The sequence below is a fragment of the Verrucomicrobiia bacterium genome, assembly GCA_019634635.1.
In the GTDB taxonomy this organism is placed as follows: domain Bacteria; phylum Verrucomicrobiota; class Verrucomicrobiia; order Limisphaerales; family UBA9464; genus UBA9464.
In genome coordinates, this window is sequence record JAHCBB010000008.1 from 1 (window position 1) to 57671 (window position 57671).

Genomic DNA, 57671 nt, shown 5'->3' on the forward strand with positions numbered 1-57671 from the left:
TGGCATGGTGGTCGCCAGCGCCCTGCGTCAGGGCATCCAGCCTTCGCGAACGCTCTACTTTCAAAGCGCAACGCCGGCCGGCATGTTTGACCTCAATCCAAACCTCGACCAGCAGGAACTGCTCCGTGCAGAAGCGCTGGCACCGACACAACTCAAGACCCCCGATCCCTATTTTCCTCACGGGGGCTATCGCGGCTTCTTGATTGGGGCTTCAGGCGAGGCGATTAACTATTATAATTCATTTGATTTTGCGCTCCAAACAGGCTCGTTTGCGTTCAACACCATTGATGCAAACTGGATCAAGAACCAGACACTGAAACCCCATCTTCCGGATGGCAACTTCGGGAGGGGCTATCTGTGGATAAAGGTGATGCCGACCTCAAGTCTGTTTCAGGGGTATCTCGGCATCCGCGCTTCGGCAATAAAGCTGCTTCGGCCAGTGACGGATCCTCATGAGACCCTGGCCTTCATCGCTCGGTCCAGGACCAGAGCGCTGGGGGCGGAGCCGGCGACCCGTGGTCCGTTTTCACAAAGCACTCAGATTAATTTGGAACAGTTCTCCTTCGATAGGACAAGAAGTGATCATAGCGGTCAGTTCACGAAGACGTTTCAGGAGACGATGGTCTTCTTCCGAGGTGTCGCCGTCAAACTTGAAGAATAATAACATGATATACGGAAAAGCTGCTACGGTACTTTTTAAATTCGCGTTGGTGGTTATTGCATGCTTTCTGATATGGAGATATTCCTCAGCTCATCCTCGAATCCTCCCTGGTGCATCACGCGGCCCTGCGGCGATGACGCGGGGACTCGCTTCAAATACGCCTTCACCCCGGATTCCCGAAATCCTCGATGAAGAGTTTCAGCGCGAGTGGAACGACAGGAACGCGCGACGCGAATCGCTTGAGGATCCAGAGTTCTTGAGATATTTTGAGAATTCTGTGAAGGACCGGTTCTATGACTGGCGTCAGCCGATCAGCTTCTGGGGAATCGTATTGGATGACCATGATGATCCAGTCCCGGGCGCACAGGTTCGTCTTGTCTGGTCCGATCTGTCGGTCGAGGGGACCAGCGAAACCTGGGTGGAAACGGATTCTCAGGGGCGCTTTCAGCTGCTGGGCAAGACGGGAAAGGGCATCAGCATTTCCGTGGAGAAGGACGGCTATCGCCGATGCCGCTGGGGGGTCATTGGTTTTGAGTATGCCAATCCGTCCGACCGGGCGTATCACCGCCCCGACCCGGAGCGTCCGGTGTTGTTTCGGCTGATCAAGCGTGGGCCGCCCGTTCCGCTGGTTCATCGGGAGCGCATGGAGTTTCGCCTCGCTGAGGACTCGGACCGGGTGCATTTGGACCTGATGGGGCAGCGGGCCGTGGGTCCGGAGGAGTCCGGGGTGGACTTGGTGGTCGCGGCGGAGACCGGCCCCGTTCGCTGGGAGCGCAACCGGGCGTGGTTCGACTGGAGGGTGGTGCTGTCCGTTCCCGATGGCGGCCTGCAGCCGGGCTCGGAGTGCCCGCCGTCCGCTCCGGAAGACGGCTACGTTCCCCAGTTGGAGTTCTCGGGCCGGGTGGAAGGCGGCTTTCCGCGAGACGAGGTGGACGGTTGGTTCTTCATGAAATCCCGCGGCGGAAACAACGTGACCCGGATCTGCCTTGGCGTGGATTGCGCTCCGCAGGGTGGCGGCCGTCCGAGGGTGAAGGTGCGGGAATACAGCCTCAACCCCGCGGGCTCGCTGAATCTGGAGTTCTATCCGGAGATGAACATCGAGGAGCGATACTACGTTCCGGTGGGTCGCTGAGCCGCGGGGCCGGCCGCCATGGTTCACGCCGGAATCGAGGCAAATCGTCGGAGATACTTCAGGGCGACCTGCAGTTCTCGCGGCCATGGGGCTTCAATGCAAAGCGCGCCGCCGGTGACCGGGTGCGGCAACTCCAGCCGCCACGCATGCAGGGCCATCGAGGCAATCAACGGGCGCTCCGGCACCGCGGGACGCTGGCGGTAGCCCGGCTTGAGCGAGGACAGATAAAGGAGCCCGCCTCCATAAGTGCGGTCGCCGAGGATGGGCAGGCCTGCGTGTTTTAGATGCACACGGATCTGATGGGTGCGCCCCGTATGCGGCTGCGCCTCCAGCAGGGTGTGGCCGGGGAACGATTCCAGGATCCGGAATTCGGTTGCCGACTTCTTGCCGTGGCGCGCGATCCGCATGAGGCCCGGATGATACCGGTCGGCGGCAAGCGGTTTCTCAACCGAGAACGTTTCCGCAGCCGGGCGGCCCTGAGCCAGCGCCACGTAGTACTTCTTGGGAATCTCGGATCCGAAATGGTTGGCCAGCACCACGAGGGCATCGCGGCATTTTGCGAGGAGGAACACCCCGGTCGTCTCAAAGTCGAGGCGATGGGCATTGGCGAGATAGGTGAGGCCCCGGGACGCGGCCCACGGCCGGCCCGCGGCCACACCCTCGTGCAGCAGGCGCATCAGGTTCGGTCTCGCCGGGTCATAGCGATCGGGCGAACTAAGGAGCCGGGCCGGCTTGTCCAGTGCCAGCAGGTGTTCGTCCTCGTACAACACCGGCACCGCCCACGACAGACCGTGCGCCGGCGCCGAGAGTCGGATGACCGGCGGCGCCGGCTTCATGTCACAGCGGGAGGTTTTCCACCAGGGTTGCGATCCCCGACTGCTTCATCTGGTCGGCAAACCACACCCGGAAGGCGTCCTCCTCCCGCGCCTGACGTTGCTCGGCAAGAAATCCATTGAGCGCGGCCCGGGTCAGTTCGTCCTCCACGGCCCGACGCTCGCGGACCCGCAACAGGAAGCCCCCCCGTTCGGTGGGGATGAACGACGAAAGCGAGCCCACCGCGTTGGTCGAGGCGACCTGTTTCACGAGCGCCGGATTGAGGCTCGATTCGAGGCCGGGTATGGCCGGCGAGCTCAGCGTGAAGGAGACCTCCGCAAGGCGTATCGGCTGCCCGGAGGCGGCATCCTCCAGGGATTTCCCGTCGGCGAGGGCGCCCGAAGCCGCGACAAAGAATTCCTGACCGGCAGTTCGGGCGGCCACCGCGGACTGCACTTCCCGGAAATCGCTTTCCACGCGCAACCGGATGGACTCCAACGGCGGAATCGTGCTGGGAATGCGCTCGGTGAGCGCAGCGACCACGACCCCGCGCGCGCCCTCCATGGGCGGCGTGAACGGCTGGTCCGGGCCTATCCGGCCCATGGCGGACGCCAGATCCCGGATGTCCTCCAATCCGAAGGGACGCCCGCCCTCGGGAAACGGCGGGGTGGTCTCGACGGAGAGCTCCTTCGCGGCGGCAAGGACGGCGAGGTTGGACGCCGCGACCGGCTCCATCTGGCCGAGCTCATTGGCAAAAACGACCGCGTTGCTGAGCGCAATCTGGCCGGCCACCTGTCGCACGAAATTTTCCCGGATCTTCTCGAGGGCGGCCTCCTTGCCAAGGACGTTGTTGGCATCGTCCCGAAACGCATCGGCGCCCCGTTGCTGGTAGAGTTGCTCCACCTGCCCCGCGACCTCCGGCCTTCCCGCGATGAATTCCTCCGCCTCGACCAGGTGGTTCGTCGTCGCGAAGCGCACATAGGTCAGGGTCGCGCGTTCCGGAATCCGGTATTCGGCGAGCCGGTTGGTGAAGAACATCCCCAGGGCGGCATCGTCCACCACGACCGATGCCAGGAAGTTGGACGAAGGGAAGGACGCGACGGTGACGTCAAACCGCTCGTTGACCCGGCGAAACTCGTCCTCGGCTTCCTGCGGGGTCACCAGGCGTCCCGGCACGCTCATGAGCCGTTCCAGCTGCTGCAGGGCGACCTCCTGCCGGACGAAACTCACGAAATCCGCCTCCGTGAAGCCGGCGGGCCGGAGGGAATTCTGGATGAAGGCGTTGTAATTGAACTGGCCGGTCTGAGGGTCGCGGAGGTATGCACGGATCCATTGGGCGACAGCCTCGTCGCTTACCTCGATGCCGAGCTCCCGGCGCCGGGTTTCGATCAGGAGCCGTTTTGCGAGTTCCTGCTTGCGATTGAAGCCCATCCGGGCCGCCTGTCCCGACCGGTAGGCCTCCCCAAAGCGGAGGTAGCCGCTCAGGTCGGCAAGATGCAGTTGTGTCCGCAATTCGGAGTCGCTGACCGGCCTGCCGTCCACGACGCCGCGGGTCGCGGAGCCGCCCCCCCTTCCCAGGCTCTGGTTGGGACTGAAAAAGAAGACGAAGGAGACGATCACAAACGCAATGATCACCACCCACAGCCAACGCTGGTGCTTTCGTATTGTGCCAAACATGGCGGGAAAACCGAAGTGCTCGGAGCCGGCAAACCTAGCGAGGCGCCGAAAACCCGGTCAAACGGTATTTCCGGTCACCTCGCAGGGCCCGGGGAGTCCAAACCGCGCGTCTCGCCACTCGACAGGCGATGCGGGGTCCGTCCAACTGGAGGTCTGATGCGTGCCGCCAACCCGTCGCTGCTGTCCGCCAACGAACTGACCCTGGCCTACGGGCACCAGGTGCTGCTCGCGGGCGTCACCCTGGCCGTCGCCCCGGGCGAAAAAGTGGGGCTTGTCGGCCGGAATGGCTGCGGCAAGACCAGCCTGTTGAAGATCCTTTCCGGCGAACAGGAGGCCGACTCGGGGGAGATTTCACGCCGCCGGGGACTGCGGGTCGGTTACCTGCCGCAGGAATTTGAACTGGATGGCACCCGGACCGTCCGGGAGAACATTGAGGCTGGCGCCTCCGACCTCATCGGATGGCTGCGGCGCTACGAGGAGGGCGACGGTTCCGATGCAGCGCTCTCGGAGTTGCTCGAGAAGATCCAGCATGCCGACGGATGGAACCTGGAGTCACGCATCCGTGCCGAGGCCAGCGCACTGGGCGTGGCCCCGCTGGATTCGTTGGTGGGCCGCTTGTCGGGCGGCGAAAAGCGCCGGGTCGCCCTGTGTCGTGCGCTGGCCGCGCAACCCGACCTGCTGCTGCTGGATGAACCCACCAACCATCTCGATGCGGAGTCCATCCGGTGGCTGGAGGACTGTCTCCGGAACTTCCCCGGGGCGGTCATCTTCGTGACCCATGACCGCTATTTTCTCGACGTGATTGCCACGCGGATCATGGAGCTTTCGGACGGACGGGTCTTCTCCCACCCCGGGAACTACACCGCATTCCTTGAGGCGAAATCCCTGCGCCAGCAAATCACCGGACAGTCCGAACGCCGGCGTCAGCGTTTTCTCCGCGCGGAACTCGAATGGGTGAAGGCCGGGGTGCGGGCCCAGCGGTCCAAGGCCCGGCACCGGTTGGACACCTACTACGCCACCGCCGGCATGGAGGCGCCGCCGGAGGAGCGCGAAATGGACCTCCTGATCCCGCCGGCGCCCGACATGGGGAATGTGGGCGTCGAACTCACCGGCGCCGGCGCGAGGGTTCCCGGGGACGGCCCGGACCGCTGGCTGTTTCGCGATCTCACCGTTTCGCTCAGGGCCGGACAATGCACAGGCGTCATCGGTCGCAACGGCGTGGGCAAGACCACCCTGCTCCGGCTGTGTCTCGGGGAACGCCCGGCGGACGAGGGCGACGTGCGCATCGGGAAGAAGGTGATCTTCAATTACATTGACCAGGTGCGGATGCAGCTGGATCCCGCCAAAACCGTCCTGGAGGAGATCGCGGACGCCGATGAAACCGTGATGTTCGGCGGCAAAGGCCTGAGCGTCCGGGGCTATCTGCGCCGCTTCCTGTTTGCCGACGACCGGGTTCACGAGGTCGTCGGCAAGCTGTCCGGCGGGGAACGGGCCCGCCTGATGCTGGCCAAGGTGCTCAAGCGCGGCGGCAATCTGTTGGTCCTTGATGAACCCACGAACGACCTCGATCTCCCAAGCCTTCGGATGCTGGAGGAGGCCCTCGTGCGCTTCGACGGCGCCGTACTGGTGGTGAGCCACGACCGGTATTTCCTCGACCGGATTTGCGACCAGGTTGTGGCCTTCGAGGACGACGGTCTCGTCATCCAGCAGGGCAACTACTCCTATTACCTCGAGAAGAAGAAGGACCGCGACCAGCAGGCGAGGGCAGTCGCTCCGGTGGCCACCCCACGGACCGCCACGTCGCCACCGCTTCGGACGCCCCCCGGTCCGGTGCCGCCAAAGCCCCGCAAGCTGACCTTCAAGGAGCAGCGGGAACTCGAGGGCATTGAAGCGGCAATCCACGAGGCCGAAACCAGGGTGCGAACACTGGAGGCAACCTTCGATGACCCGGCGACGTACACCACGCGCGCCGCAGAGGTGCCGGCAATGCTGTCCGAACTGGAAGACGCAAAAGCCGGGGTGGCACGGCTCTACGAACGCTGGGCAGCCCTGGAGCGTGTGGGATCGTAGCCGCCTATGCGCCTGCGCGGGGAGCCACCGTGGAGTCCGGGTGGTCCATCCAGAGGTGTTCGTATGCGCCCAACGTCACTCGTTGCGGGACGCCGGGAGCCTCCAATGTCACCGGGGTGACGCCCACGTTGTGCAGGGCAAGCACGGTTGAACCCGTGCGCGGACACCGGCGCTCCACGGCAAAGACCTGGGGATGCAGATCGCGAACCGCCTGGCTCGACGCGGGTGCAAATGCCGGTCGCCGGCCGCGCTCGGTGATCAGGCCACACATCGCCCGGAAGACGCGGTGCCGAAGATTTTCCGGATCCGCCAGTGCCGCCTCCAGCGGACCGCGCACAAGACGCTCCCGGTTGATCCGGCGGGCGATGCCGGTGGCGTCCGCCGCCGCACGGTCGCCCCGGGAACCCAACAGGGAATGGACGTAGATTCCAGGGACACCCGCGAGGGAAAGCTGGATGGCATGGGCGCAAAGGTGGCGGCGGATCTGGAGCTCCAGCGGCTCGCGGCCCCCGGGATCCGACAGGGCATCAAAGTAATTGATGTTCATCTCGTACGGCGCGGTGGAGCCGTCCGGGAGATGCTTCAGCGAGATCAGGCCTCCATGCCTCATGGTGCGGTCCACCAGCGACCCGATCGCGCCGTCGGACAGGAGGCCACGTACGGGGTTGAGTCCGATGCCGTCGTGAGAGGCCAGAAAATTGAAGAAGGTGACATCGCCGTCCGGCAACCGGAGCGCGGCGGCCCAGCGGCTGAGATCCGACGCGTCTCCCGTGGCCAGGCTGTGCAACACGAGCGGGGGGAGGGCAAAGTTGTACACCAGATCCGCCTCATCGGTGCCGTCACCGAAGTACGCGATGTTGTCGGCATGCGGCACATTGGTCTCGGTGATCAGCCGGACGCCGGGGGCCACATCGGCAAGCACCGAGCGGAAACACCGGATGATCGCATGGGTCTCCGGCCGGTGAATGCAAGAGGTGCCGATCTCCTTCCAGAGGAAGGCAATGGCGTCCAGCCGGACGTATCGGGCACCCTGGCTGACGTAAAACAGCAGCACGTCCAGCACCGCGAGCAGGACCTTCGGGTTCCGAAAATTCAAATCCACCTGGTCCGCACTGAACGTCGTCCAAACCCGGTGCCGCGCCGACGCGCCCTCAAACTCCGTGATCAACGGCAGCGCCCGAGGACGCACCACCTGGGACAGGTCCGGCTCGCCCTCGACCGTCACGAAGAAATCCTCAAACTCCGGATCGCCTGCCAGGAACTGCTCGAACCACCGGCTGCCCGCGGAAAGGTGGTTGAAAACCGCGTCCAGCATCAGGTCAAACTCGCGGCCGATCCGGGCGACATCCTCCCACTCCCCACACGCGGGATCCACGGCGCGGTAGTCCTTCACCGAGAAGCCGTCATCGGAGGACCACGGATAAAACGGCAGCAGGTGGATGCCCTGAACAACGCCGCGCAGGTGGCACGCCGCGAATTCTGCGAGGGTCCGGAGCGGCGCCACGCCGGATTCCCGGATCTGGTCCGCATAGGTGATGAGCACCACATCCCGCTCCCCAAGGGGCGCTCGCGCCCGGGCGGCCGGCAGGGTGGCGAGGCGCGGGCGCCAATGCTCGATGAGCCGCCCGATCTGCGGCAGCAGCCGCCGGGAGGCCGTCTCGCCGTACACGGAGATCAGCAGCGGCTCCAGGAAAGCGGGCATGGGGGGACCGAAGGGCTACGCGTTGTCCAACCGGACCGCTTCGCGAAACTCCTCCATGAGGTTGGGAAGCGCGGACTGCACACGGTTCCAGTTGGGAATCAGCGGCGTGCCCAGGGGATCGTTCGTGAAGCCCCGGGCCGCCATCCGGACGCTCTTGGCGAAGGTCGCCACCGCCTGCTCTTCCTCATGGCGATCGTAGACCAGCCCGTTGATCGCGGCGTCGGCATTGTAGTGACGGAGGGTGTCCTCGGCCTTCCGCACAAAGGCGCTGAGCAGGGTGTCGAACAGTCCGGCGTCCAGCTTGATCCCCTCCGCAGCCATCACGCGAAAGATCGTCTTGGTCACGTCCACCGCCATCTTGTTGAGCCCCTTTTCGGGATCGCGGATGGACAGTTCCTGATGCTTGTGGTCGAAGCGCTCGGTGAGTTCGCTCTGGCAGATGGCCCGTGCGGCGGAGTTGCGGAACACCTCGGCGAGCATGCCCACCTCGAGGCCCCAGTCCGATGGCACCCGCACCCGGCGCACGAGGTCGAGGTCCAGGCACATCTCCCCCGACAGCGGATAGCGGAAGGTGTCGAGATAGACGAGCAGGGGCTGGAGCCCGAGAATGGACTCCAGGGAGCGCATCAGCGGGGTGAACAGAAGCCGCATGACCCGCCCGTGGAGCCGGTGGGTGTACCGCGCCGAATACCCCTTGCAAAAATCGAACCCGAGGTGGGGATGGGCCACCGGATAGCACAAACGGGCCAGCAGCTCCCGGTTGTAGGTCGTGATGTCGCAGTCATGACACGCGACCATGGCGGACCGCTCATTGGCCAGCACGTAGCCGAAACAGGTCCAGACGTTCCGCCCCTTCCCCGTCGGCCCGATATCGAGGTCGGCCTCCTGGAGTTGCTCGAAGATCCGCTGCATGCGCGGGCCGTTGTTCCAAAGAAGCGCCGGCGGTTCGGGCAGAATGCTGAAGATTTTGCGGGCCCGCCGCCATTCCCGGGGGGTTGCACCGTCAATGCCCACGACAATCTCCCGCAGATACTTCGCACCGCGAAGTTCCTTGAGGATGTTGCGTAGTGCGGGTGTTCCGAGTTCGCGGACATGGCAGGGCAGGACCAGGGCGATCGGCGTGTCCTTTGCAAATTCACAAAGCTCGGACTCGAGCCGCGCCAGGTTGGTGGGACCCAGCCGGTGGAGCGTCGCAATGGCTCCAGTCTGGAAGAAATCGGACATGGCGTCGGTCTCGGGATGGGGCCACTGAACGGGGACAATGCCAGGCACTGGGGGATGGCGGCCCGACCATCACCAATCACCTCCGCCAGCACCCGCTGACGGACCCGGTCCAGGCTCCAAAAATGAGCGCCCGGAAACCCGACCGTCCCCCGCCCGGCATGCCACCGTCAAGTCACTCCCCGGAAAAATCCCGGGCTGCGAACGGCGGGAACCCACGGTCCATCCTGCACGGGCGCGGCGTCACCGTGAACGGTCCCGGAAGTCCCCCGGGATTGGCGCGATGCGCCGGGCAACACCCAGGATCTTGTTCACCGTGCGGGGGTTTTGTTACGATTGGGAATCCGACGGCGGCTTGCCCGAGCCTCCGTCCCAATCGTCCTGTACATGACCACTGTTTCCGCATCCACACCGGCAGCGCCGGAAGCGTCCGTGACGCCCGCTCCGTCGAACGACCTGCGTCACCGTCGCCACACGCTGCGCACGGATCGCAACGGGCTTCAGCGCCTGGGCCTGACCCTGCAGCACTGGCTCGAAAACCGCCTTGCCGCGGCCTCGCCCCTCGGGGATCCGCACATTTATGACAGCCGTGACTTTCCGTGGGCGGCGGCGATTGAGCGGGAGTGGGGCGCGGTGAGGAAGGAGCTGGATGCGGTCATGGTGTTCCGGGACCAAATGCCCAGCTTCCAGGACATCCTGAAGGAGGTCGGGGCCATCCAGTCCGACCATCACTGGAAGACCTTCTTTCTTGCCGGCATCGGCATGGACTGCTCGGAGAACGCGAAGCGCTGCCCGGAGACGATGCGTCTGCTCGGCCGGATCCCGGGCATGACCACCGCATTTTTTAGCATCCTGTACCCGGGCAAACACATCCCGGCGCACCGCGGGGCGTGGAACGGGATCCTGCGGCTGCACCTGGGATTGATGGTCCCCGAGCCCCGTGAGCGGGTGAGGATCCGCGTCGGGAATGATTTCTACACGTGGCGCGAGGGGGAGGCGTTCATCTTTGACGACACCTTTAATCACGAGGTGTGGAATGACACCGACGGCTACCGGGTGGTGCTGTTCGTGGACTTCGCCCGTCCCCTCCGCCAGCCGTGGCGCTGGATCAACGAGCGCCTGCTTCGCTGGGGCGCCCTGGCGCCCTTCCTGCGGGAGGCGGGCGAGAAGCAGAAACAATGGCAGGACCTCTTCTGGAGCCGTCGCCGTTGAACACGCTCCGGTGCTTCCTTGCAGCGGGAATGGGTCTCACTACGTTGGCCGCATGAGGAACCGGTACTCGGTGACGGCCCATTTCGCCGGGGAATGGGATGAGACGCGTGTCCGCCGCTGGGCGGAGGCGACGCGCGCCCGTCTCGATGCCCCCTCGGTCTCCCTCGGACTGGTGTTCATGACACCCCAGTTCTTTGAAATGGCCTCCGAGGTGCTGGAGCTTCTCCGCGTCCACGCCCGGATCCCCCTGCTCGCCGGCTGCTCCAGCCAGAGCCTCATCGCCAACGGCGAGGAACTTGAGGACCAGGCCGGCATTGTCCTGCAACTGTTCCACCTGCCCGATGCCCGGCTCCAGATCACCCGCTTCGAGCAGGAGGATCTTGAGACCCTGCCGTCCGGGATTTCCTGGCCCGGACGCACCGGGATCGCGGCGGCCACCGTCCGGGGCTGGATTGCCTTCGCCGACCCGTTTCACCTGGATCCCGAGGCGTGGCTCCAATCGTGGAACGACGGGTATCCCGGCAAACCCGTGGTGGGCGGTCTTGCCAGCGGATTGTTCGAACCCCGGCGGACCCAGGTGTACCTGGACGGCAAGGTCTTCGAGGAGGGCGGTGTCGCCGTGGCCGTGGGCGGGGACGTGCGCCTGGAGACGATGGTCTCCCAGGGGTGCACGCCGATTGGAGCGCCGTGGACGATCACCAAGGCCGACCGGAACCTGATCCTCACCATCGCCAACCGCCCGGCGTACAGCGTGCTGCGCGACACCTTCAACGGCCTGTCTGAGTCCGACCAGGCCCGCGCCCAACACAACTTGTTTGTGGGTTTCGCCAGCAACGAATATCGGGAGGAGTTTGGTCCCGGCGATTTTCTGGTCCGAAACCTCCTTGGGGCCGACCAGGACCGGGGCATCCTGGCCGTCGGGGCGGTGCCCCGCACCGGGCAGACGATCCAGTTCCATCGCCGCGACGCTGCCACCGCCGCTGCAGACCTCGCGGCCTGCCTTGAGGAGACACGGGGCCGCATCCACGGGCTCACCGTGTACGGCGGCCTCCTGAGCGTGTGCAACGGTCGTGGCCGCCGGCTCTTCGGGCGCCCCAACCACGACGCCGGGCTGATCCAGGAGCAGTTGGGACCGCTGCCGGTTGCCGGATTTTTTTGCAACGGCGAAATCGGCCCGGTCGGCGGACACAACTGCCTCCATGGTTACACGGCGTCCCTCGGCCTGCTGGTCCGGGACTGACTGCCGCCGGATTCCCCCGCGCGATCTTATGCTGCTGCCCGGAACCCGTCTGCCCGACGCGGACACCGACTGGATCCTGCGTCCCGACATCATGCAGCGGCTGGACCTCCGGGCGGTCTTCGGCAATGCGAACCCGGTCGAGATGGAGCTCGGGGCCGGTGACGGCTCCTTCCTCGCCCAACGCGCCGCGGCACACCCCGGGCGCAACTTCCTCGGGGTTGAGCGGTTGCTGGGTCGTCTGAGGAAACTGGACCGCAAGGCCCGTCGCGCGGGACTGCAGAATGTGCGTTGTCTTCGTCTGGAGGCGGCCTACGCACTGGAATGGATGATGCCGCCGGGTGGTCTGGACGTGCTGCATGTGTACTTTCCCGATCCGTGGCCCAAGCGGCGTCACTGGAAGCGACGATTGGTCAACCGTTCGTTTGCGCTGCTGGCAGCCGCCGCTCTGGGCCCCGGAGGTCAGGTGTATCTGCGGACCGATCACGCGGGCTACTTCGAGGCGATCCTGGAGGCGTTTGCAGGCTTGCCGGAATTCGGCCCGACCACCGTCCCACCCGACTTGGAGGTCTTGGAAACCGATTTCGAGCGGGAGTTCCGCGCCCGGGGCATTCCCACGCATCACGCGGCCTTCGAGCGGATGCCTGGACATGGCGATGCTGTGGGGAGGAAGGCGGGTGTGCCCCGGATTTCCGCGCAGGACGAGGAGGGGGAGTGAACGATGGGCGAATCGGAACCGCGATCCGTAACGAAAGACCCACGGAGCCCCGGACCGGACCGATACAGCACGCGCGACCGACGCTCCTGCGTTGTCAAAGCTCAGTCCCCGAGCAGGCTGCGCAGTGTCGCCCGGGCTTCATCCGCCCGCGGATTGACCCCCGGAGTATTCCAGGAGCGCAGCGCAAAATCGAAGTACTCGCAGAAATTGGCCTGCTCCTTCGCTTCCACCGGGTCGGCTCTGCCGTCGCGACACTGGTGGGCTGATCTTGAGTCATAGTAGGCACAATTCAGACAGACCCTCAGGTCGGCACGACACTGGGGACAGGTTTCGCTGCGTCCTGGCAGGTCGCGAAACGCCCATTCCCAGCCACAGCGATGACAATGACGTGTCATGTCGCGACCCTACCCAAATCACTCCGTCGTTCAATGTCCGACGGAAACCGCGCCGGTTCGCCCGCCTGGCGGCGGCGTCCGCCGCCAGCGACATCCTTCCCCTTTCGGATTCTGTGGCTCAGGCTGACGGCGTCGCAGGGAAATGATCACCTTTTTGCATGGCACTCTGGTCGAGGCGCATCCCACCCAGGTTACGGTGGCGGTCCACGGCGTGGGCTACGAGGTGCTGATCCCATTGTCGTCCTTCGAACGTCTGCCGGCGCCTGGCAAGGACGTTCACCTGTTGACCCACCTGGCGATCCGCGAGGACGCCCACCAGTTGTACGGTTTTCTCACGGCCCCGGAGCGGGATCTGTTCCGTCTGCTGATCCACACGGTGTCCGGCATCGGCCCAAAACTGGCGCTCAATGTCCTCAGCGGCATGAGCGTGAGCGGGTTCTCCGGAGCGGTGGCGTCCGGCGATTTCAAGGCCCTCGCGGGCATCCCGGGTGTCGGACGCCGGACGGCGGAACGGATCGTGGTTGAACTGAAGGACAAGCTGGGGGGATTTGGCGGAGGAGCGGTTCCATCGGCTGCCGCCGGGGCATCGGGGGTGATGCCGGGCGGCGATCCGCGGTTGAACGACGCGGTGGCGGCGCTGGTGTCGCTTGGATTCAAGCCCGCCGAGGCGCTGACCGCGGCACGCGCTGCCATCGCCATGTTGGGCGACGGGGCCACGGTGGAGCAGCTTCTGAGGGCCTGCCTGAAACGGCCGGGATGACCATGGAAGCGTCCAGTGCTGCCCGGCGGCGCCCGGCAACCCCCACCACGCCGCATCCCCCGACGACCGGAGGACGTCTCGTCGCGCGTTTTGCCTGGCTGGTGGCGTTATCCGTCAGCCGGACCCTGCGCTGGCGGTTCGAAGACCGCTCGGGGCTGTTCGGGCCGGGCACCCGGCAGCACGCCGTGTTCGCCATCTGGCACAACCGCCAGTTGCTCGCGCCCGAGGTCTACCGGCGTTACTTCGGCATGATGGGTCCCGGACGACGCCTGGCCGCGCTGGCCAGCGCCAGTCGCGATGGCGCGATTGCGGCGCGCATTCTTGAGCTGTTCGAAGTGCGGGCGGTCCGCGGATCCTCCAGTCGCCGCGGCGCGGCGGCGTTGTCGGAAATGATCACCCTGGCCCGCGAAGGGCACGACATTGCCGTCACGCCCGACGGCCCGCGCGGGCCGCGGTATCGCGTGCTGCCCGGAGCCATTGCCGTGGCCCAGCACACCGGACTCCCCCTCGTCCCCATTGCGCTGAACTTCAGCCGGAAACGCGTGCTGCCCAGCTGGGACGGCTTCCAGATTCCGATGCCGTTCGCTCACTGCGCGGTCATCGCCGGCGCCCCCGAATGGGTGCCCCGGGACCTAAGTGCCCCGGCGCTGAAGGAACACACCGCACGGCTCGAGCGGCGCCTCCTTGAGATCACGGAGGATTGATCCCGGCGCCGGTGGCCAGGGTCTTGCGGCGGAACACGCCATCGCTGCTGCAGACATACAGGTAGGCCCGGCCGGGCCCCGCAAAGGCGCAGCTGACCGTCGCCTTGTCCTGGGGACGCGACACCACACCGCCCAACCGGCCCTGTGTGTCAAACACCTGAATGCCCGCATGACTGGTGATCCACGGGCGCCCGGCGGCGTCCACGGTCATGCCGTCCCCGCCGCTGTCGGAACGTCCCACCGGACTCCGGAGTTCCAGGCTGCGCTCGCCACCCGTCAGGTTGCCCGAGGCATCCACGAGAAAGGTCCAGGCATTGGTGCCGCCATATTCACTGACGTAGAGGGTGCGTTGGTCGGGGCTCAAGGCGATGCCGTTGGGCTTGTTGATGCCACCGGCCACCGGGGCCGGACGCGACAGGGATCGCGCGGTGATGGGGACCCGTACCACCTGGCCGGCACCGGTGTCGGTGAAATAGATGAACCCGGCCCGTGACACCACGAGGTCGTTGGGCTGCACGTCGGTGGCGATGACCTCCACCCCCCCGGTCCCGGGATCCATGGCCACGATCCGCTTTTCCCGGGCGTCGCCCTGCGTGGCCGCGTAGAGGCGGCCGTCGGGGCCAAACTGGTGTCCGCTCACCTTGGGCCCGCCCTCCAGCCAGGCCACCGGCCGGGATTCCCCGACGCCAAGGCGGTACAGGATGTTGTTGCCCAAATCGCTGAAGTAGAAGTTGCCCTCGGCGTCACTGCACGCGGCATCGGTGAACCCGAAGCCGTCGGCCACCAGCTCCCAGTCCCCGGGATTTCCGCCGTCCGGCAGCAGCTTGGAGAGGGCCTCGTCCCCCGCGAGATTGTCACGGGTCTCCGGTTTTGGCGGGTTTGCGGACTCCGCACGCCACAACCATCGCAGGGCCTCGGGGAGAATGGCGCCGCCGTGCCGGCCGTTGTGGCCGCCGTCCCCAAACTCAAACCGGAAATCATAACCGGCAAAGGCAAGCGCACTGGCCATCTGCTGATTGGCCAGCGGCCAGTTGCCATGAAGGTTGTTGAGGTCATTGCTGCCGTCCTGGAGGAAGACCCGCACCGGCTTCCGCTCGGTCTTGCGAATGAGGGCCGGGTACACGTGGCCCCCGCGAATGTTGGTGAAGCTGCCGATCTGGGACAGCACCTTCCGGAACTGGTCCGGACGCTCCCAGGCCACGGTCCACGCGCAGATGCCGCCGCTGCTCATGCCGGCGATGCCGCGCCGTTCGGGGTCGGTGCTGAGATTGAGCCCGTACCGGTTGGTGACATAGGGTAGCAATTCCTCCACCAGGAAGCGTGCGTAGTCCCCTCCGAGGGAATCATATTCGAAGCTGCGATTGTTGCGGTTGCCCCAGCCGTCGGCTGCGGGACCGTCTTCCCCGCGGTGCCCCGGATTGACGAAAACGGCCACCATCACCGGCAGCTCGCCCCGTGCGATGAGATTGTCGAGCACGACCGGAACGCGCTGCTGGCCATTGGTGGACACGTAGGCGTGCCCGTCCTGAAACACCATCAGCGCGGCGGGGCTGGCGGGATCGTATTGGGCAGGGATGTACACCCATCCGGCGCGACGCGTCTCCGGGAAGATTCTGGAGTCGGCAAAGGTGAAGGACTCCACGCGCCCGACGGGAATGCCGGACCCACGCGTCGTCGAGTCGGGACCCAGCGGATAATCATCCACGCCCAACGCGACGATGGGAATCAGTGCGGCGGCGAACCGGAGGCGACGGAGGAAGTGCATGGGGCAAGGCTGCCGCGACGCCGGAGTGCGGGCAAGGGGTTCGGCGGGGGGTGTCGCGTCTCGTTGAAGCGGTCCCCCACGGGCCAGGTCGCGCGATCCGACGCCCCGCCGCCACCCGCCTCCCAACTGAGCCCGGGACAGAGCCACCCAGGTTGGGGACCCGATCGCTGCCGGCTTCCGCCAGGCCCAGGGTCCCGGTACGATCCAACCGACAATGGAATTTGCCGGCGAATCGTTCCTGCGCATCGGAGGCCTGCTGGAGGGCCGTCCGCCCTGTTCATGAAGACATCGAAACGGGTGGTTATCGTCGGGGGCGGAGTCATTGGATTATGCACGGCGTACTTCTGCGCACGGGCGGGACACGCGGTGACCGTGGTCGAGCGGTCGGCCCCGCCGCGGGGGGGATGTTCGTTCGGCAATGCGGGCCTGATCGTGCCCAGCCACTTTGTGCCGCTGGCGGCGCCCGGAATGGTGGCGCTCGGGCTCCGCTGGCTGTGGAATCCTGAGTCACCGTTTTTTGTGCAACCCCGCCTCAACCTCGGCCTCCTGTCGTGGGGCTACCGGTTTTGGAGGGCCTCCACACCCGAACGGGTCCGGTGCGCCACGCCCGTGCTTCGCGATCTGCATCTGGAAAGCCGGGCCCTGTACGAGGAATTGCAGTCCCTGCCGGTGGGAGAATTCGGACTGACCCGACGGGGCCTGTTGATGCTCTGTCAGACCCCCCATGGTCTTGAGGAAGAGGGGGCGGCCGCCGCCCAGGCGGAGGCGCTCGGGATTCCGGTGCAGGTGCTGGACGCGCGGGGAGCGGCGAACCTCGACCCCGAGGTCACCATGCAGGTGACGGGGGCGGTATACTACCCGGGGGACTGCCATCTCGAACCCGGGCGATTCATGGCGGCACTGGAAGCCGAAGCCGGGCGTCTGGGAGTGCAATTTCTCTGGGGCACCGGCGGCATTTCCGGTCCCCGGACCGCCAACGGGCGGGTGGTGGCGTTGCGGCTGGCCGATGGATCCGAAGTCGAGGCCGATGAATGCGTCATCGCGGGCGGCAGTTGGTCGGAGGCCCTGGCCCGCGGATTCGATCTGCGCATTCCCATGCAAGCCGGCAAGGGATACAGCCTCACGCTGCCCCATCCGCGCCAGATGCCGTCCCGGAGTTCGATTCTCACCGAGGCGCGGGTTGCAGTCACGCCGATGGGCGGCGCCGTCCGTTTCGGGGGCACCATGGAAATCGGGGGACTCGACGAGCGGATCAACCGGGCACGCATCCGCGGGATTGTCCGCGCCGCCACCACCTATTTCCCGGAGTTCCTTCCCGGCGACTTCGAGGACCTCACGCCATGGTGCGGACTCCGACCGTGTTCGCCCGACGGTCTGCCCTATCTGGGACGCACCGCCCGCTGGCCGAACGTGGTGATCGCCACCGGCCACGCGATGATCGGCATGAGCCTGGCCCCGGTCACTGGACGGATCGTCTCCAGCCTGATTACCGGAGCACCGCCCGGTCACGATCTCTCACTCCTGAATCCCGACCGGTATGCCTGAAGCGGGTCAGCCGGCGGTGTCGCGCGGCTGGAACCGCGACACGGCAGCCAGGCGGGACCAGAGGTTCCGCTCCTCCTCGGAGAGCTCGCGTGGAAAGACGACATTCAGGGCGACATGCAGGTCGCCGCGCTCCCCGGAGGCGCCGCGGGGCAGGCCGCGTCCGCGCACCCGCAGCCGCTGCCCGGGACTTGAGCCTGGTGGGATGCGGATGGTGACCGGATCCTCGAGCGTTGGCACAGGCAGCGTGGCGCCCAGGGCCGCCTCCCATGGGGCAAGATCAAGGTCCGTCTCCAGGTCGGCGCCAGTCACCCGAAAGTCGGGATGCGATACGATGCGGACGCGCAGGTAGAGGTCGCCCGAAGCGGCACCGCCGTGGCCGCCACCACCCTTGCCGGTGACCCGGATCGCCTGACCGTCCTGCACACCGGCCGGGACCCGGACCTTGAAGGTCTGGGAGGTGTCCCCTCCGGTGCGCGGGTCGCTCGCCCGAAGCGTAATGGTCCTCACCGAGCCCTTCAGGACCTCATCGAGCGTGACGGCGATCTCCCCCTCCACGTCCGCGCCGCGGCGGGCGCGTCCGGGCTCCCCTCCTGCCGCAAACCCGCCCCGGCCTCCGAACAATTGCTCAAAAAACTCGCTGAAGCCGGTGCCCCCGAACTCGAATTCGGGTCCCGTGCCGTGCCGGCCAGCCCCCCGGCCACCGCCATTCCATCCGGGCGGCGGCTGGAAGTCCGCACCCTGCTTCCACTGGGCTCCGAGAGTGTCGTATTTGCCGCGGGTCTCCGGATTGCCGAGGACCTCGTAAGCCTCGTTGATCTCCTTGAACTTCTCCTCGGCCACCTTTTTGTCCTTGGCGACATCGGGATGATAGCGCCGGGCCAGGTTGCGGAACGCCTTCTTGAGGTCCTCGGCGCTGGCGGTGCGCGGCACCCCGAGGATTTCGTAGTAGTCCTTGAATTCGACGCCCATGTTGGCGGCGGGGAGTCTGTCGGGTGCCGGCGGCCGACGCAAACTCCGGGCTCGCCGATCGCGTCCCGCGTCCCTGAAGCTCAGACCCGGTCACCCAACGGAGGCAGGCCGCACACCCGGCGGCGGAGGACGTCGAGAGCCTGCTGGGCGCTGGCGAACTTGAACGTTTCGCGGTCGAAGCGGTTGTTCCGCCGGATCACCGTGGTGCCCCGGGCATCGGCGAGACCGATGAAAACGGTGCCGACCGGCTTGTCGTCGGAACCCCCGTCCGGGCCCGCGATGCCTGTAAGGCTCAGTCCGAAGTCGGCCCCCGCACGGAGGCGGGCTCCCTCCGCCATGGCGCGTGCCACCGGTTCGCTGACGGCACCCTGTGCCGCCAGGCAAGCGTGCGGGACCCCGAGGGCGGACTCCTTCGCCTCGTTCGCGTAGGTCACGTAGCCCGCGCGGAATACCGCCGAGGCCCCGGGGATGTTGGTCAGGCGGTTGGCCACATGGCCTCCGGTGCAGGATTCCGCGACCGCCACGGTCAGCGACCGGTGGGCCAATTCGCGAACGACGACGGACTCCAGGGTGTCGTCGTCGGTGCCATAGATCAGCTCTCCAGCGTGCCGCCTGAGGAGTCCGGACGCTTCCTCAACGAGCGTCACCGCTCCCGGGCCACGGGCGGCGAATCGCACGTCCACCTCCCCCACGCGGGCGCAGTAGCCGAGTTCCAACCCCCGGGCCACAAGCGGGGCGAACGGGATTCGGAGGCGGTCCTCCATCAGCGATTCCCCCAGGCCCGTGGTCCGATGGGTGCGGGTGAAAAAACCATCGCCGGGGGGGAAGGCTCCGGACCACAGGGGCACAAACTCGTCGTCGAACATGGGATGCAACTCCCGTGGCGGCCCCGGCAGCATCACCAGCCAGGCGGCCCGGCCGTCGGCCCGGAACGGGTTGGGATGGATCTCGAGAACCAGACCGGGAGCGGTACCGTGGTGGTTGACCAGCACCCGTGCCCCCTCCGGCACCATGGCCTCGACCCGCGTGGCCGGGGGCATCGCCCGCCCCCTCGATTCGAAGTACTCCCGGATTTGGCCGGCCACCGCGGCGTTGTGAATCAGTCGCCGGCCGAGCAGGTTGGCGATCCGTTCCCGCGTGAGGTCGTCGCCGGTGGGCCCAAGCCCCCCGGTGGTGATCACCAGTTCGGCACGGGCAAGCGCCTCCTGCACCGCGCCCCCGATCTCCTCAGCCCCATCGGGCACGGTGACCTGACGGCCCACCGGATGCCCGAGATCGGCCAGACGGCGCCCCAGCCATTGCTGATGGCTGTTCAACACCCGTCCGAGCAGCAGTTCGCTGCCCGTGGTGATCAATTCAACGATCATGGCGCAGGAACGGCCGGAGAGAAACCAAGGCGGTCCAGAATCGAGCGGACGATCACCTCAGGCGCCGGACCGATATCCACCGCGAGCGCGTCGGACGGCGGCTCCAACGCGGCCAACTGGCTTTCCAGCAGCGTGGGCGGCATGAAGTGACCCTGACGCGACGCCATCCGGCAGGCCAGAGTACCGCGATCGCCGTGAAGGTGAATGAAGCGCACCCACGGCTCACCCGCCAGCAGAAGCCTGCGATGGGCGTCCTTCAAGGCCGAGCAGGCAATCACGGCGGACCGGCCCGCGGTCTCACACTCCCGCATGAGCTGCTGGATCGCCAGCAGCCATGGTTTCCGATCCTCATCATCGAGGGGGGTCCCCGATTTCATTTTGGCGACGTTGGCGGGCGGATGAAAATCATCGCCATCGTGAAACGCCCAGCCCAGTTGCGCAGCCAGCAGGCGGCCGACGGTGCTCTTGCCGGCACCGGACACGCCCATCACGATCAGGATCACGTCCGGAGGATAGGGAGCGGCCCGGGGAGCGTTAAGACTAAACTCGATGCCCGTCCGTGACGGACCGGGTGGACCCTGTCGCCGGAAATTTGGTTTACATCACGCACGGGTTCTTCGAACACTCCGTTCCAGCGTGCCTGCCGGCACTCAAACAGGGCTGCGCCTGCCGGGTATCCGGGAGTTGGCGGACGCCCCAGGGTTCCGGCCCGCGCGTGGCACGAAGCGATGGTCTCCAAGAACGACGTCACGGCCCAGCCGGCACCCGCCCACGAGGCGCGCCAACATCGCTGGCTGACCGGGCTTGGCACGCTCGCCCTCATGGTCGGAGGGGGACCTGTCGGCGCCATCGAACCCGAGCAGATTCTGTCGTACAACATCGGCAAGCTGGCGATTCAGCCGCAGGCCGACATCAGCGCACAATTTTGGGGCAACCTGCTGTACGGGGCCGAGAACCCGTCGCCCGGCGGGCCGGTCACCGTGGACCGTGAAATCAACGGTCAGGTGGTTCCCGTCACCTTCCTCACCCCCCCCGAGGCGGGAGTCGAGTCGGACCTGTTGTGGTACCTCAGCCCGGGATTCGAGCTTCAGTATGGGGCCAACCCGGAAAACTCCCTGTCGCTCGGCTACTTCCACGACTTCATCCTCTACACCGAGAACGGCGACTTCAACGGCAACCAGGATCGCGTCCAGTTCGATGCGCGGATGGAACTGGGGCGGTTCACCGTGGTCGGCTACAACAGCGTCGCGTGGCTCGACACGATCCTGGGTGGCAGCACCGCCGTCGTACGGCGGGTGCCGATCCGGCGTCAGGTCTGGACGGACAACTACCAAATCACCTACGACTCCTCGGTCAAGACCGACGTGTACGTGGTCTTCAACCATTCGGCTGTCAATTACCTGGAGGCCGTCAATCTGTACAACCAGGCGACCCTTCGCGGCACGGTGGGGGCGACGTACAAACCGACGGAACGAATCGGCCTGTTCTCGGAAATCAGCGGGGGGCATACCGATGTCTCGGCGGCGTCCCCGCTGCAGCCTCCCGGTGAGGATTCCTGGGTATACGGCGGATTCCTTGGCGTTCGGGGCACCTTCACGCCGCGAATCACCGGAACGGTCAAGGTGGGCTACGAGACCCGGGATTTCACGGGAGCCGATACGCAGGGGGATGGCGGTGGACCGGCCGTCGGCGTCGGGCTGACCTACGCCCCGACGCAACGACTGCTGGTGAAGCTCGACTACAACCGGTTTGTGGGTGTTTCCCCCCAGTTCGCCGGCCAATCCACCAAGAACGGCGTGCTGTCGCTGTCGGGGACCCAGCAGTTGGGCGTGACCGGACGCTGGGCGATGGTCGGCCGGTTCGGGGCGAGCTTCGGGTCCTTTTCGACGCTTTCCAGCACCGGCACAGGGGTAGTGGACACCCCCACGGGTCCGCAGGTGGTCGAGTTTCCCGTGGATTACGGACGCGATGACCGCACCTATACGGCATCCCTCGGTGTGCAGTTCCAGCCCAGGGCATGGGTCACCGCGCTGTTTGCCTACAGCTTCGAAAAGTACGAGACTCAGTTCGACGACGAGTACGCCGCCCTGCGTACCGGACTGAACGATTACGTCCTCAATCGTGTCATTCTGCAGGTGTCGGTGGGCTATTGAACCATGAATGCCGTCTTTTGCACCGCTGTGCGGTGGTTTTTCATCGTGGCCATTGCCGGTGGCTGGAGCATCCGGGCACAGCAACCCGGGCCGCAGACCGCGCGGCGCATTCAGGCCAATGACATCCTCAACATTCGCGTCTTGGGTGAGCCGGACATGAACAAGGAGACCAAGGTGACCGGCGACGGCACCATCAACTACTTCTTCGTTCAGGACGTCCAGGTGGCCGGACTCACCATTGCCGAGGCCCAGGAAAAGATCCGCCAGATCCTGATGAAGGACTGGTTCGTGAATCCCCAGGTGAACATCGAGATGAAGGAGTACGCCCGAGAGATCGTGACCGTGCTGGGGCAGGTCAACCGGCCGGGAACTGTTCTGCTCCCCTCGGATCGCCGTGTGGACATCGTCGAGGTGATCGGCATGGCAGGTGATTTCACCCGGCTGGCCAACAAGAGCCGGATCGAACTGGTGCGCAAGGGGCGCAAAATCCAGATTTCGTACGATGAACTGAAGAAGATCACCGATCCCGCCCGGAAGCTGTATGTCGAGCCCGACGACGTGATTGAAGTCGGGCAGTCGGTGTTTTAGCGGTTCGCGGCTTCTGACTTCGCATGGATACCTCCTCCTCCCCCTCTCCGGGGAAATCCCCCGGGCGCCTCGGCGACTCCTTCCAGCTTCGGCGCTACTGGCTGGTCGTTCTGGAGCGCCGCTGGCTGGTTTTCTGCACCTTCGCCCTCGTCGTCACTCTCGGGGCCCTGTACGCGTTCAAGTCGCCGGCCATCTACGAGGCGGTGGGCCGGATCCAGATTGACCCCGAGACGGGCGGGGTGCTGAGCCTCCGTGATTCGCTGATGTGGGGGGTCAAGGATCAGGACTACCTCCAAACCCAGTACCAGAGCATCACCAGTCCGACCCTCATCGAAACGGTCATCCAGAAACTCCGGCTGGAGGAGGATCCGAGATATGCACTCTCGGAGGACCGGATTCGCGCGGTCACGGAAGACATCCAGGTGGACCCCGTCCGGCTCTCCCGACTGGTTTACATCAAGGCGCGGCACACGGATCCCCGCCGGGCGGCCGACATGGTCAACACCCTCATGGAGGCCTATCAGCGCCAAAGCCGGGACCGCAAGATGACCAAGGCCCTTTCGGGGCTGGATCTTTTGAAAAAGGAGTCCGCCACGGCGGAAAAGGAGCTGACCGCGGCCATCGAGGCCCTCCACAAGTACCGGGTCGAAAAGGGAATGATGTCGTTGGTGGACGACACCCGGCAGGCGGAGAACGTGGATCTTCAGGCGTTGCGAAACGCCCAGGAGGATCTGTCGCGTCAGAACCTGCGGACTGCCGAGGCCGAAAAGATTGCAGAGGAAGCCGAGAATTGGAAGGCGGCCGGCCGGGACGTCGCGGACTTTTCGGTGGTCAACCAGGACCCGCTGGTGAACGCGGTGAAGGCGCGGATCGTGCTCAACGAATCACGGCTGGCCGAATTGCGCACGCGCTACAAGGACAAGCATCCGAGGGTCGAGGAGGTGTTGAAGGCGCTGGAGAAGGATCGCGGCAGCCTGCGGGGCGAGGCACAGCGGGCGTTCGACACCCTCCTGACCACCGTTCAGGTGGAGAAGGCCAAGGAGGCCCAGGCCCGCCAGCGCTTTGCGGCGGCCTCGAAACGGATCGCGGAGTTGAACGAGGCCCGGGCCCAATACGAGGTGTTGACCCGGAAACGGGAGCGGGAGGAGGTCTTCTACCAGCAGGTGCTCTCGAAAATGCGTGAGTACACGCTGAACACCAAGGACACGCAGCAGAACATCATGATTGATTACATGGCCGAGCCGCAGCCGCGTCCGATCAAGCCGAACCGCCGCATGATCCTCGCCGCCAGCATCGTCCTGGGCTTCGGGCTGGCCATCGGCCTGGCGTTCTTCGTCAATTTGCTCGACGACTCGGTGAAGAGCCAGGAAGACGTGGAATCGTTCCTCGGGCTGGCCTTTCTCGGCTACATCCCGCGCATCAAGGTCAAGGATGCCGCGAAACGCGAGGTTCACACCCACCTCCAGCCGGCCTCGACCCCTTCGGAGGGCTTCCGGACCCTGCGGGCAACCGTGGCCCTGGCCCGCAACGCCGACCGGCTCCGGTCGGTCAGTGTCACCAGCACCGTCCCGGAGGAGGGCAAATCGGTCTTCGCCTGCAACTATGCGATCGTCACGGCGCAGACCGGGGCGCGGACGCTTCTGGTGGACGCCGACATGCGCCGCCCAACCGTCCAGAAGGCCTTTGGGCTGCAAAGTCCCGCCGGGCTCTCGGCCTATCTTTCCGAGAACGTTCGGAACCTTGAGGAGATCGTCCACACGACGGAGGTGCCGAATCTCAGTGTGGTGTGTTGCGGGAAGCTCCCGCCAAACCCATCGGAACTCCTCGCGTCGCCGCGCATGAAGCAATTCCTGCGCGACGCGGCGCAGCATTACGACCGGATTGTCCTCGACTGCCCTCCGACCACCGCCGTGGCGGATCCCCTGATCGTCGGGGCGCTGAGTGACGGCATGATCTACGTCACCAAGTTCAACAAGGTTCGACGGGACAGCGTCCTGCGGTCGGTGCAGCGGATTCAGGACGCCGGAATTCACCTGATCGGCATGGTGATCAACGATCTGGATTTTGAAGGCCGCCATTCCTACTACGGCGACCACTACTACCATTCCAACAAGTTCTACGGCACCCATTATGCCTCTGGAACGGCGCCGGGTGGGGAATCCCGAACCCCGGCGGCGCGGTCGAGGGAAACCACTCCCGGGTAGGCCGCTCCCCAGGTCGGCTGCACGACCTCAACCGGGTCTCATCCGGCGGGGGGCGACTCCAGCAGGCGCCACAGGGCGTTGAACAGCCAGAGGGCGACCATCGCCAGGCTGCACCCGATCTTGCCGAGGGTGCCGGCGAGCACCCCGATCGCCGCACCCACGCCCGCCTTCCCCGCCTCCCCCCATTGCCGACCTCCCAGCAGTTCCGCGAGGGCCGCCCCGATCAGGGGGAGGAGGACGAGTCCGAACGGTGGCAGTACAAACAGGCCCACCATCGCCCCCATCACGGCCCCCAACATCCCTCGCCACGTCGCCCCAAGACGGCGCGCGCCATAGGTGGTCGCCACAAAATCAAGGACCATCGAGAAGGCCGCCAGCAATCCCAGCACGGCCACGACCCCCCAGGTGGCGCTGCGGTCTCCAAACCAAAGCCGGTGGCCCAGGGCCGCCAGGAAAATCAGCGGAGTGCCCGGCAGGCCCGGAAGAATTGCTCCGGCAATGCCGCAGACCATCACCAGCAACGTCAGAATGAATCCCAGGATCTCTGCGGCGGCCACACCGGCAGGCTAACGCCATCCGTGGTTGAAATCGCGCGAAAACGGGAGGCCGGGGCGCCATTCCATGGACGGCATCGGACAGGTGACATCGGGCAGCCCGCCGGTTGACGACGCGGACTCTCCCGGCGCCCGGAATTCCCGGGGAGCGGGCAGGTTTGAAAATTGCGTTCCGCCCGGCCCCGGTCCTGCTAACCTCTCGGCCCGAATTCACTATGGAAATCATGGAACTACTCCGGGGCGTCCTGAAGGCCGCCGTTGAGGGCGGCGCGTCCGACGTGCACATCAAGGTCGGAGCCCCATTCGTCCTGCGCCTCAATCGTCAGTTGATCGTCATCGAGGCCCCGCAGCCCACCGACACGTGGATGAACTCGGTCGTCGAAAAGATTGTGCCCCCTCACGCCCGAAAGCGCCTGGACGAGGATCGCGAGGTGGACTTCAGCTACCTGGAACCGGGGATCGGGCGATTCCGCACCAACATTTTCCAGCAAAAGGGCTCCTTCGCCCTGGCCATGCGCTACGTGAAGACCCAGGTCCCCAGCTTCGAGGAACTGGGACTGCTGCCGGTGCTCAAGGACATCGCGTCGTCGCATCGCGGCATCGTGCTTGTGGCCGGCACCACGGGCTCCGGCAAGTCCACGACGCTCGCGGCGATGCTCGAGCACATCAACGCCAACTTCAAACGGCACATCATCACCCTGGAGGATCCCATCGAGTTTGTGTTCGAGGACAACCAGTCGGTCATCGAGCAGCGGGAGATCGGCCTCGACACTTCCAGCTTCCAGAGCGGCCTGAAACACGTGCTGCGGCAGGATCCCGACATCATCATGGTGGGCGAAATGCGCGATGCGGTGAGCTTCACCGCCGCGATGCAGGCGGCCGACACCGGCCATCTGGTGCTGTCCACGCTCCATACCCAGAATGCGGCGCAGTCCATCGGGCGCATCCTTGACTTCTTCAAGCCCGACGAGCGCGAGCAGGTGCGCCGCCAGCTCGCCGGCACCCTCAAGGCCGTGGTGTGCCAGCGCATGGTGGCCACCGCCACCGGCGGCGTGACCCCGGCGCTCGAGATCCTGATCAACACCCCGACCGTCCGGAAAATGCTCGAGGAAAACCGGCTCGAGAAGATCGGTGCCGCGATCGAGACCGGACGCGACGACGGCATGCAGACCTTCAACCAGGCCCTCTACGACCTGGTCAAGGCACGCAAAGTGACCGAGGCGGAGGCTCTCGGAAAAGCCAGCAACCCGCAGGCCCTCGACATGATGTTCAAGGGCATCTTCCTCGACGAGGGCCGCCGGATTCTGTCCTGACACTCGAGGGTCCCCCGTGCTTGCGGGAGCGACCGGGGCGGTGTCCGCAGGGTTCCAGAGAGCGTCTGCAACAATTTCCGTGCGTCCGGCCCGGGGTGTGCTCCGTTGCGCTGCGGACGCCAACCCTCGGTTCCCATGAAGCCCCGCCGCCTCTTGTTCGTTGATGGACACCCCGCCACGCCCGGTGGTGCCCAGGTGAACCTGATCGAATTGCTGGGCCACCCCCAAGCACGCACCCAGTGGGAGATCCGGGTGGCCTGCGATCCGGCCAGCCCCCTGTCCGGCACGCTGACCCGGCAGCGGATCCTGCGGCAGCACTACCGGCATCCGGAGCCCGTCGGTCGGCTGGGACGGCTGTTCCGCCTGGGCACCGCGCGACACCGGGAACAGGCGGCCCGACGGCTTCAGGACCTCCTCGCGGGGTTCCAGCCCGAGGCGGTGATCTCATGTTCGGGACGCGATCATCTGGCGGCCGGAATGGCCGCGGCGGCGGCGGGCATCCCCAGCGTGTGGTGGGTCAATGAAAACTTGACCCCCGACTTCTTCTCTTGGGCCGCGCGCCGGACCTTCGTCTCGGAGGCCCTCGCGCACGCCACCCGGTTGGTGCCGGTCTCACACTATGGCGCCACCGCCCTCAAACAGGCCGGGGTGCCTGAAAACCGCATCCGGGTCGTTCACAACGGCATCCCTCTGCGCCGCCATCAGCGGGGTCATTCCACCCTGCTCCGCCGCCAGCTCCGCCTGAAGCCCGGCGAACCTCTGATCGGATTTGTGGGCCGGATCACCCCGTGGAAAGGCCCCAGGTTTTTTCTCGAACTTGCGGAGCGGTGGGCCGCCGAACGCCGGCCCGGACGGTTTGTGCTCCTCGGTCCCGTCGCCCGGGAGGACGAGGCATTCGCAGCGTCCTTGCGGGAGTTCGTGCGCGATCGGGGCCTGCGCGGACGCGTCAGCTTCCCGCCGCCGCCGCCGAGCGAGGCCGACGCCCTCGCCCAGATTGACCTCCTGATCCACTGCTCGATCAAACCGGAACCCTTCGGCCGGGTGATCATTGAGGGAATGGCTGCCGGAGTACCGGTGATCGGGGCCTGCGACGGGGGGGTTCCCGAGATCATCACCCAGGGGGTCAATGGCGGCATGGCCGCTCCGGGAAATCTGACAGACTACCTGGCAAGACTCACGGCCGTGCTGGGAAATCCCGCCATGCGCGCCGCATGGGTCAATGCCGGACACCGGACCGTCCAGCAGCGATTCACCCTGGACCGTGTGTTCGATGATTTCGAAGGTGTCTTTGAAGAGCTGGCCCAAGCCGCCCGGCCGAAATCCGCCCGGCGCTCACCAGCCTCAAATGATCCTCCAGCGGCAGTGGCTGCCGGCTGAGCGGCTCCGCCAGGACCGCGGTGCACCTTTCGGGATCCCCGAACGGGGACGCGCGTTCAACCAAGCAGCCGGGTGACCACGGCGCTCAACGCCCTGCCATCCGCCCGTCCCCCGGCGCGGGCCTGGGCGGCCTTCATCGCCACGCCCATCTCCTTCCGGCTGGTGGCGCCGGTCTCGGCGAGCACCGTCCGCACCAGGGTTTCCAGTTCCGCCTCCGACAGCGCCTTGGGCAGGAACTCCTCAATGATGACCAGTTCGGCCTGTTCCCTCGCGGCCAGCTCGGGCCGGCCCCCGCGCACATACTCCTCGCTGGCGTCCCGACGCTTCTTCGCCTCGCGCTGGAGCACGGCCAGCACGTCGGCGTCGGCCAGCGTGTCCGTCTTCCGTTCAATCTGCACGTAGCCCAGGGCCGACTTGATCAGCCGGAGCGTGGCGGTGCGGTCGGCGTTGCGCGCGATCATTGCGGCCTTGAGCCCGGCCGTGAGCGTTTCCTGCAGGGACATGAGGGGCGGCGATCCGGGGGGCGGCCGTTCAGGATTCGGAAGCCTGGAGCTTGCGCATCTGATCCCGCACGGCAGCGGCCCGTTCATAGTCCTCCAGGCGGATCGCCTCTTCGAGGTCCCGCTGAAGTTTTTCGATCTCGGTGAGCGGACGCCTCTCCCGAATCTCCTCCATCCAGGTGCGCAACGAAGCGATCTCCCCACTGCCGCCCATGAGGTCCTCCCGGCCGTTCTCCCGGTAGAATGCCTCCAATTCCTCCAGGCCCTCCTCAATGACCGCGCACGCCTTGTCGTGCCGACGCCGCCGGACCAGCGCGGTGCCCCGGGCGCGCGTGCGCATCATCAGGAGCTGGGGCACGAACTGCAGGAGCGACCACGCGAGCTCGTCCGACAACGCGTACTCCGCCACAAACTCAAACACCCGCAGGTTTCGCTCGCAGTCCCGCTCCACGGCCGTGAAGTCCTCCAACTGGAAGAAGCAGATGTAGCGATGATGGTACTGGATGCATTCCTGCTGGAGCTTCGCGCAGGCGTCCGCGTCGAGAATGAAGCCCTCGTCATCTCCTTTGGCCTCAACGTGACGCCGCAGACGCTCGAGCTGGAAATCATGCCAGGTGTCGTGCGCCATGGGGCGTCGGCCGTCCGGACGCCCCTCGGCGTTCATCTGGAGGACCCCAAGATCCACCCGCAATTGAACCTTCTCCCGACCATCCTGGCCGGAAAATCGCCGGGCCACCACCTGGCCGGGCTTGTAATCCCAACCCGACAGGAGTTCGGAGATGTCGAAGCTCATCGGGACCAAGATGCGAACGGCGGGGGCAAGTGTCAACGAGCGGGGCCCGCCGGATCGTCAACCGATGTCCCGGCACCACCGGCGCTGTCCGGTGCTGCGGGTGCGATCAGGACGACGAATTCACCGCGGCGCGGGCGGGCGGCAAGGAGGGTTGCCAGCGCCGCCGGACGCCCACGGAGCCATTCCTCGAACTTCTTGGTGAGCTCCCGGGCGAGGACCACCTCACGATCCGGAAGGTGCGATGCCAGTTCGCCAACCAGGCGGACGATGCGGAACGGGGATTCGTACAGGACCAGCGTGCCGGGGATGCGGGACAGCTCGTGCAGGCGGCGCGCCCGCTGCCCCGGCTTGTGGGGCAGGAATCCGACAAAATGGAACTCTTCCGTGGGGAGCCCGCTGGCGGTGAGCGCGGCGACGAGGGCGCAGGGGCCGGGTACCGGTTCAACCCGCAGACCTGCCGCCCGCGCCGCGGCGACGACCCGTTCGCCCGGGTCGCTCACACCGGGGCTGCCGGCATCGGACACCAGGGCCACGGTCTGTCCCTCCCGCAGGCGATCCAGCAGGGCAGCCCCACGCCGGGCCTCGTTGAAGTGATGGCAGCTGACCATCGGCCTGGAGAGGCCGAGGTGCTGCAGGAGGCGGCCGGTATGACGGGTGTCCTCGGCGGCCACGAGGTCGCACTCCCTCAAAACCCGCAGCGCGCGCAGCGTGATGTCCTCCAGGTTCCCGATCGGGGTCGCCACCAGGTACAGCGTGCCCGGAATCAGCGCGGGCCGGTCGGCCGGCGGCATGCCTTGGGGGAGCGGGATCTCCATGCCCACGATCCTAACGAAAACCGGCACCTCATGGAACCCGGGCCCAGGAATCCGCCGTCCCATGCCGCCATCCTGCAGGATGGAGTCGCAACAATGGCGGCCAAACGCTGGGACCCAGGACCCCCGTCTCCTTCCCGAACTCCACGGGTGCGCTGCGTGAAGGAGGATCCACGGGATCCAGCCTCAGCGCCCGGGAGACCCCGTGGTCGGGGAGCGCAGATCGTAGGCCACAGCGTCGCCCTCGTTGTTGCGCACGACCAGAACGCCGCCGGCGAATGCCGGGGTGGCATAACACTTCCCGCCGACGGCCTGGAACCGCGCCATGGGTTCCAGGGAGTCCCGGGACGCCGGTGCCAGCACGACCTCGCCCCGGCGCGTGAAAAACAGCCAGTGGTTGTCGGCCCAAAGGAACACCCCGACCTCGACCGCATCGCTCTCCCACCGCACGGCGCCCGACGCCGCGTCGAGGCAGACAAACGCATTGGCCCCACGGCGTTGTTCATCAAATCCGAACAGGCATCCCTCGTGCAAAATCGCGTTGTTGAACAGCATCGCAAACGCGGGTTGTGTCCACGCCGGCTTCAGGCCGTCCGCTCCCCACTCGAGCAAGGCTGCCGGGGTGCCTCCCGTGTTGCTGACCAGGATCCGATCGCCGACGAACACCGGCGTGAGCGCGTTGCAGAAGTCCCGGGAGGTCAGGTCGTGGCTCGCGGCAACCCGGCCGTCGGACGGGTCGTACACCTGCAGTCCTTCACCCTTGAACATCGCCACCCACCGCGCGCCGTCGCGCGAAAAGGCGCGTGCGGAGCTGTAACCAGCTTCCCCGACACCGGACCGCCAGCGCAGGTCGCCGGTCGCAGCGTCAAGCGCCACGGTGGAACCTGGGGCACCCGGGGGAGCCCCAATGTCGAGGAAGATCCGGCCACCATCCACAAGAGGAGACTGGGTATAGCCGTAAACCGGGCGCCTGCCTCCGAGTTCGCCCGGAAGATCGCGGCTCCACAGCAGCTTCCCGGTGGCAAGATCCAGCACCTGGAGCACGCCTTCGCGGGTCAGGTGATGAACCCGGTCGCCAATGACGGTGGGCGTCGCCGCAGGTCCCGGCGGCACGATGGCCATTTCATGCACCTTGGAGGGACCGGACGACTCAAACGTCCAGAGCGACTCACCGCTCAACACGTCGAGACACATCACCTGGTCGGTGTCGCGTCCGTCGTTGCCGCACAGGAGCACGCAGCCGTCCACAATGACCGGCGCGCTCATCCCCGTCCCGACCCGCGTCCTCCATAACGGCCGGGGGCCGGCACCGGACCAGTCCTTGTTCCAGCCGGTTTCCGTTGAGTGCCCGTCGCGGTCGGGTCCGCGCCACTGGTTCCACCCGGTGATCCGGGATGCCGCTGGCGCCACCGCCGCAGCGCCGTCGGCCCCGGGGCCTCCGATCCTGATGACCTCCACGGTGGCGATCTTTCCTTCCTCATCCTCCCCCCCCAGTGCCAGCAGCGTCTGATCGTTCGCCGCAACGAGCCTGTGGAAGAACCGGCGCTGGCGCAGCTGGGCGACGCGCTCCCATTCGCTGGAATCCGTCGTAAGGGCATGCACCTCGCCGCTGAGTCCGCTGACGTAGATCCGGTCGCCGGCGGTCACTGCGGAGTTGCCAAATCCCTTCAGTTTTCCGGAGGGAAGATCCGGTCCTCGGGACCAACCCCCCGTCCGGGTGTCGAAAATATCCACGGCCAGCGTCGTCGCGCCATCACCGGTCATGCCGCCGATGAAATAGAGACGGCCGCCAAGCGCCGCGAGGGCAAGGCCACGCCGGGCGAATGGTTGGGGCAACAGTCTCCAGGCCGGCGCGTCGTCCGCGAGGTTCAGAACGGCGATGTTGGTGTGGAAGACTCCGGCGTTCGCCCCCCCGGCCAGCCGCCAGCCACCCCCGGCATAGAGGCTGCGCCCGATGACCGCAACATCGTGGCTGCTGCGCGCCGCCGGAAGCGGCGGCAGTTCCGACCAGTCCCCGGTCTTCGGATCATACCGGGCAACGCTGTCGAGGGATTGCAGGTTCGACGGCTCGCCGGCCAGATTGCGGGCCGCCATGCCGCCCACCCGCACCAAGTGGCCGTCCACGGCCACCAGGGCCGTCCCCTGGGCGGCCGGTCCGCTCGGGAGCACCTCCCAGGTCGCGCCGGGCGCCAACGCCACCCGATGGAAGGCACCAGAAACCTTGTCGGCCGTGTACACGTGGCGTTCCCCGGTATGGCCACCATAAACGTAAAGAAACTCTCCCAGAACGGTGGCTCCAAAGCTCGTCGCCGCCTCGGGCAGCGATGGCACCGAATCGAGGGCGCGGAGCGGCAGGATCCCGGACAGGGCCAATCCGATGGCGGTCCAAAGGCCGCTGCAACGTTTCATCGCCCCAAGCTGGTTCAGGTCCGGCCGCCCGCCAATCCGCAGCTTGCGGAAACTTGATGGCGCATTGCGCCCCGGGGTGCCGGGATGCGTCGCCATCGTTCCGCCGGCAGATTTACCTCCGCTTTACGCTTTTCCGGCGCCTTCACACGGATCCTTTACTTCAGGGCCGTCTGCTGTGGGTGAAGCGCGACGGCATGAACGTCGGCCACAAAACAAAAATCATTCGTTCCCTGAAACTCATGAAGCGCACCGTTCCCTCACTGCTGGCAGCCCTCCTCGGCGCCGGCACCCTCACCCTCACCGCCCAAAACGCCCCGGAACGTCCGTCGGGACCCCAAGGCCGTCCGCATCCCCCGGGTCTGGGCGTTCTGGATGCGAACCAAGACGGGTTCCTCGACGCGACGGAAATCGCGCAGGCCGCCGATGTCCTCGCCGCGCTGGATGCCAATGGCGACGGCCAGTTGACGCCCGACGAACTGCAGCCCCGCGGCAGGGGCAGGGATGGCGGCCGTCCGGGGCGTCCGGGCGACGACGACGCCCGGCCGGCCGGCGGTCCGCGCCGGGGCGGACCTGGCGGCGGATTCCTGATCGTCCTCCTCGACGTGAACCGCGATGGCATCCTCGACGCCACCGAGATTGCCGCTGCACCGGCCGCCCTGGCGGCGCTGGATGCCGATGGCGACGGCGTGTTGTCGGTGGAAGAGGTGCGTCCGGCACGTCCTGAAGGCGCCCCCGGCGAAGGCCGTGGTCCCGGCGGCAAACGTGGCGGACCCCGGGGGCCGCGTCCGCCCGGCACGGCGGGAGAGTGATCCGTCGGCGCAGGCGGCAGGCCTCCTGCGAAAACGGCGCCCGGGGTGCGATCCTCCGGGCGCCGGCTTCATTTCACCGCCAGGGGCCGCCCTTTTGGATTGGCACGCCGGCGTCGGATCCCGATACGCTGCGCGCGAACCATCCGAATCCACAGTGTTCCATCGCCAGATCGTCCTCGTCCCCCTGAACGCATAAAGTCCCCGCCATGTCGCACATCACGCAGCTCAAGACCCTCAAGAAGAACACCGCCGGCAAGGTCGCCGCGGAACTCTCCCGCACCGGCGGCCTCCTGCGGCTCGCGCCCGCCTGGGTGCCCCGGTCGTTTCTGCAGCCAGGCCTGCGCATCAAGCTGCATCCGGACGACACCTACGCGTACGGCCTGAACCGCGGCGGCATAGACGAGCGGTGGTTCGCGTCCACCACGCCCACCGCCAACGAGGGCCGCGCGTGGGACGAAGGGCTGAACTATGTCGTCGTGGGCAGCGAACGCTTCACGCTGGCGCAGGCGGTTGCGGACTGCGGCGCCACGCTCGTGGGCCAGACGATCTGGAAGAAGTATGGCAAATGGCCCGTTTACTCGAAGTTCTTCGACAACATGGGGCCAATTCCGCACCACATGCACCAGTCCATGAAGCAGGCCCGCCTCGTCGGCCAGGAAGGCAAGCCCGAGAGCTACTACTTCCCGCCGCAGCACAACAACGTCGGCAACAACTTCCCCTACACGTTCATGGGGTTCGAACCGGGCACCACCCGGGAGCAGGTGAAGCAGTGCCTCCGCAACTGGAACAAGGGCGACAACGGCATCCTCGACCTCTCCAAGGCCTACCGCCTCAAGGTCGGCACCGGCTGGCTCATTGATCCCTGCATCCTCCACGCGCCCGGTTCGCTCTGCACCTACGAGCCGCAGTGGGGCTCCGACGTCTTCGGCATGTATCAAAACCTCGTGGAGGGCCGGGAAGTACCGTGGAGCCTGCTGGTGAAGGACATGCCGAAAAGCAAACACCAGGACATTGATTTCATCGTGGACCAGCTCGACTGGGACAAGAACGTGGACCCTCACTTCAAGGACAACCACTACCTCGAACCCGTGCCCGTCGCCGACACCCGTGCCGAAGGCTTTGTGGATCGCTGGATCGTGTACGGCAAGGTGGACGGCATCCAGTACTTCACGGCGAAGGAACTGACCGTCGAACCCGGCGCCGGGTGCACGATCAACGACAGGGGCGCCTACGGCCTCATCTGCGTCCAGGGCCGGGGCACGATCAACGGGCTGCCGCTGAACAGCCCGAAACTCATCCGGTTCACCGAGCTCACCGAGGACGAATACTTCTGCACCGAGGACGGCGCGAAGCAGGGCGTGACCTTCGAGAACACCAGCGCGACCGAGCCGCTCGTCACGCTGCGCTACTTCGGCCCCGAGGTGAACCCGGACGCCCCGGAGATGGGCGCCTATCGGAGGAACAAGTTCAATTGAACCGTGCCTCTCCCTAAAGCGGAGTCCGTGAAGCATACAGGGAAACCCCGAGGGCTTCCGGCAGGATTCCCCAGTGAGCACCCCGCGCGAAGTCACCCTGCTCGCCAGAGTTCTCGAAATCCCCGAGGCCGAACGCGACGCCTGGCTGGATCGTGAATGCACCGGTGATCCCGCGTTGAGAGAGCGGCTGCGGCGGCGCCTGGCACCACCCGAAACGTCCGGGCGCCCGGACGATCCGGCATCCGATGCCTCCACCCTGCCGTCGGAGACCTTCCTGCCGGACAACGAGCTGTCCGGGGCCGCGACCCTGCAAATCGGCACGGAGGTGGGCCGGTACCGGCTGCTTGAGAAGCTGGGAGAAGGCGGCTGCGGCCTGGTGTACGTCGCCGAACAGACCGAACCGGTCCGGCGCCGTGTCGCCCTGAAGGTGATCAAGCTGGGGATGGACACCCGGTCCGTGGTCGCACGCTTCGAGGCGGAGCGGCAGGCCCTGGCGATGATGGATCATCCAAACATCGCCCGGGTTCTCGACGCCGGCACAACCGCGCAGGGAAGACCCTTTTTCGTCATGGAACTGGTCCGGGGCATCCGGATCACCGAGTACTGCGACCGCAATCGCCTCACCACCCGTCACCGGATCGAGCTGTTCATCCAGGTCTGCCAGGCCATCCAGCACGCCCACCAGAAGGGGATCATCCATCGGGACATCAAGCCATCCAACATCCTGGTCACAACGTCTGACGGCCCCGCGGCCGCGGGCGTGCCCAAGGTGATTGATTTCGGCATCGCCAAGGCGACCGAAGGGCGGCTGACCGACGCCACCGTTTATACCCAGTTGCATCAGTTCATCGGCACGCCGGCCTATATGAGCCCGGAGCAGGCGGAGATGAGCGGACTGGACATGGATACCCGCAGCGACATCTACAGCCTGGGAGTCCTGCTGTACGAATTGCTCGCCGGCTGCACGCCGTTCGATTCCCGGGAGCTGATGGCCTCGGGGCTCGACGCCATGCGGCGGACCCTCCGGGAGCAGGAGCCCCTGCGGCCCAGCAATCGTCTGGCGGCCCTTCCGGGTCCCCGGCTGACCACCACGGCACAGCGACATTCGACGGATGCATCGCGGCTCCTGCACCAGGTCCGGGGCGACCTGGACTGGATCGTCATGAAGTGTCTGGAGAAGGACCGGACGCGTCGGTACGACTCCGCCGGAGCCCTGGCGGCGGACCTGCGGCGCCATCTGAACAACGAGCCGGTGATCGCCCGCCCCCCGAGCGCCGCGTACCGGTTCCGGAAATCGTTGCGACGGCATCGGCTCGCGTTTTCAGCGGCCGCAGTCGTGGTGCTGGCGCTGGTTTCCGGGCTGGGGATCAGCCTCTGGCTGTACGCCGGCAAAAGCGCCGCGGAACGCGAGCAGCAAACCCTGCGGGTCCAGGCAGAGGTGGCGGCGCGTGACGCCGGCCAGGCGATGGAACAGGCGGCCCGGCAGCGCGACCTGGCGCGGGAGCGATTATACGAGTCCCTCCTGCGCGAGGCGGGGTCCATCCGGAGAATGCGCCGGCTGGGCTATCGCCGCGAAGTGTTCGACCGGCTGAACCAGGCCCTCACGCTCGGGGCGGTCAATGCAGACCTCGGACAACTCCGTCGCGAGGCCTCGGCCTCGTTTGGCGACTGGGTCGGCCTCGACCCGGTCAAGATGCCCATCCCGGGCGGCGTCGGGGCGGGGGCGCTCAGCGGCGACGGCACCCTCGCCGCACTGGCCGAACCGGAGCATCGGGCCGTGTCCCTTCGGGAATCCCGCACCGGACACGAACGCGCCCGGCTCGCCGTCGGGGGGCATCCGGTGTCCCTGGCCCTGGACCGTCGCGGCCTCACCCTATGGGTCGCCCTCGTTGATGTCGCGCCAGGGACCTCGGTGCGCCCGGACACCTTCCGGGTGGAGCAATGGACCGTCCGTGCGGACGGCTCCTGGATACTGCAGCAGGCCCGAACCCCGGCGGGACGGACTCAGTTTGTGTCCAGCCCCGACGGCCCCGTGGCGTTCCTCCTGAGCACGAACCGGACGACCCTCACGCTGCTGGATCCGGAACGCGACGTCGAATTGGCCGTGCTGCCGTTGGGCAACCGCATGCCGTGGCTTCCCCAGGCCGCACTCGGTCCCGACCGTCGCCAGGTCGCCTTCTTCAGCTTCGAGGGAGACGAAGCATTTGATGTACAACTCGAGCTCTGGGATCTCGAAACCCGTCGGCAGGTCGCGGTGGTGGTCCCGAAGCTCGGGCCGGGCTGGGGACTGTCCTTCGCGCCGGACGGCCAGGCACTGGCCGCGACCTTCGACCATGCGGTGGTCGTGTACGACACGCGCTCCTTCCGTCCGCTGCTCAGCCTGAGCGGGGCCTTTGAGCAGTCCCTGGGGGCCGCTCTCGGAGGGGTCCCGACGCTGCTGGCCGTGCCGTCACCCCAGGAAATGGCGGTCCGTCTGATCCAGCTCGAGACCGGGCGCGAAGTGGCCCTGTTGAATCTCAATGCCATTCCCAACGGGGAATCCTTCAGCCAGGACGGTTCGGTGCTGCTGCTGACCCATTCGAACGGGGGTGACATCGTGAGCCTCAAGGCCGACGGCGAACGGATCCGCCTGCAGGGGCATCAGGGCGGGGTACCCGCGGTGGTCTTCACTCCGGACGGCACTCAACTCGCCTCGGTGGGCAAGGACCGCACGCTCCGGGTCTGGAACCTGGCAAAACCCGGGGACCACCGGCAGATCGGCAGCCTGCCGGGCCCCGGGCAGGCCCTGGCCTTCAGTCCTGCAGGCGATGTGCTCGTGAGCAGCTACTACAACACCGGGGAATTGTCGTTCTGGTCGCCGGCCACCGGGACCCTGATTGGGCGCATGCCCGAAGATCCCGAATTCCGGGGAACCCTGTGGTCCATTGACCTCAGTCCGGACGGGCGCCATCTCGCCGCAATCGGACCGGGGCTTCGGGTATGGGACTTCCCCGCATTGCTGGAATCCGCCCGGGGTCGTGGGGACTTTGGCGCTCCGGTGCTGGTGGAGACCAATGGCCTGGCGGGTTCGATCTTTGATCCCGCGAACCGGCGCGTGGCGTTCATGCAATCCGCGACCTCGCAGCCCGAGTTCACCACAAGACTGCAGGTTCGGGACCTGTCGCAGGGGTCCACCCGCACGGTGGCAACCGACAACCAGAACTACTTTGTCCAGGGCCACACCTTCCTGCCCCGGAGCGGTGCGCTGGCCTACGTCACCCGGGACCGCGAGGTCGCCGTGGTGGATCCCGCCGACGGGCGACGGCTCCGCACCTTTGCCACCCGCCTGCCCGGCGACCCGGCCAGGCCCTCGGTGGCGAACCTCGCGGCGAGCCCCGACGAATCACGCCTTGCCCTCGTCACCCCATCCGGGCTGGGGGTCAACCTGTGGGATCCGGAGAGCGGCGGCTTTCTCTACAGCCTGCCCGAGGAACACGGAACCATCTGGTGGCTGGCGTGGAGTCCCGACGGCCAACGACTGGCGATCTCACGGTCCAACGGGGACATCGCGGTCTGGAACCTTCTGGAAATCGAGGATCAATTATCTGCGCTCGGCCTCATGACCGGCCGGGATCGGGCGGAATCCGTCAAGCCGTCCCTCTCCCCTCCAGATCGGTGATCCCGAAACCGCCGGATCCCGTCAACCACCCGCCTGCGAAGTTTGCCGTTCCGGAACGTCCAGCCCCAGGCGCCCTGAAAGTTCACCCCAGCACGGCGGAGCGGAGCACACCGTAGATGTCGGTGGAGGACAGCACCGGCGACGGGAGCGGGCCCGGGCCGATGACGATCGGCCAGTCGTCGGGGTTCGCCGGCCGGGCACCGTGCGATCCGCGGACAAGCGTCGCATCCAGCGGGATGACATCCATGAGCATCCGGAAGCCGAGGGCCTTTTGGAGCAGCCGCCACGCGATCTTCAATCGAACGGCGGGAATCGCCGGATCGAGGAACAGCTCCACGGGGTCATAGCCCGGCTTGCGATGGATATCCACGCACCGGGCAAAGTCGGGGGCCCGCGCATCGTCCAACCAGTAGTAGTAGGTGAACCAGGCATCCTCGCGGGCGAAGGCCACCAGGTCCCCGGACCGCGGATGGGCCATCCCGTGCTCGACCTTGTCCGCGAAGTCCCAAACCTCGGAGACTCCGTCGAGGCCCTCAAGCATCTCCTGCACCGCCCCATGAAGGCCGCGGTCATTCAGGACCACGTGGGCCACCTGATGATCGGCCACGGCAAAGGCGCGGGACTGTCCGGGGTCGAGCACCTCAAGCCCGAGCTCCTCCTTGACGGTCAGCCATCCGCGTTTCCGAAACTCGCGGTTGATGTGGACCGGGGTGGCCACGGGTGTGATGCCGTACTCGCTGAGCACAATCACCTGCACCCCGTGCGCCGCATAGAAATCCAGCAACTCCCCCACGAGCCGGTCCACAAGCTGCAAGTCGGGAAGGATGCGCGGGTTGAGGGTTCCGGCGGGCGCCCCGGGCCGTGTCGGACCCCATCGCTGAAGGTTGTAGTCGAGGTGCGGCAGGTACACGAGGCTGAGTGTCGGCTGGTGATGTTCCTCAATCCAGCGGGCACAGCCGGCGATCCATCGGGAGACGCAGTCCGGCCCCCCCTGCGGCGAGCGGACCCCCGCTCCGGGGCCCCAGAATCCAGCGAAGGGAAAGTCCCCGAGCGCCCGCTTGAGGTCCGGCCGCAGTTCGAACGGCCAGGAATAGATGTCGAACACCTTCCGGCCGTCCGCCGGGTACATCGGGCGCGGGGTGACCGACCAGTCGGCGGTGGAGTACATGTTGTACCACCAGAACAGCTTCGCGCAGGTGAACGCCGGGTTCACGGCGCGAAGCTCCTCCCAGAGCTTCGGGGCGCCGACAAGCCGGTTGGATTGCTTCCAAAACTGCACCTCACACAACTCCCGGTGATACCAGCCGTTGGCCACGATCCCATGGTCGGTCGGGCGGCGTCCGGTCACATAATCCGCCTGCGCCGTGCAGGTCACCGCGGGCAGTGCGGGGTCAATCGCCGCGGACGCATGAGCCGCGCGGTAGGCGCGCAGGCGGGGCATGTGGTCGCCGATGAGCCCCGGGGTCAGGCCCACCACATTGAGCACGGCGGTGCGAATCACGCGCCGAGCATCCGCAAGGGCAAGGCCGGCGACAATCCCCGACGGCCGGCGTTGCCTCCACGAAACGCCGGGAGCGCGGGACGCGCACACGCGGGAGCCCTCCCCCGAACCGCCCAGCGATCCGGCCTGCCAGACGGGAGACGTTGCGGGCGTGCCGCAGCCCGTCCCCACCCGGGGGGGGTCGGTCACCGGGGCGGTTTGGGTTGACCGGGGACCGCCGGCTCGGGTAGCAGACCTGTGGCTTAGCCACATGATGTCCCTCGAGGCCTCCAGCCTGGTCCGCGCACCGGTCTATCACCAGTTGAACGACCGGCTGCTGGAACTGCTGCGCGGAGGGCGGTTCGGGCCCGGAGACCGGTTCCTGACCGAGCGCGAGGTGGCGGCGCGGTTCGGCATCAGCCGCATCACGGCCAACAAGGCGCTGTCCGGTCTGGTCGCCGCCGGCCACATCGAGTTTCGCAAGGGCGTGGGCAGCTTCGTCCGCCGTGAGGCCCTCGAGAACGACCTGCGGTCGCTTGTCAGCTTCACCCACAAGGCCACCCAGGCCGGCCGACGCCCCGGAACGGTTGTGCTGACCTTCCGCAAATGCACGGCGGCCCGGGCACCGGAGGCGGTCCGGAGCGCCCTGGGTTGTCCGCCGGATGAGGTTCTGCTTTTCGTCGAACGCCTGCGCCTGGCCGATCGTGAGCCGGTGATCCTCGAGCAGCGGCACCTGGTGGCCCGGCGCTGCCCCGGACTCGGCCGCCGCGCCCTCGCGGGTTCCCTGTACGCGTGGCTGGACCGCGCCGGCATCCGTGTCACCGGCGCCGCGCAGCAGATCCGCGCGGTGGCGGCTGACGCCGGGACCGCAGCGCATCTCGGGGTACCCCGCGGGACCGCATTGCTCGAGGTCCACGCCGTGGGCCGGGCCGGCGATCCTCTCTGGGTGGAGGTCACCCGGTATCGCGGCGATCGCTATGAGTTCCACAATCTGTTGTCCGAAGGGCCTCCCGCGCGACCGGCGCGGAGCGCCTGGCGCACCCCCTGAACCCTCCACTGCCTTGACCCCCGTCGAGTCCGTACCGCATGTCATCGCCGGCCGCAACGTGCCTTCCTCGGGAACGGAGGCCCTGCCGGTGGTCTCGCCACTGGATGGCTCCCTGCTGGGCCGGTTGCATCCGGCCTCGGCGGCGCAGGCGGACGCCGTGGTCGCGGCGGCGGCATCCGCCGCCCCTGCGTGGGCGGCCACCCCGGTGAAGGACCGGGTCCAGCCGCTGTACCGATTCAAGCAACTGGTGGAACGCGACCTGGAGTCGCTTGCGGACGGCATCACGCGGGAGAACGGGAAGACTCCGGGAGAAGCCGCCGCCGGGCTCCAGCGCGGGCTGGAGGTTGTGGAGTTCGCCTGCGCCCTGCCGCACCTCATGGCTTCCGAAATTCTGGAGGTCAGCCGCGGTGTGGACTGCCACCTGCGCCGGCTGCCGCTGGGCGTGGTGGCCGGGATCACGCCGTTCAATTTTCCGGCCATGGTGCCGATGTGGATGTTCCCGATGGCCATCGCCTGCGGAAACACCTTCGTGCTCAAGCCCAGTGAGCGCGTGCCATTCACACCGGTCCGACTGGCTGCGCTCCTGCGGGAAGCCGGCCTGCCCGATGGGGTGTTCAATGTCGTCCAGGGGGACCGCATCACGGTTGGGGCGCTGCTCGAGGATCCACGCATTGAAGCGGTGGCGTTTGTCGGCTCCACGCCCGCGGCCCGCGCGGTGCATCAGCAGGGCACGCAACGCAACAAGCGGGTGCTGGCCCTCGGCGGTGCGAAGAACCACCTGGTGCTGATGCCGGATGCCGATCCGGACGTCACCGCCCTCAACGTCGCGGCGTCGGCGACCGGCTGTGCGGGGCAGCGGTGCATGGCGGCCAGCGTGCTGATCGCGGTCGGGGACTGTGACGCCCTGGTGGATGCCGTCGAACGGGCCATGGGTTCGCTGCGGCCGGGGGTGGACCTCGGCCCGGTGATCAGTGCCGCGGCGCGCGACCGCATCCTGAGCTACATCCGTCTCGCCGAGGACGAGGGCGCCCGGGTCCGGCTGGACGGCCGGGGCGTCCGGGTGCCGGGACGCGAGGGGGGCTTTTATCTCGGGCCGACGTTGCTGGACGGACTCGGGCGCCAATCCCGCTGCGTGCAGGAGGAGATCTTCGGCCCCGTGCTGTCGGTGCTGCGGGTGCGTTCCCTCGACGAGGCGCTGGAGATTGAAAACGCCAGTCCGTACGGCAATGCCGCCTCGATCTTCACCACCAGCGGATCGGCGGCGCACCATTTCGAGGCGCGGGCCCAGTCCGGCATGGTGGGTGTGAACATCGGGGTTCCGGTGCCGCGGGATCCGTTTGGATTTGGCGGCTGGCACGAGTCCCGGTTCGGCATCGGGGACATCACCGGTCGCGACGCGATTCCCTTCTGGACCCGCGCGCGCAAGACCACGGTCAAATGGGGGGTCCGCCAGGGCAACTGGATGAGCTGACCCCGGACGCACACCTTCCATTCGCCTCATGAAAGCCGCCGTCTATCTGGGAAAGGAGCAACTGCCGGTGCTGGAGGTCCCCGAACCTTCAATCGCGGACGGCGAAGTGCTGCTGGAGATCGAGGCCTGCTGCGTGTGCGGCACCGATCTGCGCACCTACCGGCATGGCGACGTCAAGATCCATCCGCCACGGGTGCTGGGCCACGAGTTCTGCGGACGGGTGCTCGAGACCCGGGCGCCTGATGCCGGAGTTTCCGTGGGCGACCGCGTGGTGCTGTACATCGTCATCGTGGAGGGACAGGACCGGTACGTGGAACGGGGTCGCGAGAACCTCGCCTTGCGCCGCACCACCATCAGCTACCACCACGACGGCGCCTTTGCGCCCCGGATGCGCGTTCCCGCGGCCGCGGTGCGCAACGGCAACCTGTTCCGGGTGACCTCGGACATCCCCTCCGAGGTGCTCAGCCTTGCGGAGCCCCTGGGATGCTGCATGAACGCGCACTCGCGGCTTGGGGTTGGGTTGAAGGATACCGTGGCGGTGCTCGGGGCCGGGCCGATCGGCATCATGCACGCCGCACTGGCCCGGCTTCAGGGCGCCCAACGGGTGTTCGTGTTGGATACCAACCCCGCCAGGCTGGAGGGTGCAGGGCGGTTTGACGTGGACGGCGTCTGGCTGGTGACGCCGGACGGCGCGCATCGCGAGGCGCTCCGGGAGGCGACGGATGGATTCGGACCCGATGTCGTGATCGTCGCGGTCAGCGCCGCGGCGGCCCAGAACGACGCCCTCGCAATCGCGGCCCGGGCGGGTCGCGTGAACTTCTTCGCCGGGCTGCCCAAGTCCAACCCCGTCGCGCCACTCGACGTGAACCAGATCCATTACAAGGAACTGGAAGTTTCGGGCAGCTATTCCGAGAAAAAGAGCGACTTCCAGGCGGCGTTTGCGCTGTTGCACAGCGGACGCTTCCCCGCAGGGCGGCTCATCACCCACCGGCTGCCCCTCGACCGAATCACCGAGGCCTTCCCGCTCATGGAGGGCGGCGAGGCGCTGAAGGTGTGCATCCTTCCCCGCAACTGATTCCTCGAATCCAATGACCGAGCCTCCATTCTCTCCTCCGGTCCACATGGACCTCCACATCGGCGGTGGTTCGCGTCCAGCGGTGGACGGCAACCGAACCTCCCTGAAGTCTCCGGCAACCGGCGAGCCGATCGGCTCGGTGGCCACCGCCTCCGAGCCTGACCTGGAGGCTGCCGTGAAGGCCGCCAGCGACGCATTCGCGACGTGGTCGGGGCTGACGGCTTACGAGCGCGAGCGCGTGCTGCGCCGGGCATCGGCCCATGCGCGGTCGCAGGCCGGGCGGATCGGATGGCTGATGTCCCTGGAGCAGGGGAAACCGCTGGCCCAGGCGCGGAGCGAGGTTGCCGGCGCCTGCGACACGCTGGAGTACTATGCCGGCGAGGCACCGCGGATCGAGGGCTGGACCAATCCGACCGAGGACCGCGGATACCGCTCGTGGGTTCAATGGCAGGCGGTGGGCGTCTGTGGATTGATCACGCCGTGGAACTATCCGGTGTCCCTTCTGAGCTGGAAGCTGGGTCCGGCGCTCGCGACCGGCTGCACGGTGGTGGTGAAGCCGCCCACGGTGACGCCGCTGGCGCCGCTCGCCTTCTGCGCCGCGCTGACCGAGGGCGGCCTGCCTCCTGGCGTGGTCAATTGCATTCCGGGGCCGGGCGCTTCCCTCGGCGAGGCGCTGATCCGGCATCGGGCGGTCGCCAGGATTGCCATGACCGGATCCAGTGCCACCGGCCGGCGAATCCTGGCGCTGGCGGCCCCCCATCTGAAAAAGGTCTCGCTGGAACTGGGTGGCCAGTGCCCCGCGATCGTCGCGGCCGACGCCGACCTGTCGTTGACCGCAAAAACGATCGTGTACAAGGCGTTCCGCAACAGCGGACAGTCCTGCAGTTCCATCAATCGTGTGTTCGCCCACGCCTCGATCCACGACGCACTGGCCAACGAAGTGACGGCGATGGCGGAGCGGCTCAGACTCGGGGATGGGCTGGCGGACCCGCCGGTGGATCTTGGTCCGATGACAACACGCGACGGCGTGGAAACTTCGGCCGCCCACGTCGCGGACGCCCTCGCGCAGGGCGCGATCCTGAGGACCGGTGGCCGGCCGCCCGGGGGCGAGGCCTTTGCCCGGGGCCATTACTTCCTGCCGACGGTGCTCACCGGCTGCCGTCCCACCATGCGGGTCCTGCGGGAGGAGACGTTTGGCCCGGTGGTGGCCTTTGCTTCATTCGATGATCTGTCGGAAGCGGTCCGGCTCGCCAATGATTCCGATTACGGACTCGTCGCCTACCTCTTCACGCGGGACTTCGCGACGACGGTGACGGTCGGCGAGGCGCTGGAAGCGGGCACCGTGTGCGTCAACCACGGGGCGGTGAACACCAACTACGGGCCTTATGCGGGCTGGAAGGACAGCGGCTACGGGATCGAGCTCGGACGCCGTGCGGTGTTTGAATACCTCAAGCCCAAGCACATCAAGGTGGCCCTCAGCTGAACCGGGCGGACCATGCTTCTGGATCCCCTGCAATCCCGGATCGTGCTGCGCACCGCGCTCGAGGGCGGCTTTGCGCTCCTCGCGGTCAATGCCGACTCCCCGGCGGCCATCACGGATGTCCTGGAGGCCGCCCGCACCCTCGACGCACCGGTGATGATCGAGGCGAGTCTCTGGCAGTTGACCGGACACAGCTTCGGGGCGGGTGACGCGCTCCTTGGCATGGCCCGCTATCTCGTTCAGCTCGCGGTCCTCGCGGAATCCCCCCGATACCGGGACCTCCCCATTCTCTTCCACACCGACCACATCAAGGGCCCCGTCACCCTGCCACTGCTCGAGGCGGCGGTGCGTGGCCTTGCCACCGGACTCGGCGATACTGTGGTGTCCCCCTCGACCCTTTCGGTGGATTCCTCGGAGCGGTCCGAGGCGGACAACATCGCCGCCCTGGTGAGGCTCGGTGGCGTGGCGGCGGACTGCGGGCGCCCAGTCACTCTGGAAATGGAGGCGGGCGTGGACGACGGGGTCACCGACCTGGAGACCGCCGGGTGCCTGCTGGCCGGCGTGGAGTCCAGGGTGCCCGGGGTGATTCACCTGTGGGCTCCCGGGGTTGGGACGCGGCATGGTCTCGGCGAGCAAACCGGGCTCTCCGTGGAGGCCGTACGCGCACACCGCGTCCGGGCGTCGGATGTGTTGGGGCGTCCGGTGGGCATCGCCCTCCATGGCTCCTCGGGCGTGTCCCCGGAGGCGCTGCGGGCCGCGGTGGAGGCCGGGGTTGTGAAGGTCAACTGGTCCAGCGAATCCCTGCGGCTTCGTTCGGCGGCGGCATTGGCATTCTACGAGGGGCAGCGGGCCGCGCTGGAGCCGGGGCACCCCGCGTGGAAAGCGACGGCCATGGACCATGCGGTCCAGTCGCATGTCGCCTCGGGGTACCAGCCGCGGGTGATGGAACGTCTCCGGTGTCTCAACGCCGCGGGCCGGGCCGCCGACTGCCGGCGTGCGCTGGCGACTGCCGGGTGAGAGACGGTCGCGGAAGGACGGCGCTGTTGGAGAAATTGACGTTCATAGACCTGTTTTGCGGGTGCGGAGGAAAATGCTGCACGATGGCGATGCGTGCGGTGGCACTCTTGCCGCCGGGGCAGCGGCGGCGGCGTCCCAGACTCCGGCCGGGAGCCGCGGCCGGCCGGAGTGCGACCGACGCCAGTCCGCCAGCTGGTGGTGCAGGACCCGCAGGTCCGTCGCGCAGAACGTCGTGGATGCGGACATCGCCCCTCAGCCTGCCCGCCCCCCCTGGACCCCGTCCCACACGCGTGCCGAAGGGACACGAAATCTGGATCCTGAGCGGCCGGGTGCGGAGGCGCTACCGCATGGCGCTTTGCCGTCGGTTCACGGCATACAGAACCCAGGCACCGGCCAGCGAGACGGTGAGGGCCACTGCGGTGCCGGTCCAGAGTCCCAGTGCGGGATACGCGTAGCGCACGGCCAGCACATAACCGAGCATCGTCACGCAGGTGCTCACCATCGTGGGACGGAGCAGGGCGGTCGCAAACTGAATCCCGCGTGAGTTCGAGACAATGACAAGGGATGAGATTCCAATCGCCGGAAACGCCGAGGCAACACCCCCAACCAAGGGACCCCCAATGTGACTCAGCAGCACGCTCGTTGCCACGATGCTGCCGCCGAAAAGGCCACGAAACAGAATCTGCAGGCCGCTGCAGTGGGAGGCTCCCGCTGGCGCCTCACCGCCCGTGTGTTTCGTGAGCAGGAATCCAAGTCCGACAAAAACCGCCTGCAAGGTCAGTGAAATGGCGAGATTCCTGGGCGGGAAAAGCGCGGCCAACGCGGCGAGCCCGATCCAGGTAGCGAGTGAAACTCCCAACGCAATCGGCAGCCCTCGCGGCGCAAGAAATCCGAAAGCACCCATCATGAAGCAGTTCACGCCGAGTGCGAGGGGAATGAACGTGGTCTCCCTCGCGGCCGCTTCCGGAGACTCGCCAAGCCCTACAAATAGAAGCGATACCATCAGCGTGGATGGCAACCCCGCAATCAGTCCGCCCAGGTCGGGTCCCGCCCTCTCGGCAACCAGCGAACAGGTGGCGATCAACCCACCGCCAACCAGCAAACTGATGAGAATGTGCGCGATCAAAGCCTCTTCTCCGATTCATTCTCATCCAGCAGGCGGCTCACGACCGCACTCCAATCTGTCTCAGTCAACCGGATTCACACGGCCGACCATCAACCGGTCCGCGGGAAGGCGCGGGATGCGCGCAACCAACGCTTCGGCAAGTCCAAGCGTGGGCCCGATCATCCGTTGCGGGAAGCCCGGGATGGCTCCGGTGAGTCCGATGTCCTGCACGTCGGGCGTGTCAAAGAAGATGAGAAAATGGACCTCGGTGCCATCCAGATTCTCGATGTGATGCGGGTAGGCCCTGGGGATGAAATAGATGTCCCCGGGTTCGAGCTCATACGTTTCGGAGGCTCCACCCGGACTTTGAACCGTCATTCTCGCATGGCCCTGATGAACAAACCCGAGTTCCGCCGTTTCCGGATGCCAGTGGGGTTCGCGCATGCCAGCTCCATGGATTCGCACGGAATACATCGCCTGGCTGCGAAGCGCAGGCCAGGTGTCACGCCGGGCCACGATGGCGGAGCCAGCGGCGTTGGCGAGCAGCGGTGCCCTGGATTCGATCGCAAACTTGAACGGGGATGGATCGGAGGCCGAATCCGGAACCTCGCAGGGCGATGCGCTGCGTCCGAACTCGATGCTTTCCTTCGAACGGGTGAGACCTGCAAGGGCCTCAGCGGGGAGATTCCAGGTGTTGCCCATCACCGGAAGGGACATGCAGCCGACAAATCCAGACAGACCAAAATCCTCGGGCTGTTCGTGGGAGAAGGTGATCACGAACTGCGAATCCCCGCTCCCGACGTTCTCAATCGCGTGGAGGGAGCCCGAGGGGACAAAGAACATCTCCCCGGCCGAAACCGTGAATTGCGCGTGCACGTTGCCGCTCGCAAAAATCGTGACCAGGGCGCGACCCGCAAGGCAATAGCCGAGTTCATCCGCGTTCGCATGCCAGTGGGGTTCGCGGAAACCGCGCTCCTTCAGAACGAGGCGATAAAGCGAAAGCCCTCTCAGAATGGGAAAGCTGGAGCGGTTCACGGCCGTCTTTTCCCCGTCGGGAGTGACAACGGATGGTGTGCTGCTGTGGAGGGAGAACTTGTGGCTCATGAGAATCCGGACCCGTTGAGTTCAAAGGCATGACGCTGGTTTGGGGACTTTTGCCGGGCAAGAACAATCTGTAATTGGCCGAATCTTCGCAATAATTGGATTGTCCCGTCATTTCTCACTCCTTCCACCTCCATGCATGCGCACTGGGCCGCCCTCGCGGGCCGCCGTAGGATACCGGCGATCCTCCACGACAACCTGTCGAATGCCGACCATGCTCAGACCGCGGGATGGAACACCGTATGTTGCGACGATTTTGGCATGTGGCTAGGCGCGCGGAATGGAGTATCGCCGAAGTGCCCTATGATCTGACTGGCAGCAACGCTACAGGCCATAAGCGCTTCAACCCTTCGCGTCGGGGCCAGTTTGACTTGGGGCTTCGTTGCGCGCTCGGTGAAGCATCGAACGGGATACACTCCGTCGCGCACGTCTCGCCCCAGGTCAAACTGGCTCCCGGGCAAACGGTATTCTATCCCGCGATCTGAGCAGTGGCTGCGACCCCTTCGTTCCCACCACTCCGACTCCCAACTCCCGAGCGCCGGCGCTACGGCGATTCCACCTCCAGCACCCGTCCATCCGGTGCCACCTCCACCTCCACCTCACCGCCGCCGGGGAGCATCACCGTTCCCTCGTACACCACGGAGCCATCGGATTCGGTCTCACGCTCAATCTCGCCGATCACGCCACCTGCCTTGTAGGCCTCGGCGAGCAACGCGGCCTGTACGGGACCCGGGCAATCCTCAAGCAGTATGGGAACCTCGGATTCGGACTTCTCGGATTTTGCCGGAGGATCCACCAAGGCGCATCCTGCCAGCGCAAGTGCTGCCACCACCGCCAGCGTTGCACGAACTTCGTTCCGTTGGCCCGGAGTCCAGGGACTGTCGGAGATACGCCTTGACCGAAACTCGGTCGGCACGCTAGGGATCTGCGCCGGGTATGTTCGAAATTCGACCCACTTATCGTGGCATGGCTCCGCCGCCCCAACTCCGTCGCGCCGCCGCCCGCCCATCCCATCCCCCCACCACCCGCAGGTCGGCACGGCTCGTCGCCACCGTCCTTGGTCTCCTGCTTCGCCTCGTCTTCCCGGCCGCCGCACAGACCGAGGGCGTCCTCTTCACCCATCTCGGCGGCTTCAATACCACCGGCTTTGGCGAGGGCGTGACGGTGACGGGAAGCCTCGCCTACCCCTCCGTCGGCGCGGACGATCCGATGACGCTCGACCTCCGGGTCGGTCGGGTGCAGGTGCTGGATTGGCACGGGGTAAGCGGAGAGACGCTAGCGCTCGGAACGGTCCATCCCCTGAGCATCGTCTCCAGCAGCGGCCTGCCGGTGACGGTATCCTTGACAGGCCCGGCCGAATTCAGTGGGGGCACCCTCACGGTGACCAACTTCGGCATGGTGACGGTCACAGCGGAACAGGCGGGCGACGACGCACATCTGCCGATCCGGGAGGAACGGAGGTTCAACGTCCCTGTGACCGTCCTGGAACGTCTCGGCGGCTTCGACACCAGCGGTCGAGCCCTGGCGGTGGAGGTGGCCGGAGACCGCGCGTACGTCGCCAACGGGGCGGCCGGCCTGCAGATTTTGGACGTAAGCAACCCGGCCAGCCCGATTCGCCTCGGCAGTTTCGAGACCGGAGGCTCCGCCGTGGCGGTGCAAGTGGAGGGATCCCTCGCCTATCTCGCCACCCTCTACGCGGGCTTTCAGATCATTGACGTGAGCAATCCGGCCAGCCCCGTGCGCGTGGGCAGCTACGATACCGGCGTTTGGGTCACGGCGATGCAGGTCGCGGGCCAGTTCGCCTACCTCGTCGGCGAGCCTCCCGGCGTGGTCGTTCTGGACGTGAGCAATCCCGCCGCACCTGTCCGCGTGGGCGGCCTCGCGTTACCCGGCGAGGGCTTCGCGGTGCAGGTGGTGGGCAACCTCGTCTACGTGTCGGACCAGGATGCCGGCTTCGTGGTGCTCGACGTGACCAACCCGGCGATGCCCGTTCAACGCGGCAGCTTCAACGGATTTGCGGGCGTTCCCGCTGCCTTTCAGGTCGTGGACGGACTGGCGTATCTCGCCTACGCCTCGGCCGGCCTGATCATCTTGGACGTGCGCGACCCGGCCGCTCCGACGTTCCTGGGCCAACTACCTTCGATCCCTTTCCGGTCGAGCGTACAGGTGGCGGGCAACTACGCCTTTGTGGCGGCCCGCGATCTCGGGGTGGAGGTGATTGATGTGAGCAACCCGGCCAGCCCGATGCGCCTCACCCTCTACGAAACCGCCGGCGGGGCGTATGCGGCGCAGCGGGTGGGCAACCGGGTCTTCGTTGCCGACGAGACCGCCGGCCTGCTGATCCTGGATTTCCGCGCCGGTCAGCCGCAGGCGCTCCATTGGGAACTCCCGTCCGCATTAACCTACCAAGGTCCGCTGACCTTGGGGGGCACCGCCTCCACCGGATTTCCCGTAACCTATTCAGTGCCGAGCGGCCCCGGCGCCGTGCAAGGCAACCAGCTCAACTTTTCCGGGATCGGCCGCGTGGTGGTGCGGGCCGAGCAGGCGGGCGATGCGAACTATGCGCCGGTTGCCGTGGATCGGGTCATCACGGTGGGCCTGCCCCAGTTGGGCGCGCGGCCGGCCGGCGATGCAGCGGAGGTCTTTTGGGCCTCCGGCCTCGCTGGACTGGAACTGCAGGGCCGCGAAACCCTCGACGCCGCCACCCCTTGGCGCGAGGCCGGCCTCCCCTGGACGGAAGTCAACAGTGAAGTCCGGGTCAACCCGTCGGCGTCACCGCTCCGCTACTTCCGGCTGCAAGGCTTCTCCGGACAGGTCGAGCCGCTGGCCGTGACCGGCTGGAACCGCGACGTGGTCCTCGAAAACCAGCCCGTCCGCCGGGCGCAGGCGATGGACTCCTTCGGCGCAGCCTGGTTCGAGAACGGTCTGGGTGGCCGCACCAACGGCCTCCCGGCCGACCGCCAGATCATCAGCCAACTGGACACCACGGTGCTTTTCGAGCTGCGGCCCTATTCCAGTTCGAACGTGCTCTGGCTGAACAACGCGCGGCGCACCAATTCGCTGGTGCTCACCACACCGACGGCCTGCAGCAGCCTGCATGTTCTCGCCCATTCGGCCAACGGCGGCGGCAACGGCGCCTTGTTCATCCATTACGCGGACGGTTCCACCAGCGAAGCGCTGCCATTCTTCGCGCCCGACTGGTGGGACGGCAGCCCCAGCGCGCCCACCCGCCGACCGGCGATCCGCGGCCTTGCCCGCAGCCGGACTGCTGGCGCCCTGTTCACATACGATCCCGTGCCGCCCGGCTTCAGCCTGCACCAGACGGATTTTGACCTCACCACCGGCCCGCACACGGGCAAGGTCATCACCAGGCTGGAATTCGTGAAGGGGACCAGCCCCGAGGCCACCGGCATCTTCGCCGTGAGCGGCATCGCCATCGCACCCAGCCCTTGAATCGGCAGACGCGTGACTGCCGGGCCCCTGGTCCGGCGCGACGGGCGGCGGGGCTCGCGGGCCGGCGGAAGGATGCCGCGACGCATCACCTGCACCAGCGGAACGCAACCGGACCCGTACACGATGGCGTTGGGGCCGGTGGACACGGGGAGAAGGAACCCCATGGAGGCCCCGATGCAGGCACCCAAGGCCGGTTGCATGGGATCCACACCGGCCGCCTGGGCAACCGCGATGGCCACCGCGGTGAACAACGGCGTCATGCCCAGTGCCGTCCGGGCCTGGAAGATCCCCGCAAGGCCATCGCCCACCCAGCGGGCCAGTCCATAAGGTGACAGGTTTAAAGCTTTTCTTGAAGCTGGAAACCCTCTGGCGCAATGGCCGCTGGCCTCTCCTCTTTCCCCACGCCAAACCGCCCTCCTTCTCCAATAATTAACTCCCACCACCCTTTTCCCCTCTCCCGCTCCGCAAAAAACTGAGATGCGCACCGAGGCGGATTTCGCACGCCTTCGGTGTCATGACGCAAAGCCTCATGGACTGCGCCAGCCCTCTGGCGCTTTGGGGCGTGTGGAGTTGCAGTCCGGGTTCGGGGAAACTCCACGATTCACCAACCGCCATACCTGGCGCTGAGCGGGATCACGCGGGGCGAGACGACTTTGCTGGAGATTGCGGTTGGGGGCGATGGACGGCGACGGATCGGTGCGTGATGGATTGCGCCCGACGCGTCGGTCCCATGGGAGCCAGCTACCCGACCGCCTGCACCTGCAGATCCCTCAGCACGCTGATCCCGGGGAGTGGGACCCCCCGGATCCGTCGCGCCCCGTCCTTGCGGTTGACGCCGAAACGTTCGCGGTGCTGGACGAACACTTCGTTCACGAATGCCTTGGATCCCAGCACCACCCCGTCGGTCAGGTGCCGCACCCGCAGGCGCAGCACTTGCGGCACGCTCAACGCCCCGCCGCGTCGCAACTCCTCGAGGACCGTCTCCCGATCCAGCGCCACCTTGTCGCTCCGCCCCGGGCTCCCCGCCGTCACGAACAGACTCTCCCGGTATTCCGCCGCCGCCTCCCCCCAGGCGAACGGCTTCCGGCAGCTCATCAATCCCTTGCGCAGCACCCGGTTGCCCGTCAGGGCGGCGGCGTAGCCGCAGAACCGGTAGTCCTTGGGATCCTGCACGATGCCGGCCCGCACCGGATTCAGATCAATGTACGCAGCCACCATGCGGACCGTTCCCGGGTTATCCTCGATCAGGACGCTCTTGAAACGTTCGGCCCACAGCGTGCCGAATCGGCCGGTCTGGCGGTTGTACCAGCGGCTGAAGCGCTGTTTGAACTCCTTCATGAACGCGGACACATCGCCCATTCGTTCCAGCAGCGACTGGCGAATATCCGGATCCACCGCCCCACGCTTCTCCAATCCCTCCCGGGCCAGGGCGGTCAGGATCCCTCTCTTGCCGTAGAACCCCTCCAGGCGTTGGAGCAGTTCGGCATCCGGGATATCCCGCGCTGCCGGGACGCGCAGGAGCAGATGGAAGTGGTTGCCCATCATACAGTAGGTGATGATCTCGATCCCGCAGAACCGGGCGAGTTTGAGGAGGATTTCGGCGAGCTTTTCCTTGCACAGATCGTCGAGCAGTCGCTGACCGCCAACGACGCGGGAGATGCAGTGGTACACCCCCGCCTGCCCCTCCTCCGCCTTCATTTTCAGTCGTGCCATGCGCATGGGTGATTTCCTACTCGCCTCACTCCAATTTGTCAATGTTGAACCTGTCACTTTATCCCCGACCGCCATACCTGACGCTGAGCGGGATCACGCGGGGCGAGACGACTTTGCTGGAGATTGCGGTTGGGGGAGATGGACGGCGACGGATCGGTGCGTGATGGATTGCGCCCGACGCGTCGGTCCCATGGGAGCCAGGCTACCCGACCGCCCGCACCTGCAGATCCCTCAGCACGCTGATCCCGGGTAGAGGGACACCCCGGATCCGACGCGCCCCATCCTTGCGGTTGGCGCCGAAACGTTCGCGGTGCTGGACGAACACCTCGTTCACGAACGCCTTGGATCCCAGCACCACCCCGTCGGTCAGGTGGCGCACCCGCAGGCGCAGCACCTGCGGCACGCTCAACGCCCCGCCGCGTCGCAGCTCCTCCAGGATTGCCTCCCGATCCAGCGCCACCTTGTCGCTCCGCCCCGGGCTCCCCGCCGTCACGAACAGACTCTCCCGGTATTCCGCCGCCGCCTCCCCCCAGGCGAGCGGCTTCAGGCAGCTCATCAACCCTTTGCGCATCACCCGGTTGCCCGTCAGGGCGGCGGCATAGCCGCAGAACCGGTAGTCCTTGGGATCCTGCACGATGCCGGCCCGCACCGGATTCAGGTCAATGTACGCGGCCACCATGCGGACCGTACCCGGATTGTCCTCGATCAGGACGCTCTTGAAACGTTCGGCCCATAGCGTGCCGAAGCGGCCGGTCTGGCGGTTGTACCAGCGGCTGAAGCGCTGTTTGAACTCCTTCATGAACGCGGACACATCGCCCATTCGTTCCAGCAGCGACTGGCGAATATCCGGATCCACCGCCCCACGCTTCTCCAATCCCTCCCGGGCCAGGACGGTCAGGATCCCTCTCTTGCCGTAGAACCCCTCCAGGCGTTGGAGCAGTTCGGCATCCGGGACTTCCCGTGCTGCCGGGACGCGCAGGAGCAGGTGGAAGTGGTTGCCCATCACGCAGTAGGTGATGATCTCGATCCCGCAGAACCGGGCGAGTTTGAGGAGGATCTCGGCGAGCTTCTCCTTGCACAGATCGTCGAGTAGTCGCTGACCGCCAACGACGCGGGAGATGCAGTGGTACACCCCAACCCGCCCCTCCTCCGCCTTCACCTTCATCCGTGCCATGCGCATGGAGCATCTCTACTCGGTGTCCCCCAGTGTGTCAATCTCTGAACCTGTCACTTTACCGCACAGGGCCAGAGGGCCAGAGCAAAAACCACATTGGAATCCATGGCGCCAAAGTACACCGCAGGGGCGCCGCTGTCAGCCCTTGGAGCCCCCGGTCCCCTGAGGACCCGGTTCTGCGAGGCAGAACCTTACCCGCGGCCAGGTCGGGGCCCGAAGGCGGCAAGGTCGAATACCTTGACGGCCGCAGGGCGCCGACCGCACCGAATCACCCCAATGGCCTGGTTCTCACCCACACAAACTCACACATAGCCCACCTTTTGCTTTTCGTGCTCGAGCGAGGACTCTTTCCACCAGTTGTACACGAACGGCGAATGAATAAGGATTACAATAAGAATTATGAATTTTTCATTGAATGATGGGGATTGAGCCACCAGTGCTGGTGACTTTTATTTCTTTGATCTGACCTGTGAGGATTTTCAAATTGGTCTCGATATCAGCACGGACCTTGTTACGATTGGCTTCAGGGTTTTTTTTCATATGCTCGTCAAGCAATCTTTCAATTGTTTCTTGTTGTAATTTAAATGTTTCTGTCTTTTTTCTGAAGGCGATTAGTCTTATACGAGGTTCATTGATTTCATTTGGGATTATAAATTTAATTTGCAGACTCTGGATTATTGCACCCGCAAATCGAAAATCATCATTCGGGTCATCATCTTCTGTGATGTATTCCAAATGTTTTCTGATAAACGCACTGAAAATTGGGGTAGAGGTCACAAGGTCATCCAGCTCTCTACCGTTACATTGAAAATTTGTAGCGATCTGTACTGGACCTTTGAGAATCGCTCCGATACCATCGTAACCACCATTGTCTACAATTTTGCTCAAGCAGTCTATGCTTGGTCTGATAGTAACTGTTACTATTCCGGGGAGATTGATCGTTTGCTGGTTAGCTTTCGCAACTACGTTAACCGGTATATTTAGATTTATATTCCGTATTTCTACGGGTTCCAATCCAAAACCAATGGGGATAAACTGCAAACCTTCTCTCACGCTGATGGGAGTTCTCTTACCCAAAAACGTGATGATTCCGTATGTCAGAGGATTACTCGGAAGTTGTTTGATTGCATACACACCTGAAACAAGAGCGGTCAATAAAATTGCCGTTGATTTCAGATCTGTACCACCGCTAAACAGCCAACCTTTTAGTCCCCAAAACAAGAGAATTAAATGTGCACCTAGTGTCACTAGGTAGTATATTGTTTTAATATTCATTTTTCTGATAGATGGCATGAGAGGTGTCAGCAGACCGAAATCGGGTCAGGGTCGGAATGAACATGAAAACGCTTACCACATCCACGTCTGCCGAATCGGCAGCCACAGCCTCCAGACCTGCGGCCTCCACAGAGCGATCCGCAAGCCCCGGAACGGGTCCGGCACCCCCGCGGCCCTACCGCCAGATCAAGCTGGCGTTGGATGTCCACGCCGGGGATCTCATGGTCGTCCGCATGGTCGAGGGGGCCAAACCGCAGACGCCCCAGAAGATGAGCGTCACGCGCCTCCTGGAATGGGTGGTGGAACAGAGGGCCCAGGCCGAGGAGGTGTTCAGTTGCTACGAAGCCGGCCCGACGGGATTCTGGCTGCACCGCCAGCTCATCGCCCGGGGTGTGGTGAATTACGTCATCTGCCCCACCTGCCTGGATACCCGGCGTGCCGGGGTGAACAACGACCGGACCGATGCCCTCGAACTGGCCACGCGTCCGGATCGCTACCGCGCCGGTAATGACAAGGCGCTGTCCATCGTTCACGTCTCTACCGAGGCGGAGGAGCAGAAGCGGGCGCGAAAACGTCAGCGCCAGCAACTGCGTGAACAACGACTGAGCCTGGCCGCCCAAGGACGCTGCCTGATGCTGCTGAATGGACGACGCGAAACCAACCACTGGTGGAAGGCCGGGCGGTGGGAGGTCCTGAAGGCGACCTTGGAACCCTAGCAGGTCAAACGTATGGAAGTTTTTCATCCGCTGATCCTGGCGACGGATCAGGCCGTGCGCGCCCTCAGCGGACTCGTCGAGCGGGATGCCCCCGCGGTGATGCCCAAGGGCATGGGGCGACTGACGCACGAGAACGTCCAAGCCGAGGTCGTGGACTGGAATCGCTTCAAGAACCGGCGGCAGGTAGGCAGCTATGCCGGCCTGACCGATGGAGTGAGCGCCTCCGGGGAAGGCCACGCGGACCTGAGCATCACCAAGTCGGGCAATCGGCATTTGCGGACCGAACGGGTGGAGCTGGCGTGGCGGATCCTGCTCTTCCAGCCGGACTACTATCTGGTCCGCAAGTGGCATCCCGTGCTGCTCAATCCCAAGGCCCACGCCCGGGCGCGGAAACGGGCCATCGTGGCCTTCGCCCGACAACTGCTGGTGGACCTCTGGCGATGGAAGACCGGACGCCGCACCCCTGAACAACTGGGTTGGGTGATGACCGCCGGTTGAAGCCTTCGGCTCCGTCTCCCCAATGGCTGAACTCCCTTTCTCCGTATTCTCTTTCCGGAAAACGGCGCGCGACCCGTTCAAATTCCTGGCCTTCCAAGGCCGTCTGGTAGACTGGGCGCGCTCGTTTTCCCACCTTTGTCGGTTACGGACATCACCATCGTCGGCGCACTTCCCGAAGCGAACGACCCGGATAGCAGGTTGTGACGCCGAAGCCAAGGCGGCCACATGGTAGGAAAAACGTTGGATCGGAAGGGACCACGGTGCGAGCGGCGGAACCATCCGGGGAAGCCAGCTCAACCGATCAAGACCCGATCGAAATTGCCCGGGCGGCGAGGGAATCAAAGAAGCATTTAGGGATAGGAACATTCGCGGCCCGGCCTGGGGGTAGTTTCAAAGGGCAGGTGCTGCTCAGATTGAAAAGAAACGATGCCTCATAAAATCAGCATCGAACTTCAGAAACCCCAAAACTCGC

At 65.9% G+C, this 57671-nt stretch carries 47 protein-coding genes; 26 read left to right on the forward strand and 21 right to left on the reverse strand.

Translation table 11 applies throughout. The features are described 5' to 3' along the window. A partial coding sequence (locus KF791_07195) for a hypothetical protein (protein MBX3732366.1) occupies window positions 1-661 on the forward strand: 661 nt, incomplete at its 5' end. A gap of 133 nt (window positions 662-794) precedes the next feature. Next, the gene (locus tag KF791_07200; GenBank protein MBX3732367.1) at window positions 795-1793 is read left to right on the forward strand and encodes a carboxypeptidase regulatory-like domain-containing protein; all 999 of its coding nucleotides are present in this window, start codon (window positions 795-797) and stop codon (window positions 1791-1793) included. A 23-nt stretch (window positions 1794-1816) separates the two neighbouring features. Here the strand turns inward: KF791_07200 and KF791_07205 are convergent, their stop codons facing one another. After that, window positions 1817-2629, reverse strand: coding sequence for an RNA pseudouridine synthase (locus KF791_07205; protein MBX3732368.1), 813 nt, complete (start codon window positions 2627-2629; stop codon window positions 1817-1819). Window position 2630: 1 nt separating this feature from the next. Next, window positions 2631-4283: a SurA N-terminal domain-containing protein gene (locus KF791_07210; GenBank protein ID MBX3732369.1), complete on the reverse strand. Its 1653-nt coding sequence runs from the start codon at window positions 4281-4283 to the stop codon at window positions 2631-2633. A 156-nt stretch (window positions 4284-4439) separates the two neighbouring features. Here KF791_07210 and KF791_07215 point away from each other — a divergent pair, with 156 nt between their 5' ends. Beyond that, window positions 4440-6353, forward strand: a complete 1914-nt coding sequence (locus KF791_07215; protein ID MBX3732370.1) for an ABC-F family ATP-binding cassette domain-containing protein — start codon at window positions 4440-4442, stop codon at window positions 6351-6353. 4 nt (window positions 6354-6357) lie between these two features. On the opposite strand, the gene KF791_07220 is transcribed toward KF791_07215, so the two are convergent. Continuing rightward, window positions 6358-8055 (reverse strand): sugar phosphorylase, encoded by a 1698-nt coding sequence (locus tag KF791_07220; GenBank protein MBX3732371.1) that lies wholly within the window; start codon window positions 8053-8055, stop codon window positions 6358-6360. A gap of 15 nt (window positions 8056-8070) precedes the next feature. Beyond that, on the reverse strand, window positions 8071-9279 hold the full coding sequence (locus tag KF791_07225) for a glycosyl transferase (protein MBX3732372.1): 1209 nt from the start codon (window positions 9277-9279) through the stop codon (window positions 8071-8073). Window positions 9280-9663: 384 nt separating this feature from the next. Here KF791_07225 and KF791_07230 point away from each other — a divergent pair, with 384 nt between their 5' ends. From KF791_07230 to trmB, 3 genes are read left to right on the forward strand one after another with little or no spacing between them, the layout of a single operon-like run. After that, window positions 9664-10488: an aspartyl/asparaginyl beta-hydroxylase domain-containing protein gene (locus KF791_07230; GenBank protein MBX3732373.1), complete on the forward strand. Its 825-nt coding sequence runs from the start codon at window positions 9664-9666 to the stop codon at window positions 10486-10488. 52 nt (window positions 10489-10540) lie between these two features. Continuing rightward, window positions 10541-11728: an FIST C-terminal domain-containing protein gene (locus tag KF791_07235; GenBank protein ID MBX3732374.1), complete on the forward strand. Its 1188-nt coding sequence runs from the start codon at window positions 10541-10543 to the stop codon at window positions 11726-11728. A gap of 28 nt (window positions 11729-11756) precedes the next feature. Further along, window positions 11757-12443, forward strand: coding sequence for a tRNA (guanosine(46)-N7)-methyltransferase TrmB (gene trmB / locus KF791_07240; GenBank protein ID MBX3732375.1), 687 nt, complete (start codon window positions 11757-11759; stop codon window positions 12441-12443). A gap of 101 nt (window positions 12444-12544) precedes the next feature. Here the strand turns inward: trmB and KF791_07245 are convergent, their stop codons facing one another. Continuing rightward, window positions 12545-12838, reverse strand: a complete 294-nt coding sequence (locus KF791_07245; GenBank protein MBX3732376.1) for a hypothetical protein — start codon at window positions 12836-12838, stop codon at window positions 12545-12547. A gap of 142 nt (window positions 12839-12980) precedes the next feature. Here KF791_07245 and ruvA point away from each other — a divergent pair, with 142 nt between their 5' ends. Both ruvA and KF791_07255 read left to right on the forward strand, forming a co-directional pair. Continuing rightward, entirely contained in the window at window positions 12981-13598 is a 618-nt protein-coding gene (ruvA, locus tag KF791_07250; GenBank protein ID MBX3732377.1) for a Holliday junction branch migration protein RuvA, read from the forward strand. A gap of 2 nt (window positions 13599-13600) precedes the next feature. After that, on the forward strand, window positions 13601-14302 hold the full coding sequence (locus tag KF791_07255) for a lysophospholipid acyltransferase family protein (GenBank protein ID MBX3732378.1): 702 nt from the start codon (window positions 13601-13603) through the stop codon (window positions 14300-14302). Here KF791_07255 and KF791_07260 read toward each other — a convergent pair. Next, window positions 14289-16067, reverse strand: a complete 1779-nt coding sequence (locus tag KF791_07260) for an SMP-30/gluconolactonase/LRE family protein (GenBank protein ID MBX3732379.1) — start codon at window positions 16065-16067, stop codon at window positions 14289-14291. The two genes, KF791_07255 and KF791_07260, sit on opposite strands and share 14 nt — an antisense overlap. 279 nt (window positions 16068-16346) lie before the next feature. Here KF791_07260 and KF791_07265 point away from each other — a divergent pair, with 279 nt between their 5' ends. After that, entirely contained in the window at window positions 16347-17612 is a 1266-nt protein-coding gene (locus KF791_07265; protein ID MBX3732380.1) for an FAD-dependent oxidoreductase, read from the forward strand. A 6-nt stretch (window positions 17613-17618) separates the two neighbouring features. Here the strand turns inward: KF791_07265 and KF791_07270 are convergent, their stop codons facing one another. The 3 genes from KF791_07270 to KF791_07280 form a co-directional block, all read right to left on the reverse strand. Beyond that, the gene (locus KF791_07270) at window positions 17619-18581 is read right to left on the reverse strand and encodes a J domain-containing protein (GenBank protein MBX3732381.1); all 963 of its coding nucleotides are present in this window, start codon (window positions 18579-18581) and stop codon (window positions 17619-17621) included. A gap of 80 nt (window positions 18582-18661) precedes the next feature. Next, window positions 18662-19948, reverse strand: coding sequence for a competence/damage-inducible protein A (locus KF791_07275; GenBank protein MBX3732382.1), 1287 nt, complete (start codon window positions 19946-19948; stop codon window positions 18662-18664). Continuing rightward, window positions 19945-20436: a gluconokinase gene (locus KF791_07280; protein ID MBX3732383.1), complete on the reverse strand. Its 492-nt coding sequence runs from the start codon at window positions 20434-20436 to the stop codon at window positions 19945-19947. The genes KF791_07275 and KF791_07280 overlap by 4 nt, the downstream gene beginning before the upstream one ends. Window positions 20437-20676: 240 nt before the next feature. Here KF791_07280 and KF791_07285 point away from each other — a divergent pair, with 240 nt between their 5' ends. The 3 genes from KF791_07285 to KF791_07295 are packed head-to-tail and all read left to right on the forward strand — an operon-like array spanning window position 20677 to window position 24893. Beyond that, a complete protein-coding gene (locus KF791_07285; protein ID MBX3732384.1) occupies window positions 20677-22101 on the forward strand; it encodes an outer membrane beta-barrel protein in 1425 nt (474 codons plus the stop codon). A gap of 3 nt (window positions 22102-22104) precedes the next feature. Next, the gene (locus tag KF791_07290; GenBank protein ID MBX3732385.1) at window positions 22105-22689 is read left to right on the forward strand and encodes a polysaccharide export protein; all 585 of its coding nucleotides are present in this window, start codon (window positions 22105-22107) and stop codon (window positions 22687-22689) included. A 23-nt stretch (window positions 22690-22712) separates the two neighbouring features. Next, entirely contained in the window at window positions 22713-24893 is a 2181-nt protein-coding gene (locus KF791_07295) for a polysaccharide biosynthesis tyrosine autokinase (GenBank protein MBX3732386.1), read from the forward strand. A gap of 38 nt (window positions 24894-24931) precedes the next feature. Here the strand turns inward: KF791_07295 and KF791_07300 are convergent, their stop codons facing one another. Beyond that, window positions 24932-25450 (reverse strand): DUF456 domain-containing protein, encoded by a 519-nt coding sequence (locus KF791_07300; GenBank protein ID MBX3732387.1) that lies wholly within the window; start codon window positions 25448-25450, stop codon window positions 24932-24934. 221 nt (window positions 25451-25671) lie between these two features. Here KF791_07300 and KF791_07305 point away from each other — a divergent pair, with 221 nt between their 5' ends. Further along, a complete protein-coding gene (locus KF791_07305; GenBank protein MBX3732388.1) occupies window positions 25672-26760 on the forward strand; it encodes a PilT/PilU family type 4a pilus ATPase in 1089 nt (362 codons plus the stop codon). 135 nt (window positions 26761-26895) lie between these two features. Further along, on the forward strand, window positions 26896-28137 hold the full coding sequence (locus KF791_07310; protein MBX3732389.1) for a glycosyltransferase family 4 protein: 1242 nt from the start codon (window positions 26896-26898) through the stop codon (window positions 28135-28137). 56 nt (window positions 28138-28193) lie between these two features. Here the strand turns inward: KF791_07310 and KF791_07315 are convergent, their stop codons facing one another. The 4 genes from KF791_07315 to KF791_07330 all read right to left on the reverse strand — a co-directional run bounded on the left by KF791_07315 (window position 28194) and on the right by KF791_07330 (window position 32747). Further along, on the reverse strand, window positions 28194-28640 hold the full coding sequence (locus KF791_07315) for a GatB/YqeY domain-containing protein (GenBank protein MBX3732390.1): 447 nt from the start codon (window positions 28638-28640) through the stop codon (window positions 28194-28196). 28 nt (window positions 28641-28668) lie between these two features. Next, window positions 28669-29430 (reverse strand): UvrB/UvrC motif-containing protein, encoded by a 762-nt coding sequence (locus tag KF791_07320; protein ID MBX3732391.1) that lies wholly within the window; start codon window positions 29428-29430, stop codon window positions 28669-28671. A 32-nt stretch (window positions 29431-29462) separates the two neighbouring features. Next, the gene (gene rsmI / locus KF791_07325; protein MBX3732392.1) at window positions 29463-30221 is read right to left on the reverse strand and encodes a 16S rRNA (cytidine(1402)-2'-O)-methyltransferase; all 759 of its coding nucleotides are present in this window, start codon (window positions 30219-30221) and stop codon (window positions 29463-29465) included. 207 nt (window positions 30222-30428) lie between these two features. Further along, the gene (locus tag KF791_07330) at window positions 30429-32747 is read right to left on the reverse strand and encodes a PQQ-binding-like beta-propeller repeat protein (GenBank protein ID MBX3732393.1); all 2319 of its coding nucleotides are present in this window, start codon (window positions 32745-32747) and stop codon (window positions 30429-30431) included. Window positions 32748-32890: 143 nt separating this feature from the next. On the opposite strand from KF791_07330, the gene KF791_07335 reads away from it, so the two are divergent. From KF791_07335 to KF791_07345, 3 genes are all read left to right on the forward strand, one after another. Continuing rightward, window positions 32891-33460 (forward strand): hypothetical protein, encoded by a 570-nt coding sequence (locus tag KF791_07335; protein ID MBX3732394.1) that lies wholly within the window; start codon window positions 32891-32893, stop codon window positions 33458-33460. A gap of 206 nt (window positions 33461-33666) precedes the next feature. Beyond that, window positions 33667-34935, forward strand: a complete 1269-nt coding sequence (locus KF791_07340; GenBank protein ID MBX3732395.1) for a hypothetical protein — start codon at window positions 33667-33669, stop codon at window positions 34933-34935. A gap of 73 nt (window positions 34936-35008) precedes the next feature. Continuing rightward, window positions 35009-38593, forward strand: coding sequence for a protein kinase (locus KF791_07345; GenBank protein MBX3732396.1), 3585 nt, complete (start codon window positions 35009-35011; stop codon window positions 38591-38593). A gap of 82 nt (window positions 38594-38675) precedes the next feature. Here KF791_07345 and KF791_07350 read toward each other — a convergent pair whose 3' ends face one another. Then, on the reverse strand, window positions 38676-40094 hold the full coding sequence (locus tag KF791_07350; protein ID MBX3732397.1) for an alkaline phosphatase family protein: 1419 nt from the start codon (window positions 40092-40094) through the stop codon (window positions 38676-38678). 250 nt (window positions 40095-40344) lie between these two features. Here KF791_07350 and KF791_07355 point away from each other — a divergent pair, with 250 nt between their 5' ends. The 5 genes from KF791_07355 to KF791_07375 are packed head-to-tail and all read left to right on the forward strand — an operon-like array spanning window position 40345 to window position 46164. Next, window positions 40345-41121, forward strand: coding sequence for a GntR family transcriptional regulator (locus tag KF791_07355; GenBank protein ID MBX3732398.1), 777 nt, complete (start codon window positions 40345-40347; stop codon window positions 41119-41121). Further along, a complete protein-coding gene (locus tag KF791_07360; GenBank protein MBX3732399.1) occupies window positions 41051-42592 on the forward strand; it encodes a CoA-acylating methylmalonate-semialdehyde dehydrogenase in 1542 nt (513 codons plus the stop codon). The genes KF791_07355 and KF791_07360 overlap by 71 nt, the downstream gene beginning before the upstream one ends. Window positions 42593-42620: 28 nt before the next feature. After that, entirely contained in the window at window positions 42621-43667 is a 1047-nt protein-coding gene (locus tag KF791_07365) for an alcohol dehydrogenase catalytic domain-containing protein (protein ID MBX3732400.1), read from the forward strand. Between the two features lie 13 nt (window positions 43668-43680). Further along, window positions 43681-45150, forward strand: a complete 1470-nt coding sequence (locus KF791_07370) for an aldehyde dehydrogenase family protein (GenBank protein ID MBX3732401.1) — start codon at window positions 43681-43683, stop codon at window positions 45148-45150. A gap of 12 nt (window positions 45151-45162) precedes the next feature. After that, window positions 45163-46164, forward strand: coding sequence for a class II fructose-bisphosphate aldolase (locus KF791_07375; GenBank protein MBX3732402.1), 1002 nt, complete (start codon window positions 45163-45165; stop codon window positions 46162-46164). Between the two features lie 340 nt (window positions 46165-46504). Here KF791_07375 and KF791_07380 read toward each other — a convergent pair whose 3' ends face one another. The 3 genes from KF791_07380 to KF791_07390 all read right to left on the reverse strand — a co-directional run bounded on the left by KF791_07380 (window position 46505) and on the right by KF791_07390 (window position 49202). Beyond that, a complete protein-coding gene (locus KF791_07380) occupies window positions 46505-47290 on the reverse strand; it encodes a hypothetical protein (protein ID MBX3732403.1) in 786 nt (261 codons plus the stop codon). A 60-nt stretch (window positions 47291-47350) separates the two neighbouring features. Further along, a complete protein-coding gene (locus KF791_07385; protein ID MBX3732404.1) occupies window positions 47351-48373 on the reverse strand; it encodes a cupin domain-containing protein in 1023 nt (340 codons plus the stop codon). 541 nt (window positions 48374-48914) lie between these two features. Continuing rightward, window positions 48915-49202, reverse strand: a complete 288-nt coding sequence (locus tag KF791_07390; protein MBX3732405.1) for a hypothetical protein — start codon at window positions 49200-49202, stop codon at window positions 48915-48917. Between the two features lie 134 nt (window positions 49203-49336). Here KF791_07390 and KF791_07395 point away from each other — a divergent pair, with 134 nt between their 5' ends. Further along, complete coding sequence (locus tag KF791_07395; protein MBX3732406.1) at window positions 49337-51823, forward strand: hypothetical protein; 2487 nt, start codon at window positions 49337-49339, stop codon at window positions 51821-51823. 12 nt (window positions 51824-51835) lie between these two features. After that, window positions 51836-52150 (forward strand): hypothetical protein, encoded by a 315-nt coding sequence (locus tag KF791_07400; GenBank protein MBX3732407.1) that lies wholly within the window; start codon window positions 51836-51838, stop codon window positions 52148-52150. Between the two features lie 414 nt (window positions 52151-52564). On the opposite strand, the gene KF791_07405 is transcribed toward KF791_07400, so the two are convergent. The 3 genes from KF791_07405 to KF791_07415 all read right to left on the reverse strand — a co-directional run bounded on the left by KF791_07405 (window position 52565) and on the right by KF791_07415 (window position 56003). After that, entirely contained in the window at window positions 52565-53536 is a 972-nt protein-coding gene (locus tag KF791_07405) for a transposase (GenBank protein MBX3732408.1), read from the reverse strand. 202 nt (window positions 53537-53738) lie between these two features. After that, window positions 53739-54716, reverse strand: coding sequence for a transposase (locus KF791_07410; protein ID MBX3732409.1), 978 nt, complete (start codon window positions 54714-54716; stop codon window positions 53739-53741). Between the two features lie 402 nt (window positions 54717-55118). Beyond that, the gene (locus KF791_07415) at window positions 55119-56003 is read right to left on the reverse strand and encodes a hypothetical protein (GenBank protein MBX3732410.1); all 885 of its coding nucleotides are present in this window, start codon (window positions 56001-56003) and stop codon (window positions 55119-55121) included. 44 nt (window positions 56004-56047) lie between these two features. Between KF791_07415 and KF791_07420 the strand changes: the two genes are divergently transcribed. Both KF791_07420 and KF791_07425 read left to right on the forward strand, forming a co-directional pair. Further along, window positions 56048-56701 carry a hypothetical protein gene (locus tag KF791_07420; protein ID MBX3732411.1) on the forward strand — a complete coding sequence of 218 codons (654 nt, stop codon included), beginning with the start codon at window positions 56048-56050 and terminating at the stop codon, window positions 56699-56701. Window positions 56702-56713: 12 nt separating this feature from the next. Then, a complete protein-coding gene (locus tag KF791_07425) occupies window positions 56714-57199 on the forward strand; it encodes an IS110 family transposase (GenBank protein MBX3732412.1) in 486 nt (161 codons plus the stop codon). Window positions 57200-57671 lie beyond the last annotated feature (472 nt).

Excerpts from the sequence above, each read along its gene's own strand:
- KF791_07200 (MBX3732367.1), top strand. The coding sequence starts at position 795 with ATGACGCGGGGACTCGCTTCAAATACGCCTTCACCCCGGATTCCCGAA.
- KF791_07205 (MBX3732368.1), bottom strand. The coding sequence starts at position 2,629 with ATGAAGCCGGCGCCGCCGGTCATCCGACTCTCGGCGCCGGCGCACGGT.
- KF791_07210 (MBX3732369.1), bottom strand. The coding sequence starts at position 4,283 with ATGTTTGGCACAATACGAAAGCACCAGCGTTGGCTGTGGGTGGTGATC.
- KF791_07215 (MBX3732370.1), top strand. The coding sequence starts at position 4,440 with ATGCGTGCCGCCAACCCGTCGCTGCTGTCCGCCAACGAACTGACCCTG.
- KF791_07220 (MBX3732371.1), bottom strand. The coding sequence starts at position 8,055 with ATGCCCGCTTTCCTGGAGCCGCTGCTGATCTCCGTGTACGGCGAGACG.
- KF791_07225 (MBX3732372.1), bottom strand. The coding sequence starts at position 9,279 with ATGTCCGATTTCTTCCAGACTGGAGCCATTGCGACGCTCCACCGGCTG.
- KF791_07230 (MBX3732373.1), top strand. The coding sequence starts at position 9,664 with ATGACCACTGTTTCCGCATCCACACCGGCAGCGCCGGAAGCGTCCGTG.
- KF791_07235 (MBX3732374.1), top strand. The coding sequence starts at position 10,541 with ATGAGGAACCGGTACTCGGTGACGGCCCATTTCGCCGGGGAATGGGAT.
- trmB (MBX3732375.1), top strand. The coding sequence starts at position 11,757 with ATGCTGCTGCCCGGAACCCGTCTGCCCGACGCGGACACCGACTGGATC.
- KF791_07245 (MBX3732376.1), bottom strand. The coding sequence starts at position 12,838 with ATGACACGTCATTGTCATCGCTGTGGCTGGGAATGGGCGTTTCGCGAC.
- ruvA (MBX3732377.1), top strand. The coding sequence starts at position 12,981 with ATGATCACCTTTTTGCATGGCACTCTGGTCGAGGCGCATCCCACCCAG.
- KF791_07255 (MBX3732378.1), top strand. The coding sequence starts at position 13,601 with ATGGAAGCGTCCAGTGCTGCCCGGCGGCGCCCGGCAACCCCCACCACG.
- KF791_07260 (MBX3732379.1), bottom strand. The coding sequence starts at position 16,067 with ATGCACTTCCTCCGTCGCCTCCGGTTCGCCGCCGCACTGATTCCCATC.
- KF791_07265 (MBX3732380.1), top strand. The coding sequence starts at position 16,347 with ATGAAGACATCGAAACGGGTGGTTATCGTCGGGGGCGGAGTCATTGGA.
- KF791_07270 (MBX3732381.1), bottom strand. The coding sequence starts at position 18,581 with ATGGGCGTCGAATTCAAGGACTACTACGAAATCCTCGGGGTGCCGCGC.
- KF791_07275 (MBX3732382.1), bottom strand. The coding sequence starts at position 19,948 with ATGATCGTTGAATTGATCACCACGGGCAGCGAACTGCTGCTCGGACGG.
- KF791_07280 (MBX3732383.1), bottom strand. The coding sequence starts at position 20,436 with ATGGGCGTGTCCGGTGCCGGCAAGAGCACCGTCGGCCGCCTGCTGGCT.
- KF791_07285 (MBX3732384.1), top strand. The coding sequence starts at position 20,677 with ATGGTCTCCAAGAACGACGTCACGGCCCAGCCGGCACCCGCCCACGAG.
- KF791_07290 (MBX3732385.1), top strand. The coding sequence starts at position 22,105 with ATGAATGCCGTCTTTTGCACCGCTGTGCGGTGGTTTTTCATCGTGGCC.
- KF791_07295 (MBX3732386.1), top strand. The coding sequence starts at position 22,713 with ATGGATACCTCCTCCTCCCCCTCTCCGGGGAAATCCCCCGGGCGCCTC.
- KF791_07305 (MBX3732388.1), top strand. The coding sequence starts at position 25,672 with ATGGAACTACTCCGGGGCGTCCTGAAGGCCGCCGTTGAGGGCGGCGCG.
- KF791_07310 (MBX3732389.1), top strand. The coding sequence starts at position 26,896 with ATGAAGCCCCGCCGCCTCTTGTTCGTTGATGGACACCCCGCCACGCCC.
- KF791_07315 (MBX3732390.1), bottom strand. The coding sequence starts at position 28,640 with ATGTCCCTGCAGGAAACGCTCACGGCCGGGCTCAAGGCCGCAATGATC.
- KF791_07320 (MBX3732391.1), bottom strand. The coding sequence starts at position 29,430 with ATGAGCTTCGACATCTCCGAACTCCTGTCGGGTTGGGATTACAAGCCC.
- rsmI (MBX3732392.1), bottom strand. The coding sequence starts at position 30,221 with ATGCCGCCGGCCGACCGGCCCGCGCTGATTCCGGGCACGCTGTACCTG.
- KF791_07330 (MBX3732393.1), bottom strand. The coding sequence starts at position 32,747 with ATGGCGACGCATCCCGGCACCCCGGGGCGCAATGCGCCATCAAGTTTC.
- KF791_07335 (MBX3732394.1), top strand. The coding sequence starts at position 32,891 with ATGAAGCGCACCGTTCCCTCACTGCTGGCAGCCCTCCTCGGCGCCGGC.
- KF791_07340 (MBX3732395.1), top strand. The coding sequence starts at position 33,667 with ATGTCGCACATCACGCAGCTCAAGACCCTCAAGAAGAACACCGCCGGC.
- KF791_07355 (MBX3732398.1), top strand. The coding sequence starts at position 40,345 with ATGATGTCCCTCGAGGCCTCCAGCCTGGTCCGCGCACCGGTCTATCAC.
- KF791_07360 (MBX3732399.1), top strand. The coding sequence starts at position 41,051 with ATGAGTTCCACAATCTGTTGTCCGAAGGGCCTCCCGCGCGACCGGCGC.
- KF791_07365 (MBX3732400.1), top strand. The coding sequence starts at position 42,621 with ATGAAAGCCGCCGTCTATCTGGGAAAGGAGCAACTGCCGGTGCTGGAG.
- KF791_07370 (MBX3732401.1), top strand. The coding sequence starts at position 43,681 with ATGACCGAGCCTCCATTCTCTCCTCCGGTCCACATGGACCTCCACATC.
- KF791_07375 (MBX3732402.1), top strand. The coding sequence starts at position 45,163 with ATGCTTCTGGATCCCCTGCAATCCCGGATCGTGCTGCGCACCGCGCTC.
- KF791_07385 (MBX3732404.1), bottom strand. The coding sequence starts at position 48,373 with ATGAGCCACAAGTTCTCCCTCCACAGCAGCACACCATCCGTTGTCACT.
- KF791_07395 (MBX3732406.1), top strand. The coding sequence starts at position 49,337 with ATGGCTCCGCCGCCCCAACTCCGTCGCGCCGCCGCCCGCCCATCCCAT.
- KF791_07405 (MBX3732408.1), bottom strand. The coding sequence starts at position 53,536 with ATGGCACGACTGAAAATGAAGGCGGAGGAGGGGCAGGCGGGGGTGTAC.
- KF791_07410 (MBX3732409.1), bottom strand. The coding sequence starts at position 54,716 with ATGCGCATGGCACGGATGAAGGTGAAGGCGGAGGAGGGGCGGGTTGGG.
- KF791_07415 (MBX3732410.1), bottom strand. The coding sequence starts at position 56,003 with ATGCCATCTATCAGAAAAATGAATATTAAAACAATATACTACCTAGTG.
- KF791_07420 (MBX3732411.1), top strand. The coding sequence starts at position 56,048 with ATGAAAACGCTTACCACATCCACGTCTGCCGAATCGGCAGCCACAGCC.
- KF791_07425 (MBX3732412.1), top strand. The coding sequence starts at position 56,714 with ATGGAAGTTTTTCATCCGCTGATCCTGGCGACGGATCAGGCCGTGCGC.